This window comes from Mucilaginibacter sp. P4_E8 (genome assembly GCF_056401495.1).
The window spans coordinates 1-57,671 of the sequence record NZ_JBFUJG010000018.1 but is presented as its reverse complement, the minus strand read 5'-3'; the positions used below and the strand labels follow the sequence as shown (position 1 = coordinate 57,671).

The 57,671-nt window shown below is 40.8% G+C and carries 47 protein-coding genes (1 of these 47 running past the window's edge); 19 read left to right on the top strand and 28 right to left on the bottom strand.

The window, feature by feature from the left end; genetic code table 11:
* On the top strand, positions 1-5,870 hold the 3' portion of the coding sequence (sov, locus tag AC1DRQ_RS10450; protein WP_477424195.1) for a T9SS outer membrane translocon Sov/SprA. The gene continues 1,165 nt to the left of window position 1, outside the view; 5,870 of the gene's 7,035 nt are visible here — the last part of the coding sequence; its start codon lies beyond the left edge, outside the window; its stop codon occupies positions 5,868-5,870.
* 68 nt (positions 5,871-5,938) lie between these two features.
* Here sov and AC1DRQ_RS10445 read toward each other — a convergent pair whose 3' ends face one another.
* Positions 5,939-7,744, bottom strand: coding sequence for an AsmA family protein (locus tag AC1DRQ_RS10445; protein WP_477424193.1), 1,806 nt, complete (start codon positions 7,742-7,744; stop codon positions 5,939-5,941).
* Between the two features lie 266 nt (positions 7,745-8,010).
* On the opposite strand from AC1DRQ_RS10445, the gene miaB reads away from it, so the two are divergent.
* From miaB to AC1DRQ_RS10405, 8 genes are all read left to right on the top strand, one after another.
* Positions 8,011-9,468: a tRNA (N6-isopentenyl adenosine(37)-C2)-methylthiotransferase MiaB gene (miaB, locus tag AC1DRQ_RS10440; protein WP_429400146.1), complete on the top strand. Its 1,458-nt coding sequence runs from the start codon at positions 8,011-8,013 to the stop codon at positions 9,466-9,468.
* Between the two features lie 93 nt (positions 9,469-9,561).
* Positions 9,562-10,812 carry a sigma-54 interaction domain-containing protein gene (locus AC1DRQ_RS10435; protein WP_477424191.1) on the top strand — a complete coding sequence of 417 codons (1,251 nt, stop codon included), beginning with the start codon at positions 9,562-9,564 and terminating at the stop codon, positions 10,810-10,812.
* Between the two features lie 5 nt (positions 10,813-10,817).
* On the top strand, positions 10,818-11,330 hold the full coding sequence (locus AC1DRQ_RS10430) for an LptE family protein (protein ID WP_429400144.1): 513 nt from the start codon (positions 10,818-10,820) through the stop codon (positions 11,328-11,330).
* Between the two features lie 71 nt (positions 11,331-11,401).
* Positions 11,402-12,847 (top strand): hypothetical protein, encoded by a 1,446-nt coding sequence (locus tag AC1DRQ_RS10425; RefSeq protein ID WP_477424189.1) that lies wholly within the window; start codon positions 11,402-11,404, stop codon positions 12,845-12,847.
* 9 nt (positions 12,848-12,856) lie between these two features.
* On the top strand, positions 12,857-13,219 hold the full coding sequence (gene secG / locus AC1DRQ_RS10420) for a preprotein translocase subunit SecG (protein ID WP_429400142.1): 363 nt from the start codon (positions 12,857-12,859) through the stop codon (positions 13,217-13,219).
* Positions 13,220-13,453: 234 nt separating this feature from the next.
* Positions 13,454-13,729, top strand: coding sequence for a co-chaperone GroES (gene groES, locus AC1DRQ_RS10415; RefSeq protein WP_183564502.1), 276 nt, complete (start codon positions 13,454-13,456; stop codon positions 13,727-13,729).
* Positions 13,730-13,822: 93 nt separating this feature from the next.
* Entirely contained in the window at positions 13,823-15,457 is a 1,635-nt protein-coding gene (gene groL / locus AC1DRQ_RS10410; protein ID WP_477424187.1) for a chaperonin GroEL, read from the top strand.
* Between the two features lie 372 nt (positions 15,458-15,829).
* Entirely contained in the window at positions 15,830-16,636 is an 807-nt protein-coding gene (locus tag AC1DRQ_RS10405; RefSeq protein WP_477424185.1) for a mechanosensitive ion channel family protein, read from the top strand.
* Between the two features lie 226 nt (positions 16,637-16,862).
* Here the strand turns inward: AC1DRQ_RS10405 and AC1DRQ_RS10400 are convergent, their stop codons facing one another.
* The 6 genes from AC1DRQ_RS10400 to AC1DRQ_RS10375 are packed head-to-tail and all read right to left on the bottom strand — an operon-like array spanning position 16,863 to position 23,027.
* The gene (locus tag AC1DRQ_RS10400; RefSeq protein ID WP_477424184.1) at positions 16,863-18,209 is read right to left on the bottom strand and encodes a DUF58 domain-containing protein; all 1,347 of its coding nucleotides are present in this window, start codon (positions 18,207-18,209) and stop codon (positions 16,863-16,865) included.
* A gap of 9 nt (positions 18,210-18,218) precedes the next feature.
* Positions 18,219-19,196: an AAA family ATPase gene (locus tag AC1DRQ_RS10395; protein ID WP_477424183.1), complete on the bottom strand. Its 978-nt coding sequence runs from the start codon at positions 19,194-19,196 to the stop codon at positions 18,219-18,221.
* On the bottom strand, positions 19,186-20,370 hold the full coding sequence (locus AC1DRQ_RS10390) for a DUF4350 domain-containing protein (RefSeq protein ID WP_477424181.1): 1,185 nt from the start codon (positions 20,368-20,370) through the stop codon (positions 19,186-19,188). The genes AC1DRQ_RS10395 and AC1DRQ_RS10390 overlap by 11 nt, the downstream gene beginning before the upstream one ends.
* A complete protein-coding gene (locus tag AC1DRQ_RS10385) occupies positions 20,367-21,125 on the bottom strand; it encodes a DUF4129 domain-containing protein (RefSeq protein WP_477424179.1) in 759 nt (252 codons plus the stop codon). The genes AC1DRQ_RS10390 and AC1DRQ_RS10385 overlap by 4 nt, the downstream gene beginning before the upstream one ends.
* A gap of 2 nt (positions 21,126-21,127) precedes the next feature.
* A complete protein-coding gene (locus tag AC1DRQ_RS10380) occupies positions 21,128-22,030 on the bottom strand; it encodes a hypothetical protein (RefSeq protein ID WP_429400135.1) in 903 nt (300 codons plus the stop codon).
* Positions 22,014-23,027 carry a stage II sporulation protein M gene (locus AC1DRQ_RS10375; protein ID WP_429400134.1) on the bottom strand — a complete coding sequence of 338 codons (1,014 nt, stop codon included), beginning with the start codon at positions 23,025-23,027 and terminating at the stop codon, positions 22,014-22,016. The genes AC1DRQ_RS10380 and AC1DRQ_RS10375 overlap by 17 nt, the downstream gene beginning before the upstream one ends.
* Positions 23,028-23,071: 44 nt before the next feature.
* On the opposite strand from AC1DRQ_RS10375, the gene AC1DRQ_RS10370 reads away from it, so the two are divergent.
* On the top strand, positions 23,072-23,812 hold the full coding sequence (locus tag AC1DRQ_RS10370; RefSeq protein WP_477424176.1) for an RDD family protein: 741 nt from the start codon (positions 23,072-23,074) through the stop codon (positions 23,810-23,812).
* On the opposite strand, the gene AC1DRQ_RS10365 is transcribed toward AC1DRQ_RS10370, so the two are convergent.
* Together AC1DRQ_RS10365 and AC1DRQ_RS10360 are read right to left on the bottom strand one after the other, a co-directional pair.
* The gene (locus AC1DRQ_RS10365) at positions 23,794-24,159 is read right to left on the bottom strand and encodes a DUF2752 domain-containing protein (RefSeq protein WP_477424175.1); all 366 of its coding nucleotides are present in this window, start codon (positions 24,157-24,159) and stop codon (positions 23,794-23,796) included. The two genes, AC1DRQ_RS10370 and AC1DRQ_RS10365, sit on opposite strands and share 19 nt — an antisense overlap.
* Positions 24,159-24,623, bottom strand: a complete 465-nt coding sequence (locus tag AC1DRQ_RS10360; RefSeq protein ID WP_477424173.1) for a DUF5684 domain-containing protein — start codon at positions 24,621-24,623, stop codon at positions 24,159-24,161. The genes AC1DRQ_RS10365 and AC1DRQ_RS10360 overlap by 1 nt, the downstream gene beginning before the upstream one ends.
* A gap of 132 nt (positions 24,624-24,755) precedes the next feature.
* Between AC1DRQ_RS10360 and AC1DRQ_RS10355 the strand changes: the two genes are divergently transcribed.
* Positions 24,756-26,183: an L-serine ammonia-lyase gene (locus tag AC1DRQ_RS10355; RefSeq protein WP_477424171.1), complete on the top strand. Its 1,428-nt coding sequence runs from the start codon at positions 24,756-24,758 to the stop codon at positions 26,181-26,183.
* A gap of 56 nt (positions 26,184-26,239) precedes the next feature.
* Here the strand turns inward: AC1DRQ_RS10355 and AC1DRQ_RS10350 are convergent, their stop codons facing one another.
* The 5 genes from AC1DRQ_RS10350 to AC1DRQ_RS10330 are packed head-to-tail and all read right to left on the bottom strand — an operon-like array spanning position 26,240 to position 29,283.
* On the bottom strand, positions 26,240-26,710 hold the full coding sequence (locus AC1DRQ_RS10350; RefSeq protein WP_477424169.1) for an RES family NAD+ phosphorylase: 471 nt from the start codon (positions 26,708-26,710) through the stop codon (positions 26,240-26,242).
* Complete coding sequence (gene parS / locus AC1DRQ_RS10345) at positions 26,707-27,114, bottom strand: type II RES/Xre toxin-antitoxin system antitoxin (protein WP_429400128.1); 408 nt, start codon at positions 27,112-27,114, stop codon at positions 26,707-26,709. The genes AC1DRQ_RS10350 and parS overlap by 4 nt, the downstream gene beginning before the upstream one ends.
* A 53-nt stretch (positions 27,115-27,167) precedes the next feature.
* A complete protein-coding gene (locus AC1DRQ_RS10340) occupies positions 27,168-27,887 on the bottom strand; it encodes an SGNH/GDSL hydrolase family protein (RefSeq protein WP_477424167.1) in 720 nt (239 codons plus the stop codon).
* A complete protein-coding gene (gene lipB / locus AC1DRQ_RS10335) occupies positions 27,884-28,639 on the bottom strand; it encodes a lipoyl(octanoyl) transferase LipB (RefSeq protein WP_477424165.1) in 756 nt (251 codons plus the stop codon). Before lipB ends, AC1DRQ_RS10340 begins: the two co-directional genes overlap by 4 nt.
* Positions 28,639-29,283: a 4'-phosphopantetheinyl transferase family protein gene (locus AC1DRQ_RS10330; protein WP_477424163.1), complete on the bottom strand. Its 645-nt coding sequence runs from the start codon at positions 29,281-29,283 to the stop codon at positions 28,639-28,641. The genes lipB and AC1DRQ_RS10330 overlap by 1 nt, the downstream gene beginning before the upstream one ends.
* A gap of 216 nt (positions 29,284-29,499) precedes the next feature.
* Here AC1DRQ_RS10330 and dcd point away from each other — a divergent pair, with 216 nt between their 5' ends.
* The 4 genes from dcd (at position 29,500) to AC1DRQ_RS10310 (ending at position 35,778) form a co-directional block, all read left to right on the top strand.
* Positions 29,500-30,036: a dCTP deaminase gene (gene dcd, locus AC1DRQ_RS10325; protein ID WP_477424161.1), complete on the top strand. Its 537-nt coding sequence runs from the start codon at positions 29,500-29,502 to the stop codon at positions 30,034-30,036.
* Positions 30,037-30,213: 177 nt separating this feature from the next.
* Positions 30,214-32,937: a TonB-dependent receptor plug domain-containing protein gene (locus AC1DRQ_RS10320; RefSeq protein WP_477424159.1), complete on the top strand. Its 2,724-nt coding sequence runs from the start codon at positions 30,214-30,216 to the stop codon at positions 32,935-32,937.
* 68 nt (positions 32,938-33,005) lie between these two features.
* Positions 33,006-35,492, top strand: coding sequence for a TonB-dependent receptor plug domain-containing protein (locus AC1DRQ_RS10315; RefSeq protein ID WP_477424157.1), 2,487 nt, complete (start codon positions 33,006-33,008; stop codon positions 35,490-35,492).
* A 37-nt stretch (positions 35,493-35,529) separates the two neighbouring features.
* On the top strand, positions 35,530-35,778 hold the full coding sequence (locus AC1DRQ_RS10310) for a hypothetical protein (protein ID WP_429400121.1): 249 nt from the start codon (positions 35,530-35,532) through the stop codon (positions 35,776-35,778).
* A 110-nt stretch (positions 35,779-35,888) separates the two neighbouring features.
* Here AC1DRQ_RS10310 and AC1DRQ_RS10305 read toward each other — a convergent pair whose 3' ends face one another.
* Entirely contained in the window at positions 35,889-36,767 is an 879-nt protein-coding gene (locus tag AC1DRQ_RS10305; RefSeq protein ID WP_477424155.1) for a hypothetical protein, read from the bottom strand.
* Between the two features lie 115 nt (positions 36,768-36,882).
* On the opposite strand from AC1DRQ_RS10305, the gene AC1DRQ_RS10300 reads away from it, so the two are divergent.
* Positions 36,883-37,164, top strand: coding sequence for an ATP-dependent Clp protease adaptor ClpS (locus AC1DRQ_RS10300; protein WP_429400119.1), 282 nt, complete (start codon positions 36,883-36,885; stop codon positions 37,162-37,164).
* Positions 37,165-37,269: 105 nt separating this feature from the next.
* Positions 37,270-37,830: a histidine phosphatase family protein gene (locus AC1DRQ_RS10295; RefSeq protein WP_477424152.1), complete on the top strand. Its 561-nt coding sequence runs from the start codon at positions 37,270-37,272 to the stop codon at positions 37,828-37,830.
* Positions 37,831-38,031: 201 nt separating this feature from the next.
* Here the strand turns inward: AC1DRQ_RS10295 and AC1DRQ_RS10290 are convergent, their stop codons facing one another.
* From AC1DRQ_RS10290 to AC1DRQ_RS10280, 3 genes are all read right to left on the bottom strand, one after another.
* Positions 38,032-39,099: a branched-chain amino acid aminotransferase gene (locus AC1DRQ_RS10290; RefSeq protein ID WP_477424150.1), complete on the bottom strand. Its 1,068-nt coding sequence runs from the start codon at positions 39,097-39,099 to the stop codon at positions 38,032-38,034.
* Positions 39,100-39,657: 558 nt separating this feature from the next.
* Complete coding sequence (gene ettA, locus AC1DRQ_RS10285; protein WP_477424148.1) at positions 39,658-41,340, bottom strand: energy-dependent translational throttle protein EttA; 1,683 nt, start codon at positions 41,338-41,340, stop codon at positions 39,658-39,660.
* Between the two features lie 99 nt (positions 41,341-41,439).
* Positions 41,440-41,961 (bottom strand): hypothetical protein, encoded by a 522-nt coding sequence (locus AC1DRQ_RS10280; RefSeq protein ID WP_477424146.1) that lies wholly within the window; start codon positions 41,959-41,961, stop codon positions 41,440-41,442.
* Positions 41,962-42,476: 515 nt separating this feature from the next.
* Here AC1DRQ_RS10280 and AC1DRQ_RS10275 point away from each other — a divergent pair.
* Entirely contained in the window at positions 42,477-45,011 is a 2,535-nt protein-coding gene (locus tag AC1DRQ_RS10275) for an ATP-dependent Clp protease ATP-binding subunit (RefSeq protein WP_477424144.1), read from the top strand.
* A gap of 445 nt (positions 45,012-45,456) precedes the next feature.
* Here AC1DRQ_RS10275 and AC1DRQ_RS10270 read toward each other — a convergent pair whose 3' ends face one another.
* Positions 45,457-46,581, bottom strand: a complete 1,125-nt coding sequence (locus AC1DRQ_RS10270; RefSeq protein ID WP_477424142.1) for a carboxypeptidase-like regulatory domain-containing protein — start codon at positions 46,579-46,581, stop codon at positions 45,457-45,459.
* Positions 46,582-46,738: 157 nt separating this feature from the next.
* Between AC1DRQ_RS10270 and AC1DRQ_RS10265 the strand changes: the two genes are divergently transcribed.
* A complete protein-coding gene (locus AC1DRQ_RS10265; protein ID WP_429400112.1) occupies positions 46,739-47,152 on the top strand; it encodes a hypothetical protein in 414 nt (137 codons plus the stop codon).
* 73 nt (positions 47,153-47,225) lie between these two features.
* Here AC1DRQ_RS10265 and AC1DRQ_RS10260 read toward each other — a convergent pair whose 3' ends face one another.
* The 9 genes from AC1DRQ_RS10260 to AC1DRQ_RS10220 form a co-directional block, all read right to left on the bottom strand.
* A complete protein-coding gene (locus tag AC1DRQ_RS10260) occupies positions 47,226-48,038 on the bottom strand; it encodes an enoyl-ACP reductase FabI (protein WP_477424139.1) in 813 nt (270 codons plus the stop codon).
* A gap of 35 nt (positions 48,039-48,073) precedes the next feature.
* Positions 48,074-48,856, bottom strand: a complete 783-nt coding sequence (locus AC1DRQ_RS10255) for an energy transducer TonB (protein ID WP_477424137.1) — start codon at positions 48,854-48,856, stop codon at positions 48,074-48,076.
* Positions 48,857-48,861: 5 nt separating this feature from the next.
* Positions 48,862-50,517 carry a DNA repair protein RecN gene (recN, locus tag AC1DRQ_RS10250; protein WP_477424135.1) on the bottom strand — a complete coding sequence of 552 codons (1,656 nt, stop codon included), beginning with the start codon at positions 50,515-50,517 and terminating at the stop codon, positions 48,862-48,864.
* A 72-nt stretch (positions 50,518-50,589) separates the two neighbouring features.
* Entirely contained in the window at positions 50,590-52,566 is a 1,977-nt protein-coding gene (locus AC1DRQ_RS10245; RefSeq protein ID WP_477424133.1) for a M56 family metallopeptidase, read from the bottom strand.
* A gap of 5 nt (positions 52,567-52,571) precedes the next feature.
* Positions 52,572-52,949 carry a BlaI/MecI/CopY family transcriptional regulator gene (locus AC1DRQ_RS10240; protein ID WP_429400107.1) on the bottom strand — a complete coding sequence of 126 codons (378 nt, stop codon included), beginning with the start codon at positions 52,947-52,949 and terminating at the stop codon, positions 52,572-52,574.
* Between the two features lie 256 nt (positions 52,950-53,205).
* A complete protein-coding gene (gene porD / locus AC1DRQ_RS10235) occupies positions 53,206-54,099 on the bottom strand; it encodes a type IX secretion system protein PorD (protein WP_477424131.1) in 894 nt (297 codons plus the stop codon).
* Positions 54,096-55,298, bottom strand: a complete 1,203-nt coding sequence (gene coaBC / locus AC1DRQ_RS10230) for a bifunctional phosphopantothenoylcysteine decarboxylase/phosphopantothenate--cysteine ligase CoaBC (RefSeq protein WP_477424129.1) — start codon at positions 55,296-55,298, stop codon at positions 54,096-54,098. Before coaBC ends, porD begins: the two co-directional genes overlap by 4 nt.
* A gap of 127 nt (positions 55,299-55,425) precedes the next feature.
* Positions 55,426-55,758, bottom strand: coding sequence for a DNA-directed RNA polymerase subunit omega (locus tag AC1DRQ_RS10225; RefSeq protein WP_429400104.1), 333 nt, complete (start codon positions 55,756-55,758; stop codon positions 55,426-55,428).
* 10 nt (positions 55,759-55,768) lie between these two features.
* Positions 55,769-56,695: an outer membrane protein assembly factor BamD gene (locus AC1DRQ_RS10220; protein ID WP_477424126.1), complete on the bottom strand. Its 927-nt coding sequence runs from the start codon at positions 56,693-56,695 to the stop codon at positions 55,769-55,771.
* Between the last annotated feature and the right edge of the window lie 976 nt (positions 56,696-57,671).

Genomic DNA, 57,671 nt, shown 5'->3' with positions numbered 1-57,671 from the left:
TTGCACAACAATCAAACTCCTTATTAAATAATTTACCTGCCGATGCCCGCTCAACCAACTCTAACGCGGCAGCCAATTACTTTCAAAGCACTGGCAATACTGATAATTATTCAAAGCTTACCTATGCCCGCAAGCTTACTGATAAAGAATTTACACTGCACCCGCAGCTTGGATATATATCACTCAATTACCCGTTAAATAATGACGAGGTGCTGGCGGTGGCTTATCAGTATACCATTAACGGCGTACAGTACCAGGTTGGTGAATTTAGCAGCGATGTGGCTGTTGACCCCAATACCCCCAAAGTACTATTTGTAAAATTGCTGAAGAACGAATTGCTGAAAACCAATTTGCCCAGCTGGGATCTGATGATGAAAAACATCTACTCGCTGGGAGCTTTCCAGGTTAGCCCTACTGATTTTAAATTAACCGTTACACGGCTTGATGATAAATCAGGTATTGAAAAAACAGTGATGGAGGAGGGGCAAAACATTAAAGGCAAGCTTTGGTTGCAAATAACCGGACTGGATAATTTAAACCAGCAGAGTGATAAGCAGCCCGATGGCTATTTTGATTTTTTAGAGGGTGTAACCATTGATTCGCAAAACGGGCGCATTGTTTTCCCGGTACTGGAACCCTTTGGATCTGATCTGGCCAAAAAATTTACAGCCGGCGAGCAGGACCTTACCAAGCGGTACGTTTATCAGCCTTTGTATGATTCAACCAAAACCATAGCGCAGCAATACTTCCCTAATTTAAACCGGTATTTAATAAAAGGTACCTATACTTCAACGGGAGGATCAGAGTATCAGCTTAACGCGGTGAATATACCTCAGGGCTCCGTAAATGTAACTGCCGGCTCTTTAAAACTGCAGGAAGGTAATGATTATACGGTTGATTATAATGCCGGGCGTATCCGCATATTGAACCAGGCTTTGCTCTCTTCGGGCCAACCCATTACGGTTAAGCTGGAGAACAATGAGCTGTTTGGTGTTCAGCAAAAATCACTATACGGTTCAAGGTTTGATTATCATGTTAATGACAAGCTGGCCTTGGGTGCTACCATTATGCATTTAACAGAGCAACCCCTCACCCAAAATGAGGTAGCGGGCGATGAATCCATCTCCAATACCATATGGGGTTTTGACGCTAATTACAGTTCAGAATCAAGGTTGCTTACCCGGCTGGTTGATAAGATCCCCTTTATCCACACCAAAGTCCCTTCGTCAATTAATTTTTCGGGCGAGTTTGCGCAATTGTTACCAGGCAGCCCCGGTGCCCTAAACTTTGCCGGATCAAAAAATGGCACTTCATATCTTGATGATTTTGAGAACAGTCAATCAATCATTGATGTAAAAAGTGCAAACAGCTGGCAAATATCCGGTACACCACAGCTTTTTCCAGAATCAGGTACATTTAATGACCTGAGTTATGGGTACAACCGCGCCCGGCTTGCATTTTATAATATCGACCCTATATTTTATACCAATGTGGGCACTGTCGCGGTTTCACGTGCCGAACTTTCAAACCATTATGTAAGGCAGGTAATTGAGCAGGAGGTATTTCCATACAAACAATCATCAACAGGGCAGCAGCTAAGCCTGGCCACGTTGAATATGGCCTTTTATCCAACAGTACGCGGACCATATAATTATGCAACTACAGGCATTAATAACGATGGTACCCTGCAAAATCCAAGAACACGCTGGGGAGGTATGTTCAGGAAACTGGAGACCAATGATTTTGAATCATTAAACGTGGCTTATATCGAATTTTGGGTACTTGATCCTTTTATATACAAACCAAATTCGGCTGGTGGCGATCTGTATTTTAACCTGGGAAGCGTATCTGAAGATATATTAAAAGACGGCCGTAAAAGCCTGGAGAATAGCCTGCCCGTTAATGGCGACCTGACACAGGTGGATGAAACAAACTGGGGGCGGGTATCAAAATTGCAGCCGGTAATAAATGCTTTTGATAATAATCCTGATTCGCGCAAACTGCAGGATGTAGGTTTGGATGGTTTAAATGATGCTGATGAGAAAACCAAATTTGCGCCTATAGTTCAGCAGGTAAGCGGCGAGTTAAGCGGGCAGGCGGCTAATAGTTTTGCAGCAGATCCATCATCGGATGATTATCAGTATTACCAGGGGCGGGCACTTGACCAGGCCAAAGCCAGTATTTTGGATAGGTACAGTAAATATAATGGCACTGATGGCAACTCAAAAACGGCTGAGCAATCGCAGGCAGAATTAGGGATCCAAAATTCGGCCTCCACATCACTACCCGATGGTGAGGATATTAACCGCGACAATAACATGAGCCAGGAGGATTCATACTTTCAATACAAAGTATCCATGCGCCCCGGTGATATGATAGTTGGTCAAAATTATATCAGCGATAAAGTTACCGCTTCGGTGAAACTGGCCAATGGTACCACACAAATGGTTAACTGGTACCAGTTTAGGATACCTATAACAGATTATCAGAGTAAAGTAGGTAACATCCAGGATTTTAAAGCCATACGTTTTATGCGTATGTTCATGACCAATTTTGCCGATACCGCGATACTGCGTTTTGCAACCCTGCAACTGGTGCGTGGCGAATGGCGTACGTTTAATACCGAAAAAAATCCGCTTAATGTAATTGCCGATCCGGCTATCCCAAATCCGCCGCTTGATAATTCAACCCTTGATGTACAGGCTGTAAACATTGAGCAAAATGGTAACCGTACACCAATACCTTATGTGGTGCCGCCAGGCATTCAGCGTCAGCGTAATTATAATAACCTGCAAACCGATACCAAATTAAATGAGCAATCGCTTTCGTTAGATGTTAAAAGCCTGAGGGATGGTTATTCCAGAGCGGCTTTCAAAACCTTTTATAATGATTTGCGCTCCTACAAACGCCTGCAAATGTTTGTACATGCCGAAGGCGAGCAGCTAAAGGATAATGATCTTAATGCTTTTGTACGCTTAGGTGTTGATTATCAGGATAACTATTATGAATTTCAGGTGCCTTTAAAAGTTACCCAGCCCGGCACCCGTGATCCTGATGCCATATGGCCGACAGTAAACGCGATTGATCTGGAGCTGGACCTGCTTACCCGAGCAAAACTTAAGCGTAACCACTCCAATGTGCCTTATACTGATGTATTTAAATATGTGGAGGGTAATAATGTTGTATATATTAAGGGCCAGCCCGATTTGAGTCGCTTGCGTACCATTATGTTGGGCGTGCGGAATCCTTATAAGGGAGATTCGCAATCAAACCTTGACGATGGGCTGGATAAAACCGGTATTGTTTGGTTTGATGAGATGCGCTTAACTGATTTTGACCAGCGGGGTGGTTGGGCCGCAACTGCAAGGGTTGATGCCAAGCTTGCTGATTTTGCCGATATTACAGTATCGGGCAGTAAAACTACTATCGGTTTTGGGACGCTTGATTCCAGACTGAATGACAGGAGCCGGAGTGACGACCAAACTTATGATGTATCGGCAAATCTTGAACTCGGGAAATTCTTCCCTGATAAAACCGGCATCCATATACCGGCATATGTAAATGTGTCGTCCCAAAAAAGTATGCCCCAGTATGATCCTGGCTCACCCGATGTAGAACTTAAACAATCGCTCGCGGCCGCAACCAGCAGCCAGGAGCGCGATTCAATAAGAAATGCCGCAGTTGATTATACCATACGGAAAAGCTACAATTTTACCAATGTACATAAAGCCAAAACCGATCCTAACGCGACAAACCATATCTGGGATGTTGAAAACCTGAATGCCTCCTACGCCTATACCGAATATACGCACCATGATTTTGTGACACAGAGCGACCTGGAAAAAACATATCACTTAACCCTTGCTTATAATTATACTAATCAGCCAAAATATTATAGTCCGTTTGCCAAGATTATCAAGAGTAATATGCTGGCCCTGTTCCGTGATATCAACTTTAGTATACTGCCTTCGCGGCTCAATTTTAGCATCAACTTTGATCGTTTTTACTCAGAGAACACGCTGAGAGATAATGACCCCAATAATTTTATCCCTATACCAACCACCACATTCAATAAATATTTTAATATAACCAGGGTTTATGGTATTGGATGGAACCTCTCAAAATCGCTACAGCTGGATATTGACGCTACCAATTTGTCGGTAGTTGATGAACCTGCAGGCCGTATTAACGGGTTAAAGCGTGATACCCTTTGGGATAATCTTAAAAAACTTGGTCGTACTACAAACTATAACCATACCATCAACCTAAACTACACGGTACCTCTTAATAAAATACCGGGTATGGACTGGGCGGCGGTTGTAACCCGCTACAGTGCACACTTTAACTGGCAAACGCAGCCCTTATTTGCCATAAATGATCCATCGTATGATGTGGGTAACAGTATCCAAAATTCAAGGGCCATACAAGTAAACCCTACCTTTAACATGGAGGCGCTTTATAATAAGTTTCCATTTATACGCAAGGCTAATAATCCAAATACAAAGGGCAGCGTCAGTAAGTTCTTTATAGGGTTGTTAACCAGCGTTAAAAACCTGAGTGGAACTTATACCCGAACGCAGGGTACATTTTTACCAGGGTATCTTCCGCAATCCGGCTTTTTTGGGTCTGATGCAAATTATGGCGCTCCCGGATTAGGATTTTTACTGGGCAGCCAAACTGATATACGTGCCAAAGCTGTAGCTAACGGCTGGATCACTAAAGATACCCTCCAGAATCAGCTGTATGTGACCACGCTTAATGAGGATATGCACTTCAGGGGCATCATAGAACCCGTTAAGGGTCTTCGTATTGAATTGCTGGCCTTTAAAACGCAGGATCATAATTATCAGGCCAACTTTAAATATCTTGAATCAACTAATAGCATTGAAACGTTAAGCCCGGTAACTACGGGTAATTACAGCATTTCCTTTTTAACCATCGGTACGGCATTTAAAAAATCAACAGGAATCAATAATACGTCGCCGGTATACCAGAAACTATTAGATAGCCGTACGGTGATATCACAAAAACTGGGTGCCCTTAATCCAAATTCATCGGGCAGTACGGATGGTTACGCCGATGGTTACGGGCCAAATTCGCAGAACGTGCTGGTGCCCGCTTTTTTGGCGGCGTATACGGGTAAAAACGCATCGGGCAGCAGTCTTACCCAATTCCCGGTTATTCCAATACCAAACTGGCAGGTAACTTATAATGGCCTAAGCAAATTGCCCTTCTTACAGGATGTTTTTGATTCCTTTGATCTGAGCCACGGATACCGGTCATCCTACAACGTAAACGGATTTACCACATTGTTGCAATACCAGGAGGCCCGCGGTGCAGCCAGTTCAAGGGATTTAAACAATGACTTTTTGCCACTATACCAGTTTTCGCAGGTAACTATTTTTGAACAGTTTGTACCGTTACTGGGCGCCAGCATCCGGTTCAAGAACAGCATGACCACTAATATTGAGTACCGGCAAAGCCGCTCATTGAGTTTGAGCTTGCTGAATAGTCAGCTGGCACAGCAAAACGAAAGAATAATTGTATTTGGATTTGGCTATCATACCAAAAATTTCCATTTTCCATTTGGATGGTTTAGCGGGCCCGGCAAGGATAACGACGTTAATTTTAAACTTGACTTTTCGCTGCGCGATGATAAAACATTAATATACCGTGCTGATGTAGAAGCTGCCGAAATATCATCCGGGGCTCAAAACATTACGGTACGCCCATCAATTGATTATGTAATTAATCAGCGCTTTAACCTGAACCTGTTTTACGATTCAAATATCACCAGGCCATACACCTCTCAAACCTTTAATACCGCGTTTACTAACTTCGGTATCAATCTGAAATTGTTATTGCAATAAGAGTGAATTTGAAAATGAATTATAATTAATAGATCATTTTCAAATCTTCAAATTCTCAAATTAACACATCACTGTTTCTTCTGTTCTTTTTCAAGTTTGCGTTCGGCCCTTCGCTTTTTTCGTTCAGCTTTTTTAACGAGCCTTTCATGTTTGTTTATATTGTGCTCCTCAATCCGGTCCTTTGTTTCCTGTTGTTTTTTTGCATCCAGGCCTACGCATGGCTTTAAGCCCTCCAACAGGGTTTTCCACATCGTTTTAAAAAAAGGAGAATCTTTAGGGCGGAGATAGGTAACTGTAGCAGACCGGGGTGTTTCGCCAACATTATCAGGGTTGTTATGCTTAATAATAAACAGGTTGGCGTATATCGACATCAATGATTTTTTCTTCAGGCGGTCATTCGCGGTATCGGCCTGAAATATATTTACTTTCAAATCATTATATAAAAAGCCTACACTGCCTTTAAATACCTCACTATTTGCCTGTATATCAAAATTAAACCGCTTTATAGTGCCCGAAGTAGTTTTAACCATGGCCAGCGGCATTATGGCCGGATTAAGAACCTGCATATCCATAGTGCCCAGGCTTCCTTTATAAGTAAACGCAGCATTCTTATCGGTTAAATTAAAAGCGAACTGTACATCAAGCCTGCCGCGATTCATAAAATAAGTGGTAAGCTGTACGGCTGTAACATTATTTTTTGCAATGGCGGCCTCATTGGTAGTAACATTATAAAAGTGGCCGCTGGTATTATTAAAGGTGATGGTACCGGTTTTATTTGATTTTTTATTAAGCTCAGAGTATTCCACGTTTATATGGTGTACGCGTAGGGTATCAATTGTCAAATCTGCGCCTATTTTATGGATCATTACATTCGGGAAGGTAATGACCTTATCAATGGCCGGGTTTTTTATTTTATTGGGGTTGGTAAACACCCGGATAGCCCCCGTATTTAATATCAGGCTTGATGCCGTTAACCGCCGGTATTTATGATAGCTCAAAAAATCAAAATTATTAAGCTGTAACGAATCGATATTCAGGCCAAAACGATCGCTTTGACTTTTGTTAAAAAATACATTTGTTTTGGCAGGTTGAAGCTGCAATCCAATAACGTTTAATTGGGATGTCAGGGTGGAAAGCTTAAGGTATTTTACTTTGTATGCGTAAAGCCTGCTTGGTGTTTTACCGGTATAGTTGTTCAGTTCGGTTACAATATCTTTGCAATAAAGCAAGCGCGACCTGTCTGTTTGCGTTGCCGAATCAATCAGCAGGTCGGTAGCGTTCAGGTTCATCTCCTTTAATTCGGATATGGCTACTTTATTGCCCGAGTAATCCTGGTATTTAAATTTTACATCGTTAAGGTAAATATGCCCAATATGAATGGAACGCAGGCTTTTTGAAATTTTTTGCCAGGCAGTCCGGTGGTCTTTTACAACAGTGTCCTTCGTATGGTTAAGCTGGTAACTGATATTTACTTCTGGTGTGTTCAAAACTACCTGCCCTATATTTAGCTTGTGCCTAAAATATAAGCCAAACGGGTGCACATGCTGTAATATAAGCCGTTTTACATGTAGCTCAACCAGGTTATTAGGAGCCAGGTGTTGTTTCTTTTTTTGGTTATAAACCGCCGTATCGGGTTTTAGGCTAAAATTATAGATCACTATTTTGCCCTGTAATACGTGAAGTTCGGCATCAGAAAAATCAACTTTATATAGGCTATCACTGCTGGTTAAAACTACATCGCGCACCTTGTTAGCTAAAATAGGCGACCAATACTGGTTAACAACTAAAGCCAGGAGCAAAATTGCAATTACAGGTATCAACACAAATTTAAATACTATTCTTTGCCACCTTTGCTTCAAAAATTTAAGCTTCATTTACCGGTTTTCTTTTATGATTGTATTATTTTTTGCTGTTTGGCTACCTTTTTTAGCACCCTTTTTATGTTATTTTATCTAAAACGTATTTTATACAAATATTGTTATTCTTACTTAGCCGGTCATTAACGGTCATTGATATGTTGCCATGCGGCTTACATGTATCAATGCGGAATATAACAATAAACTTTGATTTGTTAAATACTGCCAATATGTCATTCAGGTATTTAAATTTTGTGTATTTTTGCAAACTAATTTTTTAATAAATGATGGATTTGGTAATTCCGGATAAGATACATGATGAGAGCAGGCAGGGTGAAGCTTTGGTTTTAGAGCCCGCAGCCGGTAAAAACAATGGCCGTAAACTTTATATTGAAAGCTATGGTTGTGCCATGAATTTTTCTGACAGTGAGATAGTTGCATCAATTTTATTGGAACAAGGTTTTGAAACCACTGCCGATTATAGTGTAGCCGATGTTATTTTTATAAATACCTGCTCTATTCGCGAAAATGCGGAGCAAAGGGTGCGTAACCGCCTGAAAGAGTTTACGGTTGCCAAGGTAAAAAAACCGGGATTAGTGGTAGGCGTATTAGGGTGCATGGCCGAGCGCTTAAAATCAAAATTTTTAGAAGAAGAAAAGCTGGTTGATGTAGTTGTTGGTCCGGATGCTTACCGCGACCTGCCTAATTTGATAGACCAGGTAGATAGCGGCCAAAAGGCGGTTAACGTGTTACTATCACGTGAGGAAACTTATGCCGATATAAGTCCGGTACGCTTAAATAGCAACGGCATTAATGCATTTGTATCCATCATGCGTGGATGCGACAATATGTGCTCATTTTGCGTAGTACCTTTTACCCGTGGTCGTGAGCGCAGCCGCGATCCGCAATCAATTGTTGCCGAGTGTACGGATCTGTTCAATAAAGGCTATCGTGAGGTTACTTTGCTGGGGCAGAATGTGGATTCATATAAATGGAAAGCGGGTTCTGAGTCTGAAGGTCCAAGTTCTGAGTCAGAAACCAACCCAGGCGACAACACTACCAACTTTGCTAACTTATTAGAGCTTGTTGCCCTGGTTAACCCTGAGTTGCGGGTTCGTTTTTCAACTTCGCATCCAAAGGATATTACTGACGAAGTGCTGCATACCATCAACAAGTACGAAAATATTTGTAATTATATCCACTTGCCGGTACAATCAGGCAATAGCCGTATACTGGAAATGATGAACCGTACTTATGACCGTGATTGGTACATTAACAGGATCGACGCCATTCGCCGTATTATTACTGATTGCGCCATATCAACAGATGTGATCACCGGGTTTTGTACCGAAACAGATGAAGAGCATAACGACACTGTAACCATGATGGATTACGTAAAGTACGATTTTGCCTACATGTTTAAATACAGCGAAAGACCAGGTACGTTAGCCGCCAAACGTTATGCTGATGATATACCGGAAGAAATAAAACAAAACCGCTTACAGCAAATTGTGGCCAAGCAGCAGGAGTATTCTTTTTACCGTATGCAGGCTCGTATTGGCAAGGTTGAAAAAGTACTGATAGAAGGATATTCAAAAAAATCAGATAAAGACTATTGTGGCCGCAGCGATCAAAACGCCATGGTGATATTCCCGGTTGGCGAAAATTATAAACCAGGCCAGTACGTAAATGTATTGATAGAACGCAGCACATCGGCTACTTTGATAGGGAAGGTAGTTTAGCCCCCCGCCCCCCTAAAGGGGGAGGGATCAGTTAAACGACTATAATATAAAATTAAAAACCTAAAATTCCCCCTTTAGGGGGTTAGGGGGCTTATGGATATACAAGAAATAAAACAGCGCTTCGGGATCATTGGCAATTCGCCTTTGCTTAACCGGGCCATAAATATTGCCAATCAGGTGGCACCTACAGATATTTCTGTATTAATTACCGGCGAAAGCGGTAGTGGGAAGGAAGTGTTTTCGCACATTATACATCAAATGAGCCCGCGTAAACATGGGCCATTTATTGCCGTAAACTGTGGCGCTATTCCTGAAGGTACCATTGATTCAGAATTATTCGGGCACGAAAAAGGTGCCTATACCGGTGCTGTTGGCGAGCGTAAAGGATATTTTGAAACCGTAAACGGCGGTACCATATTTTTAGATGAAATAGCCGAAATGCCTTTGGGTACCCAGGCCCGTTTGCTGCGGGTACTTGAATCTGGCCAGTATATCAAAGTAGGTTCATCAAAAGTCGAGAAAACAAACGTTCGTGTTATAGCGGCTACCAATGTTGATGTATATGAAGCTGTAAAAAGCGGTAAGTTCAGGGAAGATCTTTACTATCGTTTAAATACTGTTCCGCTACGGATACCACCCATGCGTGACAGGAAAGAGGATATTTACCTGCTTTTCAGGAAATTCACTTCTGATTTTACCGATAAATACCGTACGCCACCCATTCAGCTTGATGAAGAGGCACAACAGGTATTAATTAATTATTCGTGGCCGGGTAATGTAAGGCAGCTTAAAAACATGGCCGAGCAACTGGCCGTTCTGGAGCGCGACCGCATTATAACAGCACAAACCCTGCTTACCTACATTCCGCATGAAACAAGCAACCGTAATTTGCCCATGCGCCTGGATAACCAGCCTAAAGAGGATTTTTCTGAGCGGGATATTTTGTATAAAGTGCTGTTTGATATGAAACGCGACATGGTTGAATTAAAAAAACTGGTGGCAGATATTATTGAACACGGTGGTGTGGCGGCTAATTATAGTAATCATTCACAAACACTTAATCAATTATATCGCGATATTGAGCTCCCGGGAAATCCTGAAGCGCAATTTACTTTGCAACAGCCCGTTAATACGGGTAATAGCAGCAATAACAACAGTAATGATTCGTATAATATAACACACGAGGCCGAGGAGGTTGAAGAATCGCTGTCGTTGATTGAAAAAGAATCGGACCTGATACGTAAAGCATTAAAAAAACACAAAGGAAAGCGAAAGCTGGCTGCTAACGAACTGGGCATATCAGAGAGAACGTTATACAGAAAAATAAAGGAATTAAACTTATAGGCTAAATGAAAAAATTACTGGGGATCATTATTGTTAGTTCGCTAAGTTTAATGTTATCATCATGCTATACGCTCAAAAATTCATCCATCCCACCGGCTTTAAAAACCATTGATGTACAATTTTTTGAAAATAATGCACCGCTTGTAGTGAATAACCTGAGCCAAACATTTACCGAAGCTTTAAAAAACAGGATCCGGTCACAAAGCCGGTTAAGCATTACACGTAATGAAAGTGATGCCACCATGTCGGGCAGTATTGTGGGTTATACTATAGCACCAGTTTCTATTGAAGCGGTAGCCAGTAATGTGGCACCTATTGCCGACGCGAACAGGCTAACTATAACGGTGAAGGTTAAATTTGTTTACGAAGCGGATAAAAAGATTAATTTTGAGCAAAATTTTCCCGGATTCGTTAATTTTAGGGGAGATATTGGATCACAGGAACAAAACCTGATAAAAACAATAGTTGATCAGATAACTGAAGATGTTTTTAACAAAGCCTTTTCTAATTGGCAATAACTGAAGATGTTTTTAACAAAGCCTTTTCTAATTGGTAGGCAATTCGTACTTTCAACCACGTGAATCAAAATTTGAATAGCAGGCAGAACGAAATATTATTGGAATTGTTGGCCAATCCGGCCAATACCGGGCAACTGTATAGCCATGATCTGGAGCAGCTGGTTGATGAATTTCCACAAAGTGGCATACTACGCGCCATGCTTGCACATGCCGGTAAAGGCAGTACACTAAAACATGCTGCTGCTTATTTTGATCCGCACTTATTACACAAACTTATTAACGATGCGGATAGCCTCGCGGTAGTATCATCAGCTCAAATTGCCGGGCATCTTAAGGATACAGCTAACAATCACTTTCAGGATAGTACGCCAGCCGGCGAAAATTACTTTAATATAGGACCATTTGCCGAAACTGGTTTAACAAAGGAAACAGAAACATCTGTAAGTGATGAGCAGGAGGTTAATGCCCATGAAACTGAAACAGCACCCCAGACCAGCGTTGACCTGGAAACACCTCCTTCAGTTACTGAAACCGAACAGCTATCAATAATAACCGAGCCGGAAGTAATTGAGGAGCATATAACAGCGGAGCAGCAGGATGAGCTATTGGCGCAAGAGGATAAAACTCCGGAAAATAAAGATACCGATACTTCTTTAGCCGCGGTACAACAGCCAAATGAAGGTATTGAAGATGAAGTATACGACGAAATTGTAGGTATTGAAAACATCAGTTTTCCTGGGCACGAAGATGAATCAAAAACTGAGGCGGCGGTTAAGGATGAAAAATCCTGGGCCGATGAGTCTGGCTTTAACCTTGAATCGGAAAAGTGGATCATTGGCAGCATAGCCGGTAGTGATTATTTTACTTTTGATAACTCCATAGCCGATCAAAAAAATAACGGCCAGACCGAAAATATAGAAACCGTGTCTCCTGCTCCTGAACCTGCTATTGCCAGTGAAGAGCATGTTACAGCAGATACAGAGAACCACCAGGATGTATCAAAGTATAATGACGAAAAAATGCCTTATACTTTTATGTGGTGGCTTGATAAAACCCGTAAGGAGTATGCCGCAACTTATCAGCCTTATTCAAGTCCGCCGCCAGTGGCGCCGGTACAGGCACAGGCTGGTGAACTTAAAGAGCAGGCTGCCGATGCGTTGCAACAGCAGTATTTTGAAAATATTTTCCATGTAAAATCGCTGGAGGAGCTTGAAAAAACGCCGATACCGGATGCGCCTGAAATAAAACGTAAAGAGGATGTTATTATTGAAAAGTTTATACAGGAAGAGCCGCAGATACGGCCGCCGGCAATGGATAAGCTTGATAACGAAAACAAAGCCAAAAAAAGTTCGGAAGACAGGAACGATCTGGTAAGCGAAACCCTGGCCCAAATATATGCCGACCAAATGCTATACCATAAGGCAATTGCCACATATAAAAAATTGATGTTGAAATTCCCGGAAAAAAGCCGTTACTTTGCAAGCCAAATTGAACAGTTAGAAAAGAAAACAAATTAATATAAAGAAATGTATTTAGTTTTAATTATCCTTACCATTATCATTTGCATCCTTTTAGGGCTTATCGTATTGATCCAAAACCCTAAAGGTGGCGGTTTGGCATCAAATTTTTCAAGCTCATCACAGTTGATGGGTGTTCAAAAAACCGGCGACTTTTTAGAAAAAGGTACCTGGGTACTGGCTATAGGTGTAATGGTTTTATCACTGGCAATTAATGTAGCTGTAAAAGGCGGAGCATCAAGTAGTGATAACCCTGCCCTGCGCGATCAGATTGAGAAAGCCTCAAAACCAACAGCGCCGGCAAGTGCACCACTTGGTTTACCTACTGCACCGCCGCCAGCAACTAAACCTGCTGATAAGCCTGCTAAATAATTATACGTTAAAAAAATATAAAAAGGCTTTGGAGACTTTCCAAAGCCTTTTTTGCTGAATACCTCCGACTGACATGATGGCACTGGAAGGTTAAAATATTGTTAAGCCTAAAAAACGAAATAACCTTTAGCTGACATTACAACAGTTTTGCTGTCAATAAATGCCATTGTGTTTGCTTGGCATAATTGATGAGGAATTGCAGTCGAAACTTAAATAAAATAAACAGATATAACTATGTCATTAAACATTAAACCAATCGGCGACAGGGTTGTAGTGGAAGCTGCAGCAGCCGAAGAGAAGACCGCTTCGGGAATTATTATCCCGGATACCGCTAAAGAAAAACCTCAGCGTGGAACTATTGTTGCCGTAGGCGACGGTAAAGTAGATGAGCCTTTAACTGTAAAAGTTGGTGACCAGGTTTTATATGGAAAATACGCAGGTACCGAAATTACTTATGAAGGTAAAGAGTATTTAATTATGCGCGAATCTGACGTTTACGCGATTCTGTAAATCCAATTAGTGAATTATTGAAGGATTGAGTTATTGATTCTTTCTATTCAAATCAATAATTCTATAAATCATTAAATCGAAAATTAAAAAAACATGGCAAAACAAGTTAAATACAATGTTGAAGCACGCGACGCTCTAAAACGCGGTGTTGATATTTTAGCTAACGCAGTTAAAGTAACATTAGGCCCTAAAGGTCGTAACGTAATCATCGACAAGAAATTCGGTTCACCTATTATCACTAAAGATGGTGTAACTGTAGCTAAAGAAATCGAACTGAAAGATGCTTTAGAAAATATGGGTGCCCAAATGGTTAAAGAAGTTGCATCAAAAACTGCTGATATTGCAGGTGATGGTACTACTACTGCTACCGTTTTAGCCCAGGCTATTGTTACTGCTGGTATTAAAAACGTAGCAGCCGGTGCTAATCCAATGGATTTAAAACGTGGTATTGATAAAGCTGTTATAGTTGTTGTTGAGAACTTAAAATCACAATCACAAACTGTTGGCGAAGACAATAACAAAATAAAACAAGTAGCATCAATTTCTGCTAACAATGACGAGGTTATCGGTTCATTAATTGCAGAAGCTATGGCTAAAGTTGGTAAAGACGGTGTAATTACTGTTGAAGAAGCTAAAGGTACTGAAACCGAAGTTAAAACTGTTGAAGGTATGCAGTTTGACCGTGGTTACCTTTCTCCTTACTTTGTTACCAATGCTGATAAAATGGAAGCTGAGTTAGAAAATCCTTACATCCTGATCTATGATAAAAAGATCTCTTCGATGAAAGAATTGCTTCCAATCCTTGAAAAACAAGTTCAAACCGGCAAACCATTATTGATCATTGCTGAAGACCTTGACGGCGAAGCTTTAGCTACTTTGGTAGTTAACAAGATCCGTGGTTCACTGAAAGTTGCTGCTGTTAAAGCTCCAGGTTTTGGCGACCGTCGTAAAGCTATGTTAGAGGATATCGCTATCCTTACTGGTGGTACATTAATTTCTGAAGAAAGAGGTTACAAATTAGAAAATGCTGACCTTTCTTACTTAGGTACTGCAGAGAAGATCCTGATCGATAAAGATAACACTACCATCATTAACGGTGCTGGTAAACCAGAAGAGATCAAAGGCCGTGTAAGCCAGATCAAATCTCAGATCGAATCAACTACATCTGATTATGACCGCGAAAAATTACAGGAACGTTTAGCCAAATTATCAGGCGGTGTTGCTGTATTGTACGTAGGTGCTGCTACAGAAGTTGAAATGAAAGAGAAAAAAGACCGTGTTGATGATGCTTTACATGCAACCCGTGCGGCTGTTGAAGAAGGTATTGTTGCAGGTGGTGGCGTTGCCTTCATCCGTGCGGTAGCTGCTTTAGCTGACCTTAAAGGTGATAACGAAGACGAAAACACTGGTATCCAGATCATCCGTCGTGCTATCGAAGAGCCTTTACGTCAGATCTGCGAAAACGCAGGTATTGAAGGTTCAATCGTAGTTCAAAAAGTTAAAGAAGGTACTGGTGACTTTGGTTACAATGCACGTACTGATAAATACGAAAACCTGATTGGTGCAGGTGTTATCGATCCAACTAAAGTTGGTCGTGTAGCACTGGAAAATGCGGCTTCAATTGCAGCTATGTTGTTAACAACAGAAGTTGTATTGGCTGACGATCCTGAAGATGCTCCGGCTGGTGGTCCACCAATGGGTGGCGGCGGTATGGGCGGTATGATGTAAGAGCCCCCCAGCCCCCTAAAGGGGGTGTACGAAATATACATAATATACAAATCCCTGTCTGGTTTTCCAGACGGGGATTTTGTTTTTATAGGCGGTTATAGTCATGTAAACGTAAACGGATAGTCATGAGTTAATCATTTGATTAATTTTTAACATTTGCTGTAGCGCTAATACCTATTTTTGCGTAACAATTTCTGAAAGCTTAGTTCTTTAGGCACAGGGTTTGAATACAAAACATTATCATGAAAAACATAGTTCAAAAAACAAAATTAGTGCACAGTACCATAGTTGATTGGTTGCTGATAAAAGGCCCTGAATTGTTCGTTACCATTTACGGTAAATAATAAATTTTTACCTTTGCTTTCATAATTTATGAAAGACAAGGATATTTACAAGGTAGAAGACTTTTACAAAGATTTCCACAACTGGCTAATTACTCACGGCCCTAAGTACATCGGTGGAATAATCATATTTTTTATTGGCCTTTGGGTAATAAGGTTTCTGCGGGCCCGGCTTCGTACCCGGATGCTCAAAAGAGGCATACATTCATCATTACAACCTTTCTTTTTAAGCCTTACTATCACTACCCTTTATGTATTGCTGATTATTTGGGTAATGAATATTATTGGTTTGGAGATGACCATATTCACTACCATTATTGGCGCATTTAGCGTTGCGGCAGGTTTGGCACTGTCAGGAACGTTCCAGAACTTTGCAGGTGGGGTACTTATCTTACTACTAAAACCTTTTGAACTTGACGACAGTATTATAGCCCAGGGACAGGATGGAAGGGTGACATCCATACAGATTTTTTATACTGTTTTGCTCACCGCTGATAACAAGACCGTAATTATTCCCAACGGTAAATTATTTAATGAGGTTATAGTTAATGTTACCCGCGAAGGTAAACGCCGCCTTGATTTTGAAGTGAAAGTAGGCTATGCCAATGATGTTGAAAAAGTAAGGGGGATTATCGAAACCGCGATAAACACCACCCCTAATTTATTGAAAACACCAGCCTCAAAGGTGGGTATTAATAGTCTGGAGATCGACTCTATCAGATATATCATCAATGTATGGGTTCAGCCGGCCAATTTTTTAACAGCTAAAATGGCCCTACAGGAAAAGATCATAAAAGACCTTACAGCAGAGGGTGTTAATTTTCCTAAGGCAGGATAGTTTTTATAGAGCCAGGAAATTTAGAGTCAAGAATCAAGATCTTTTTGACCATCATCTTAAGATTCATTTCGCTACCTTGTCATCCTGAGGAACGAAGGATCTATTTGTGAGTCATGCATTAAACAAGGGCCTGTCATCCTGAGCTTGTCGAAGGATCGCGCGGAGAGGCCTACCCACCATGCTTCGACAAGCTCAGCATGACAGCCTACTTTTCCTGCTAAACAAATTAAAGCTTCTGCTTAGCCTTAATTTCCAGGTAACGATTAATAGTATTGATGGTAAGGTTTTGCGGCGCGCTTAAAATAGATTGTATGCCATGTTTTGCCAGCTCTTTCACAATAAGCTTTTTATCATAAGCAAACTTTTCGGCAATAGTTTTTATGTAGATGCCCTCTACATCGTCGGCGGGTTGTTCACTTAGTTTCTTCAATTCAGTGTTTTCAAAAAACACGACCAACAACAGGTGATATTTCGCTATCCTTTTCAGGAAAGGTAGTTGCCTTTCCAACGCGTTCAGGCTTTCGTAATTGGTAAAAAAAACAACCAGGCTGCGCTGTTTAATTATTTTACGTATGGTGCTGTAAAGCAGCTCCATGTTGGTTTCCAGATATCGCGTTTTTTCTTTGTATAAAACCTCCAGTATTTTATTCAGATGTGCCGGACGCCGGTCTGCCGGTACTACGGCTCCTAACTTTTCTGATACCGTGATCAAGCCTGCTTTATCCTCTTTTAACAAAGCCACGTTTGATAGCACCAGGCTGGCATTTATGGCATAATCAAGCAGGCTTAAACCTTCAAAAGGCATTTTCATGGCCCTTGATTTATCAATTACACAATACACATGCTGTGATTTTTCGTCGGTATAGGAGTTTACCATTAAGTTGCCCTGCCTGGCGGTGGCTTTCCAGTTAATGGTACGGTAATCATCGCCGGCAACGTAGGTTTTTACCTGCTCAAATTCAAGGCTGTGCCCAATCCGTCGTATTTTTTTTATACCGATATCCGTTAAGCGGTTGGAGATAGCCATTAGCTCATATTTGCGCATCTGCAAAAAAGAAGGATACACCGGCAGTGTTTCGGCCTGACTAAAATTATAACGCCGCCTGATTAACCCTAATGGCGATTTAACATATACCCTGATATCGCCAAACTCGTATTCACCACGCTTGGTTGGCCGCAGCATGTAATTAATTAGTTTACGCTCGCGGGGCCCTAAATTTGTTTTAAACCAAACATCGCGCTTCTGAAACTGGAAAGGGATCTCATCAATAATACCCACGCTTATATTAAACGTGTACCAGTTTTCGATATATACACCAAGCTCGTTATTATCGCTGTTGCTCAGCCGTTCAGGGGCATGTCGTTTGGCAAACACCCCTTTTGAAGTTTTGTACAACATGATCATATCAATAATGATCAATACTACCAGTGCCCAAAATACCAGCTCAGGGATGATGCCCATCCACGGAAAAAAGAAAGACAATACAAACAATACCACGCTGCCGGCCAAACAGCTGAACAGGCGGTTAGTTAAAAAAAGGTTTCTATAAAACAGGCTGATAATATTTTTCACGCAGGTATATTATCGTGGTACTTCAATTTTCTGTATAATTTGCGCCACTACATCATCAGGGCTCACACCTTCCATTTCCTTATCGGGCGTAAGCATAATGCGGTGCCTTAAAACAGGCGCTGCTACATATATGATATCCTCGGGAGTAACAAAATCACGCCCTTTAATGGCGGCCAGGGCTTTTGCTGCATTGATCATAGCCAATGACGCGCGCGGCGAACCACCAAGATATAATGATTTATGGTTACGGCTTTCGTAAATGATCTTAGCGGTAAACTCCAGTAGCTTGGCCTCCACGTGCAGCGCCCTTACTTGCTGGCGTAATGCTATAACATCAGCCGCAGACAGAACCGGTTGAACATGGCTCAACTGGTCGGTTGTTTTTTGCTGATGTTGCTGGGTTATAATGGCTATTTCTTCTTCAAGCGATGGATATTTGATCTCTATTTTAAATAGAAACCTGTCCAGCTGGGCCTCGGGCAGACGATAGGTGCCTTCCTGCTCCATGGGGTTCTGGGTGGCCAGTACCGTAAAAGGCTCCTGCATTTTATAGGTATGCCCGTCAATAGTAACCTGGCGTTCTTCCATCACCTCAAACAAAGCCGACTGGGTTTTGGCAGGCGCGCGGTTAATTTCATCTATGAGTATAATGTTACCAAAAATGGGTCCCTGCTTAAAYTCAAACTCCGTGCTTTTAGGATTAAATACCGACGTACCCAATATATCCGAAGGCATAAGGTCGGGAGTAAATTGAATACGCGAGTAACGGGCGTCAATAGCCTTTGAAATAAGCTTGGCGGTAAGCGTTTTGGCTACGCCTGGCACTCCCTCAATCAGTATATGCCCATCGGCCAATATACCGGCTATCAGTAGGTCGATAGATTCATGCTGACCTACAATAATTTTGGCAAGGGTTTGTTTAATTTGATCAACCGCGGTACTGAGTTTACTCAGATCGGTTCTTTGTTCAAAATTCTCATTTTCCATTATATCCGGATTGGCTGTAAAATTTTTCTATAAGTTTATTAAGGTTAATTAATTCCCAGTCGGTTACCTGTTGCTGAACGCTGATATAATTAATAGCATTAACAAGGTTAGTAGCAAACTGACTGTCGATACCTGTTTTTTTAGATAGCGTATCTATAAATTCATGATCAAGCTTATTGGTTTTTAACCGGTAGTGGTTTCTGATGTGTTCTAAAAGAAAGAGTACTTTTTTGTGGGCAATATTAGCATTATTACGTTTTTCATAATAAACCTGACCCACAACGGTAACAAACTCCAAAGTTGAATTTTGTAAAGGTTCAATTACCGGGATGATGCGCTGGCGGCGTTTTACCTCGTAAATTATAAAAACTACCATACTGAAAAGACTCAGGTAATAAGCCCACTGCAAACTTGGATTGCTGAAAAATACGCGCAATGGCGATATATCCTCCGGGATATCGCCATTTTGATATTGATCCCAGTAAATATATTTAGCGCCAGGCATATAGGATAATGCCTTTTCGGCATAATCGCCACCTTGTTTGGTTAACAGGCTATAATTGGTAAAAACAGCAGGGGTAGCACAAAGGTACAGCGTGCCTTTGCCAAATTTATAGCTTAAAAAAGTACAATGATCGGCATAGTTTTTACCTATAACAGTGGCCCTGGCAGTATCAAGCGAGGCAAAATATTGGTTTGCAACATCACGGTTAAAAACATAACTATTGGGAGCTTTTAACCGGCTGTTGGTAAAGTTGAGCGATACGTTTCTTTTAGCATATTCTGCACGGGTTTCAATTTTTAAAGAATCGGCCAGATGGCCCTGCCATTCAAAAGCCGACATGAACACCGAGTTGCCCGCCTTGATATATTTCAGCATTTCATCAAAATCAAACTTGTTGAGGCTTATTTTTTTTGCGATGATGATGTAGTTGCCCTGTTGCAGGTTATCGTTATGAAAAACATTATAAACCGATTTGTTGGTATTAACTACCTGTGCCCCGGGATATAATTGTTTTAACTGGTTATATAAGATATAGGTACCAAAGGGGATCTTATCATTTCGGTACAAGGTAGATTGCCAGTTAACCGGGCTGGGTTTATTGTATTGAGCCACCAGGTAACCTATCATTAACAAGCTGGCAATAGTGATATAGATTTTAAAATCTTTCATGCTATGCCCTTGTTAAAATCCTGGAACAATGTGTTTATATTTTTAAAAACAGGTGCATCAATTGCAAACTCGCCATACCATACATATTCAAATTGCAGGGTGAGGGTTTTAAAAACCTTGCGTTGCTCCTGGTTGCTAAGTTCATTGATATAGGCACTGTTTGTTTTATCAATTTGCCATTTGATCAGCTCGGCATCGCTTAGTTGTTTTAAGCATCTTAAGTAAAGCAACCGTACCGCCAAACGGTAATTGTGCTGGGCTACGGCCTTTTCTATTTCGCTATCGAAGTTTATATCATGTATGTTCTCTAACGACTCGGAGTATGGCAAGTTAGCGGTCATTGATTTACGCCTGAAAATATGAAGCATATCTATCCCCACTAATTTAAGCACCAAAAAAACTACAGCTGCCAGCCCTGCTATAATAAAAAGGTATTTTAAAAAATATATTAATGCTTTCAGAAAAGGACTTAGGTTATACTTGCCGAAATTTATTGGTTTAAACAAGCTCCAGAACCAGTTCCAGAAGCGGGTCCACCAGGATGGCGCTGTTTTTATATCATCTTTATATTGAAATTCGGGCAGTTTGCTATAAGCTTTTATGGCAGCGCTATCCAAATGACGCACATTTACCTCAGTGCTATCCATTTTAAGCGTTAAAGGATGCTTTACCGCTTTAGTCAGTTTAGGCGGAACAGTTCCGTTGCTTATATGAACAAATAGTGCAAAAATGATAGAAAACAGCAAGCGCAGCATAGTTAATATTCTTCAACAGGTAAATCAGAATCAGGGTTTGTTGTACCCAGCTTATCTATTCTGTCTAATAAGCTCGTACCATCCTTGCTTTCTGTTAAATTAAAATAGCATAAACACAGTGTGGTTATGGGTAGTATGGTGAATATCTGGCAAAGGTGCTGCAGTACCGCTGTGATTATTGCTGCCGGTACAGAAAGAGAAGAAAATCCTTTTTGTGGATGCAGGAGTAAACTTACCACATTGATCATGCTTGCAGGAATGGTAATTACCATCATGCACACATAAAAAATTATCCATATCACTATGAGCGTACCAAAAGTTACCCACCAGTTTTCTTTGATTAGAAAAAAGCAGCGACTAAAAGCATAACCGAAACTGGAGTTCTCCATCACCATAATAGGAAATACTAATGCAAAAATAGGAGCGAGGTAAAAACCGGGAACCAGGCAAAACAAAAAGGCAAAGCCTAAAAGAAAGTTAAGTAATATCGTACTGCCAAGTACCCGCAGGTAATAGTATTTAATATAGCCCCACATTTCTTCGGTGGTAGGCACCTGTTTTTCTTTTTCTTTATATAAGGCGATATAACTTAAAACAGTAACCTGAATAGTTACAAAGCTAAACAGCGCGAAAATAATGGTGAAAAAATACTCTATGCCAAAAAAGCTCCAAACAGATGGCTTGTACTCCATGCTATTATAAGTACCGCTACTGAGGTTAGTCATAGCGTTGGTCATTTTTAATTGCAGCAGGCTTGCGCTGATCACACCGCCGATTACAAAAAAGCCGCAGAAAATAAAAAAGTACTTTAGTAAGGGTTTAAAATTCTGCTTTACAAATAAAAAGGTGTCATTTATAATTTCGCCAAAATCGCGGATCCTGGCTAATTCAACTTTTGGTTGCATGATGGGTTTGGTTATTTTTATAAATTTTGTTTGGGTATATAATTACATACCATATAATGAACAATAGTGATGACGCTAAAATAGTGATGCTAAGCCACACCGGCATTTCGGTATGCCTGGTTACAAAGCCTTCAAAAAATGCGGCTACAATTAAAATGGGAACAATGCCAATAGCTACTTTCATGCCATCTTTGGCCCCCTTTTTTAATGAAACCACGCGTTTATATGTTTTGGGGAACAAAAGGCTGTTGCCTAAAATAATGCCGGCTGCGCCCGCTATGATGATAGATGAAATTTCTAAAGTGCCATGTATCCAAACCACCAGGATTGATTTTATACCCAAGCCCTTGCTGAAAAAGTAGTATTGGAACGAACCGAGCATTAACCCATTGCGGAACAAATAATAAACAGAGCCTACAGTGAATATAATACCGCTTACAAATGTTACCAGCGAAACAAAAATATTATTGGCTGCTATTGAAAAGAACATAGCTGCCTCACCACTTGTTTTATAAACGCCGAAAGGATCGCCTTTAAGAATATTAGCATTGGTCATATCCACATAGCTATCACCAAGAATAAGGCGTACAAAGTTTTCGTCATATTTTGCCGACAAGGCGCCTATCAGACAAAAAACAGTAAAAAATAAAAAAGCGTAAAGCAATTGTTTTTGATAGGTTTTAAACAACAATGGTAGTTCGTATTTCCAGAAGGTTAGGAACCGGTTGCTTTTTTCGCTTTTGTTTTTGTAGATAGACTGGTGCAGACCAGCGGCCAGGCCATTTAAATATGCTGTGGTTTTTGATTTCGGATAAAACGTTTTTGAATATGCCAGATCGTCGGTAATTTGAATAAAACGATCTGCAAGCTCATCGGGATCATCTGTTGGCGATTGCTCAAAGCTGCTCCACTTTTGGGAGTTTTGTTTTACAAAAAGAGGTTCGCGCATGAATTGCGATGGGTTTAAATATTCCGTTAAAATAATTACAAAAGACATATATATCAACTAAAAAGACATATTTAGATTTTATATTTGATTGTATGCAAACTATTAAGATAACCACCACACAAAATATTGATATTGACTACGAGGTAGCAGGTTTGGGAGAACGCATTGTTGCTTATTTAATTGATATAGGGTTATTTGTGGTCATACTTATTGCTGCCCTGATCACTATGGGGGTAATAGGCCGTTCATCAAGCTCGGAAGTTTTTATTGGGGTGCTTTTAATAATTTATGCGGTGCTATTTGTGTTTTATGATCTGGTGTGTGAAATAGCCATGAACGGGCAAAGTGTTGGCAAGCGTATAATGAAAATAAAAGTAATAAGCCTTGACGGAACCCGGCCCCGTTTTGGGCAGTATTTGCTGCGCTGGTTATTCAGGATAGTTGATTTTTCTTTAACCGGCAATTTATGCGGATTGATATGTATTGCGGTATCAGATAATGCACAGCGCGTTGGTGACATGGTAGCCGGTACAACCCTGATCAGGACCAATCCGCGTACCAAAATGAACAATATTACTTTTAAACCTGAGGCAGATGATTATCAGCCTGTTTTTTCGGCTGCAGCAAGGCTAAGTGAGCAGGATATTGAACTGATAGGCGAAGTAATAAATAATTATATAAAAAGCCGTAACAACGTGTTGGTTTATAATATGGCGCAACGCATCAAGGATCTTTTAGGTGTAACTCCCCCTCCCGAAATGAACGATATGTTGTTTTTACAAACTATTATAAAGGATTACAGCCACATCATAGCTCAGGCCGATGTTTTATAATGAGTATACAATGCCCACATTTTAATGCCATAGCTCACTAATACTATGCCGCCTGTTATTATAAACAAAGTTTTTTTTACAACGAACTTGGGCGTATCCAGCTTTAAATACTTATCGGTAATACCATAGGCGAAAAATAAAAGCAGCGGGATAGCAGGGGGGTATAGGGAAAAACTTTTTTGGATATCGCCCTGTAAAAGTGCCAGCAGGGAACGCTGGAAACCACAGCCAGGGCAATCAATGCCGGTAAGATATTTAAACGGACATGGGATTAAATGATTTTGCAGCCAGTGGATAAAGCCCAACTGGCTGCAAAATATTTGTAAAGTGATATAATTTGATAGCATTAAGCCTGCGGCGGATTACCAGAAGGGTCTTTATAATTGGTTGATGGATCAAATGGTTTAAAACCTCCCGCTTCCTGGGCTGATGGTCCCAGGTATTGATAGTTACCAAAACCCAAAACCGGGAAGAATACAAATGGTAACAATAACAAACCAATAGTAAATCCTTCACTTTGACCAAAGCTCTTACTTAATAAGTTGGTGGTCCATACTGCATAAATGATATTTACGCATGGTACTAAAAATAAAAATATCCACCATATTGGTTTTCCAACAATTTCAAGCAATATAATATGGTTGTAAATTGGGATAATAGCAGCCCAGCCGGGTTTGCCAGCTTTTTCAAATACTTTCCACATGCCAATTATGGAGATAACTCCAATAATTAAAGCCGGAATAAGGCAGGCCATGAATATTGCAAAGAACACACCAGCAGAAGCTGCCGAAGAAGGATCATAGTTTTCCATTTGTTTTTTGGTTTAAGTAAGTGGTTTAGTGTGGTTTATTACTGCAAATTATAAAATATTTGAGTAAAAGTTTAAAAACATATCATTTTTATTACAAAGCCGGAATAATATTTTATCCTTAATTTTGACCTGATGCAAAGAGAGCAAATTTCTGTATTTGATATGTTCAAGATTGGCATAGGGCCGTCAAGTTCACACACACTTGGCCCCTGGCGGGCGGCGCAACAGTTTGCTGAAGGGCTGGAACAGCAGGGCATATTATCGCTGGTTGAGCAGGTAAAGATATTGTTGTATGGCTCATTGGCCAAAACCGGCAGGGGACATGGTACCGATATTGCCATACTGTTGGGTTTAAGTGGTGATGATCCTGTAACCTTTGAGGTTGACCAGATAGTACCTAAAATTGCGGCTATTACCAATACACATAAATTACTGCTTGCAGGCACACAGGAAATTGATTTTTCTGTAGTGGATGATCTGCTATTTTTGTTTAATGAAAGCTTGCCCTTTCATCCCAATGCGGTAACCTTCCAGGCATTTTTAAATAATGGCAAGGCGGTTTCTGATACTTTTTACTCCATTGGTGGTGGCTTTGTGGTAAAGGAGGGCAGTTCGGGCCAAACCAAACAAGAGGTTGACCTGCCATTCCCTACTGATACCGCTGCCGATCTGTTGCACTGGTGCATTAAAACCGGCCTTAAAATATCAGAAGTAGTGATGGAGAATGAGCTGGCCTGGCGTACCGAGCAGGAAACCCGGCAGGGCGTTTCAAATATTTTTAAGGCCATAAAGGAGTGTATTTATCGTGGCTGTCATACCACCGGGCAATTGCCGGGCGGATTAAATGTAGCCAGGCGTGCTTTTAAATTAAATAGTAAATTAATTGGCAATAACAGCTATACCAATTACGAGGAATGGGTGGCTGCCATACGACAAACCGGCGATGGATTTAAAAATATATTGGATTGGGTTAGTTGTTTTGCACTGGCTGTAAATGAAGAAAATGCCTCATTTGGCAGGGTGGTTACCGCGCCTACAAATGGAGCCGCGGGTGTTATACCGGCAGTACTGCAATACTATATTGCATTTTGTGATGGTGATAGCGACCAAAAGATCATGCAGTTTTTATTTACCGCTTCAGAGATAGGAAGTATATTTAAAAAAGGGGCGACCATATCGGCAGCTATGGGTGGTTGCCAGGCCGAGATCGGGGTATCATCAGCAATGGCTGCGGCTGCCCTAACGGAGTGTATGGGCGGTACACAAAGGCAGGTTTTAATGGCGGCCGAAATAGCCATGGAGCATCACTTAGGTTTAACCTGTGACCCTATAGGGGGGCTTGTGCAGATCCCTTGCATTGAGCGCAATACCATGGGCGCTATTAAGGCAATAACTGCATCACAGCTGGCCCTGCAAAGTAATCCCGAAAAAGCTAAAGTAAGCTTAGACGCCGTAGTAAAAACCATGTGGCAAACCGCCCTGGATATGAACTCCAAATACAAGGAAACATCAGATGGGGGGTTGGCTATTAACATACCTATTAGCTTGCCTGAGTGTTAGCCCCCCGGCCCCGTAAAGGGGAGTAAATTTGATTAGCTTTATCAGCTACCGGGTTGCTAAATAGCCTTTTGCTTAAACAACCTCATATCAAACTCAAAAGATTCCGTCCTGATGATCTTCACCGTTTTGGAATCCGGATGCATCGGATTTATCAGGTAATTGAAATCACCCGGAACGATTGCTGAAGGAACCTGCAAAGCTAAGTGACGATTGATTTTTGCAAATTTATCGCCTATTAACTGAGTGGCTTTTATTATAGGATTGCTGTTCCAGTTAGGGGGTAGATCAGCTATATCAATAGCTTCCAGGTTATTTTCATCTCTTAGTTCAATTGTGGCCATAAAATAATCGGTAGGTATAATACCGAGCGGTGTGTGTACTGCCACTTCCAAAACGGCTAATGCACGTGATGCGGCCGTGTATACAACAGGCACACCTTTGCTGTTCCAGCGGCCCCCGTTTATTTCGGCACCCCGGCCGGATAGATCATGAATATAGGATTGTTTGCTGAGCCGATAAACGATCATGCTAATATGCCATGCTCAATACGGCCCAGTTCATCGCGGATCATGCTGATGCCAAAAGAAGTATCCAAAAGCTCTTTTGGTTTTACGCCACCGAGCGGAATACTTTTAAAATCCATCCAGGCATAAAATTTTTCTTCATCGCCAAAAACCTCGATACCCTTTTTATATAATAGTTCGATCAAAACAATTTTCTCTGAGTAAATAGGATCAAAGGTTTTTTTCTCCTTTTTATAACGCTGAATGGTTCGCTCAGAAAGATGAAGGTATGAGGCCCATTCATCTATCCCCAAATGTATATGATCTGAAAGTTTATTGAGATATGTAAATGACACACCTTCTCTTACCATGTTGGTTAGGTTTATATCATCGTCATCAATAAATTTGTATGGCTTTGGCGTACTCATGATTGCTTTGCTAATTGTCAATAAATTTACGACAATTGTCCCATAATTGCAAATTATTTCTTTTCCAACTCGCCTAAAATAACTGGTTTAAGTTTTTCAACCCACATCTGGTACATGGTAGCAGATGGATGAAGGCCATCATTGGCTAAGAGGGATAGATTATTTGCAGCCAGTTTTGATATGGGAGTTATATCAATATAATTAACACCAGCTTTGGCGCTTTCATCCCTGTTAATATCATTAAACTGGTCTATTTCGGGACCTATATGAGCTTCCTGGCCATGGGCGAATGGGGTTACGCCATAATCAGGTATCGATAATACAAAAACATGATTCTTATCGCCTTTGGCAAACTTAATGGCCGTGTTTAAAACCTGTACAAATTTTATACGATAGTTAGCCTGGCTGCCACCACCGTACTGATCATTTACCCCAATAAGTAATGTTACTATATCATAGGTTTTATCATTAATGCCGCTTGCGTCTATGGCTGATATTAACTGATCTGTTGTCCACCCGGTTTTTGCTATTATGGTCGGTTCGGTTATTTTATGCCCTGGTAATTGCCCGGTAAGCAGGTACGGAAATGATTCCGGTGCCGGTACTGATTGACCAATGGTATAGGAATCGCCGAGGGCCAGGTAGCTTAATGTATCGATTACTGATGCAACAGGCTTTGATGTAGAATTATTTGGCGGCATAGCGTCGTTTTGTTTTGTACATGCTGTTAGGGCGCTTATCGGGAATAAAATTAAAAATAATGCTTTCATCATAACATTTCCATACCAAACAATACGGAAATATGATGTTTTAAGATTTTTTTAACTTCATTAATATCAACTACGCTGCCCAGTTCTTTTTGCATGGAGGTTACCGCCTTGTCGTCAATACCGCAGGGAACAATGTTATTAAAATAATCGAGGTCGGTATTCACATTAAAAGCCAGTCCGTGCATAGTAACCCAGCGACTGCAGCGTACACCCAGAGCACATATTTTACGGGCATTTTCATTATCGGCATCAAACCAAACACCGGTATAGCCGGGGTAGCGACCTGCTTTTAAGCCATAGTCGGCAAGGGTTAATATAATAGCTTCTTCCAGTGTACGCAGGTACAGGTGTATATCGGTAAAAAAATTGTCGAGGTCCAGTATCGGGTATGATACAATTTGTCCCGGACCATGATAGGTAATATCACCGCCGCGGTTAATAGTATAATATACAGCCCCCTTTTCTTTTAATCCGTTTTCATCAAGCAGCAAATGTTCGGGTTTGCCGCTTTTACCCAGTGTGTATACATGCGGATGTTCGCAAAATACCAGGTAGTTAAAAACTTCATCGGGCACAAAAGGCTCATAAGCGTCTGCAGGTACCAACGTTTTTGCAGCTGCTTCATAAGCCAGCTCGGTGTTCCGGTTATTCAATTTGGTTTTTACCGAAGCGGCAAACAGCTCTTCCTGTTTGTCCCAGGCTTGCTGGTAATCAACCAATCCCCAATCCTGGAAAAATACTTTTTTGTTTTTCATTACATTGAACCCTTTACATAACCAATCATATAATCTTCATATTGCAGGTAGCCTACATTATAGTCAAGACTGGTTCCTTTTTTATGAAGATGAGCATTGAGCTTACCGGGAGTTTCAAAATTAAAAGGGTCTAAAAAAATATTATCAGCAAATGATACCTCTTTTTCGCCATTGCATTTATATACTGCTTCTTTGGCGCACCAGCAAACATATAATTGCTCAATTTTTTGCTGCTGATCAATAAAGGCAAGTTCCTCGGGGCGCATAAATTTATTGGCAATACGCTCAACCTTTTGTTTTATTTGCTCAATATCAATCCCCACTTTATGCGTTTTGCTGATCATTACCGCGGCATAATCAAACGAGTGGCTTAATGATATATGATAGGGAAGGTTTACCAGGTAAGGTTTGCCATGCGAGTCGACCTTGCAATCAATATACTCATCAGTACGTAGCATTTTACGCAGTAAAACCCGTGTGCCCAGCCAGTGCAGGTGGCGCTTACCGTTGCTCAGTTTTTCAACATAAGCCTTCTCATCATCATCAAGTTGTAGTTGTTTATACAGGTCGTCAGCCTCTTCTTCAATTTTCCAGAGCGCAAATTCGGTATCGTCATCAATCCGCTGCCTGTATGCTATAGCCATAATAAGTAAAGTTGCAAAATAGGTGACAAACTTATGTCAAATAAATTTAATTAAAATATTTTAGTATATAGTAATTGGTATCAAGTAGTTAGTATCACGTATCAAGACGATCAATTTAGGTTTTATATTCTGTCATTAAAATCTTGATACTCGATACTAATTACTTGAAACTACATATTGCCTATTGTTTTAATTAATTATAATTTAGGCCCTACCATGATATTATCAGACAAGCGCATTCTCGAAGAAATTGAAAAAGGCCATATTATTATTGAACCCTTTAATCGCGAATGCCTGGGCACCAACTCGTACGATGTACATTTAGGCAAGCACCTTGCCACTTACCGCGATAGGGTTCTGGATGCCAAGCTTCACAACGAGATTGATGGCTTTGAGATACCAAAGGAGGGTTTTGTACTGCAGCCCAATACACTTTACCTGGGGGTTACCATGGAATACACCGAAACACACAGCCATGTACCATTCCTGGAAGGAAAATCAAGCACCGGCCGTTTGGGTATTGATATACATGCCACAGCCGGCAAAGGCGATGTAGGCTTTTGTAATACCTGGACCCTTGAAATTTCATGTGCCCAGCCTGTTCGTATTTATGCGGGTATGCCCATCGGACAGCTCATTTATTTTGTTGTTGAAGGTGATATTGAAACCATGTACAACACAAAAAGCAACGCCAAATACAATAATCCCACCACACGCCCGGTTGAAAGTATGATGTGGAAGAATAAGTTTTAATATTTTTTTATAAAATTAAACCTTTGAGGCAGGGCCTTGTCTAAGTCTGAGATTATACAACGTATCTGGTTTAAAACGCCTAATTTACAGCACTATAATATTTAACCTTATATAAAACCTATAACCTCACAATTCATCGCCTGCAAGATATTTTGTGTAAATTGAATTTTATTTAAAATGATGAAATACAAAAAAATATCGCTTGGCTTACTTATAACTGTAATTGTAACAGTAGTTCTTGGATTTACCGGTCCGGGAGATGAGCTGTTAGGTAAATTAGTAGATCAGCTTTATAAATGGCGCGCCCTGCAGCCGCAGGAAAAAGTTTACCTGCACCTCGATAAACCCTATTATGCAATTGGTGATGATATTTGGTTTAAAGCTTATGTAACCATAGGCAGCAAACATCAGCTATCGGCTTTTAGCGATATATTGAACGTTGACCTGATTGATGAAAATGATTCTGTAAAGCGCAGCATTAAACTCCCTTTATCAAGCGGCCTGGCATACGGCGATTTTGCACTACCCGATACCATGCAGGAGGGTAATTACCGTATAAGGGCCTACACCAACTGGATGCGCAACGCCGGCGAGGCTTATTTTTTTGATAAAGCCATCACTATAGTTAACGGTATAAATAATACCGTTTTTACTAAAACCAGTTATACTTACAGTAATCAAAATGGAAAGCAAAAGGTAAATACAGTTATTAACTATACCGATTTAAGCGGTATGCCTTATGTTGGTAATGAAGTAAGCTACCGTGTTGGGCTTAATGGTAAAACTGTTTTTAAAGGCAAAGGGATAACCAATGATAAAGGTAACCTGGATGTAGCTTTTATTAATTCAACCAACAATGCGGCGGCATCGGGCTTTATTATTGCCAATATTAAACTTGCCGATAAAAAAATAGTAACAAAGGTAGTGCCCATAAAGGCGGTATCAAACAAAATAGACGTACAGTTTTTCCCGGAGAGCGGTAATCTGGTAAATGGTATTAATTCAAAAGTTGCTTTTAAAGCCGTTGGTGCCGACGGTTTGGGTGTAAATATAAAAGGTAATATTGTTGATGGTCAAAATCAGGTAGTTACTGCATTGGGTAGTGCCCACCTGGGTATGGGGGTGTTTGATTTAAAACCCGAAAGCGGTAAAACTTACAAAGCTCACATTATTTATGAAGATGGCTCTGAAGGTAATTTTGATTTACCTAAAGCTACCGATAACGCTTATGTTTTAAGTATTAATAATTCAAAAGATGATGATCTTACGGTTAAAATATTACCTGGAGCAGGTTTATTAAACAGCGCGACACCTACGGACGGCCTCCTGCTGGTAGCACAGAGCGGCGGCGAAATTTACTATGCGGGTAATAGTGCCGATGGCGGTAAAACGTTCACCTCCGTTATTCCAAAAAGCAAGTTCCCATCAGGTATTATACAGTTCACCTTGTTTTCGGCAAAGGGCGAACCCTTGAATGAGCGTTTGGTATTTATTCAGAACTCCGACCAGCTTAAGCTTACTGTAGCTGGTGATAAACAAAAATACGGTGCGCGCGAAAAGGTGACCATTAGCCTCAATGCTAAAAATAAGGATGATAAGCCCATTATTGGCAGCTTTTCGGCCGCGGTTACAGACCTGTCAAAAGTGCCGGTTGATGAAACAGCCGAAGAAAGCATTCTCTCGAACATACTGCTCAGTTCTGATCTGAAAGGTTATGTTGAAAAACCAGGTTATTATTTTGCCAATGATAATGCAAAAACAAAGGCCGATCTTGATGTACTGATGTTAACGCAAGGCTATCGCCGCTTTGAGTGGAAACCGCTTATAAATGATTCTTTTGCCCCTATAGTTTATCAGCCTGAAAAAACATTGGCAATATCAGGTCATTTAAAAACATTTGGAGGCAAGCCTGTTGCAAATGGTAAAATAACCTTGTTTACAACATCAGGAGGAACGTTTATTTTAGATACCGTATCAGACGCCCAGGGTAAGTTTACCTTCAATAATTTGATTTTTAGAGATAGTATAAAATTTGTTGTTCAGGCCCGTACGGCAAAGGACCGTAAAAACCTGGAAATTGAATTGGATAACATCGCACCCCAATCTGTAGGAAAAAATAAGAATGCGCCCGATATACAGGTGAACATTAATGATGGGCTGTCGCCATACCTGCAAAACAGTAAAAAGTTGTTTAGTGAGCAGGTAAAATACGGGATCGGTAACCATACCATATTGTTAAAAGAAGTAGTTATTAAAGATACCAGGACAGTAGCTGTAAAACATTCTGCCAACTTGAACGGGCCAGGCAATGCCGATCAGATACTTACTTATAAGGATCTTGAAAATATGGGTAATATTTCGCTCCCTATTATATTACAGGGCAGGCTTTTAGGAGTAATGTTTCGTGGAAATGTTCCCTATTCTACCCGTGGTGGCGGCGCCATGCAGGTGGTGATTGACGGGGTTTATGTAGATTCAGACTTTTTAAACAGCATAAACACTACTGATGTTGCAAGTATTGAAGTTTTACGTACGATAGGTAACACGGCAATATATGGTTCCCGCGGAGGAAACGGTTTATTGGTGATCACCACCAAAAGGGGCGATGAAGGTTCTGTTTATAACCGGTACGCGCCAGGGATAGTGACTTATTCGCCCAAGGGGTATTACAAAGCACGTGAGTTTTATTCGCCTCAGTACGATGATCCTAAAACAAACACGCAGATGCAGGATCTGCGGTCGACCATATACTGGCGGCCCAATGTTATTACCGATAAAGAGGGTAATGCATCCTTATCTTTCTTTAATGCCGATGGCAAAGGAACATACCGGGTTGTTATTGAAGGGATAGATGCGGATGGTAATTTGGGCCAGCAGGTTTATAAGTATAAGGTAGAATAATATTTTCTTATCGATATATATAATATATAGTTAATATGATATATTAGGGCTTAATTACCTAAACCATTATGAAATTTAGCGTCCTTCTAACTCTTTTATCACTACTTTTTATTTATAAACCTGCATATTCACAAAACGATACTTCATTATTGATCCGTACAGTTAGTACGCTTACCAAACAGGCTGAGGCAAATCCTGTAGAAAAAGTTTACCTGCACCTTGATAAGCCTTATTATGCACCGGGTGATACCATTTGGTTTAAAGCATATACTGTTTTGGGCGAGAATCATAAACTTTCGGCACTAAGTGGTGTATTATATGCTGAACTCATTAACGAAAGTGATTCTGTTGTATCGCGCCTGGTTTTACAATTAGACGCGGGACTTGCCAATGCTGACTTTGTTATTCCGGATACCTATGAACCCGGCGATTACCATGTAAGGTCATATACCAATTATATGCGCAATGCGGGTGCCGATTACTTTTTTGATCAGCCCGTTAGGATAGGTCCGTTATCGGCAGTTACTGCCAGTACTAAAAAAGTAAGTAAAAAAGGCGCGAAGCCAACTGCAACCGCTTTAACTACAGTAACTACTGACGGAACAGATATACGGTTTTTCCCGGAGGGAGGCGACCTGGTAACCGGGGTAAGATCAAAAGTAGCCATAAAAGTAGTGAGCAAAAATGGATCGGGCACAGATGTTAAAGGAACCGTAGTTGATAACGAAGGCAATGAGGCAGCGGGTTTTGAAACGCAACATCTGGGCATGGGTGTTTTTGCGCTTATTCCCCAGCCCGGCAAAACCTATAAAGCAAAAATAACCGGCGCTAACGGGGCAGCGTATACAGTTGATTTACCAAAGGCGCAGGAAGAAGGTTTTACCTTGGCTGTAAACGGCAACATGGGCGATAGCGTTTTAGTGAAAATTGCAGCCAACGGTAAATTGTTTGCCACCAAACAAAATTCCAAGTTTTATTTAGTGGCCCAATCAGCCGGAAATGTATGCTATACTACAGAAGGTAAACTGGAAAGTCCGGTTTTTACTACGCGAATATCTAAAACCCACTTCCCTACGGGTATTGTACAATTCACCWTATTCTCTGGTTCTGGCGAACCGTTGAATGAGCGGGTAGTATTTATCCGTCATGCTGATCAGCTAAAGCTTGCGCTTACATCGGCAAAAAAAACCTATACAAAAAGAGAAAAGGTAAAATTTGACCTGAGTGCGGATGATGAGGAAAATAAAACAAGCATTGGCACCTATTCTGTAGCGGTAACAAATGATTCAAGATTGCCAGTGGACGAAAATGCAGAAAATACCATACTAAGCGACTTGCTATTAACATCAGATCTGAAAGGTTATATTGAAATGCCTAACTATTATTTTACCAATATTAGTGAGCAAACCGATGCTGATCTTGACGCATTGATGCTTACGCAGGGATATCGCAGGTTTGAGTGGAAAAAAATATTGGGTAAGCAAAATGCCGGTCTGGCCTTTCAGCCTCAGGGTTCATTAGAAATAAACGGAACGGTAAGATCATCCTGGGAAAGACCTGTGGCAGGGGGCAAAGTAAGGCTGATATCCATTAAATATAATGCGGCTATAGATACACTGACCGATGCTAATGGTGATTTTAAGTTAAAAAATGTTGATTTGCCTGATACTGCTAAAGTAGTAATTAGCGCACGCGACGCTAAGGATAAAAGAAATGTTTCCCTGCGTATTATAGAGCCAACCTATCCGCAGGTTGAACAAAGTAAATTAAATAGTTATGAGTCTGAAAATATGCCTCAGAAAATAAAGGATGTATTGCGTGAAAATGCCGGGCTTGATACACTTGGTATTATCAGGCTTCAGGAGGTTAAAATTAAAGGTAAATTAAAAAGTGAAGGGGCAAAAACTATAGAAAAATTATACTCAACCAATTTAAATGGAAGTGGTAATGCTGACCAGGTTTTAATGGGCAGCGCAATAGTAGCTTGTACCAATCTTGCTGATTGTCTTGCAGGGAAACTGAATGGGGTAACATTTATAAACGGGCTGCCTTTTAGCAGGCGGGCCATGAACAGAAGTATAAATAGCGGTAATACCCCAATGGCTGTTTTTGTTGATGGGATGCAATTGGATGCAACATATCTTAATGAACTGTCACCCGATGATATTTACAGTATTGAAGTATTAAATAGTGCCAGCCATTTAGCTATTTATGGCACCGGAGCGCCAAACGGAGCATTAATTATTACCCGAAAAACTGGAAGAGAGAGCAACAGTTTACGTAAAGCCGCCCTGGGACTAATCACTTATCGTTTTAAAGGCTTTTATAAATCAAGGCAGTTTTACTCACCGAATTATGACAAACCGCAACCTGCAAATAGCAGAGATGCGCGCTCAACCGTTTACTGGAACCCCGATGTTATAACCGGTAAGGATGGTAAAGCGTCATTTGAATATTTTAATGCCGATGGTAAAGGTTCGTACCGCGTGGTAGTACAAGGTATTGATAATGGCGGTAAATTAGGATATCAGGTTTATAATTATAAGGTGGAGTGATGATATGACAATTTAAAAAGAAGAAAAAACAATAATTATGAAAACCGACCTTTACACAAAAGTAATGTTAACCGTAATTGCAGCAGCACTTACAGCTAACCTGATTAAAAGCAGTATTAATCCCGCAATGGCTGATAGTAAGCATTTTGTAAATGTACCAGTTAATGCCGATGGCAGCATCAATGTTAAAATTACAAAAGGTACGGGCTCAATGGATGTAAATATTAAAGAGGTTGACAGCCGCGCTTTTTTTTATGTAGAACCTATACCCGTGAAAGTTAAGTAGTAGCAACAATATTATTAAAAATAAAAAAAGCGGTTTATAAACCGCTTTTTTTATGGAATACCAGATGCATTAAATATCCAGTACAAACAGAAGGATATTTGAATTTTAATTTATTTAGCCAGATAGAATTTCTCCCAGAAATCAACAGATTTCGACATTTCACTACGGGCTGCACCATCGGTACCTCCGGCACCAAACCCGCCACCGCCGCGGCCTCCTCTGCCACCACGACCGCCGCCGCCCATGCCGCCACCACCGCCCATACCGCCACCACGACCGCCTCTGCCACCACCACCGCCACCCTGGTGCTCACCGCTTGCTGCGCTGGCTCCTGCCGGTTTTTGTAATCCGTTTATTTTAAAATTAAAAGCCCACTCACCTTTAGTAACATCATTAACATGGAAAAACTGCAGTGGTATAGCCATTTCATAAACAAGGTTGCCAGTAGCATCGTAATCAATAGCAGCTTTAATGCCATAAGTGTTTGAGGTGGTTATCATCTCGCCTTCAATATCCTTAAAACCTTCTACTTTAATGTTCCTGAGTTTGGTTACGCGTTCACGCATCAGTTCGTCGCGGTCTTCCTTGGTAATTTCACCCTTCTCATTCTCGCGTTTTCCAAATTCCGGTGCCGATCCGGGGTCGGCAAGCGGAAAGGTGAGGGAAAAACTTTCCTTCTTTTTGCCCTTTGTATCAATGCCTAAAGTAATGCCGGCATTTAAAGTGCGTATCTGGTCCATCCTGTCATCAATACGGATGGCGGCATAAAGTGTAGTTTTATCGTTTGCCAGTGTGTAATAAATCTTTTTTTCGTCGTTGTAATAACGCAGACTATCGCCCCAGTCTTTCAAATCGCCGTCAACAGTTATAGTGGTTGGTGGTGCCTGTAAGGTAGTTTGAGTTGGTTTGGTTGTTTGTGCATTGGCTATGCCAATTGCTAACAGTTGAATAGTGATTGCTAAAATTAAGCAGTTAGGGGCTTTTTTCATGAGTTTATGGTGTTTAGGATTTTTTAATCGGGGGTATTGTAACATGATTTTTAAGCCCATTAAACATAATTTTAACACTTTTATTATTTGTTTTTAAGTAAATTTGTAGTTACGTATGCCAACCGAAACCCAAGAAGAAACGCTCACGCTCGAAGAGATACTGGCAGGACTTAAAGAAGTTCACCGCCTTATATTATGGAATGATGATTTTAACACTTTTGAACATGTGATCCATTGCATGATGAAATACCTTGATTATTCCGAAGCACAATCCGAAAAAATAGCCTGGAAGGTTCATAATGAAGGTAAATGTGCGGTACTGGAAGGTTCGTTTACCGAAATGGAAATTTACCGTAAAATACTACAGCAGGAAGGCCTTACTGTTAGTGTGGAATAAAAGTAGTGAGTAGTGAGTGGGGAGTTTAAGTTTTGATAAGTGAGTTTTAGAATTTAGAACTTAGGGATTAGAATTTAGAGATTAGAATTTAAATTCTGATTCAATATGATAAAAAGAATAGCATTATTGCCCGTTTTAATTTTACTTGCAATTTGCCTGGCAACCTGTACCACTACAGCTCAAAGTAAAAACCTTAAACTGATCTTTATCCGTCATGCCGAAAAACCCGCTGATGGCGATAATCTCTCTTGTATGGGTTTAAACCGGGCCTTAAAGTTACCCGAAGTTTTAAAAGCCAAATTCGGACTGCCTGATCATGTATATGTTCCGGCTTTGCACTTAGGCAAATCAACTTCCAGGGGGCGTATGTTTCAAACAGTTTCGCCTTTTGCTATAAAATATAATTTAACAATTAATAGCAGTTTTGAAGAGGAAGACGCTGCCGGCCTAACCAGCGAGCTGACAGGGAAGAAGGGTGCGATACTTATTGTGTGGGAGCATAGCAAAATTAGACCCATCATAAAAGCATTGGGCCTAAGTGTTAAAGGCCTGCAATGGCCCGATGATGATTTCGACAGCATCTGGATAGTGACTTACAAAAAGGGGATGCCAGTTTTAACCATGGATAAAGAAGGAATAAGCCCGGCTGCAGGCTGTAGTTTTTGAGCAGAAGGAAGGAAAGGAAATAGCTTGTCATCCGGAGCTCGTCGAAGGATCGCGCGTAGAGGCCTGCCCACCATGCTTCGACAGGCTCAGCATGACAACTCTATTTTGCAGGCTCCTAATGATTAAAGGATACGTTTTTATTATAACTAAAAGAGGTGCACCATTTGGTGCACCTCTTTTAGTTTACTTCAATATTGTTTATTATGATACCAGGTAATTCCAACCATAGGTATCTGGCGCGTTACCGTATTTTACAGCATCAAGCGTTTTTAAAACTTTTTGCGAAAATTCACGTGTTTTTGGGTCGCTCAAAAAGTACTCCTCACCATCAACGCTTATAGAACCTACAGACGCGATAGTAGCAGCTGTACCTGCGCCAAAGGCGTCGGTAAGTTTGCCGTTTTTAGCACCTTCAATAATTTCGGCAACAGAAACTTTGCGTGTTTCAACCGGGATGCCCCATTCCTTAGCTAAGGCGATAACAGTATCGCGGGTTACGCCATCAAGTATGGTATCTTTAGCTTCGGCGGTGATCAGCTTACCATCAAGCAGGAACATGGCATTTGCAGCGCCCATTTCTTCAATATATTTATGCTCTTTGGCATCTGTCCATATCAATTGGTCAAAGCCTTCTTCGGCGGCTTTGCGGGCAGGCAGCATCGAACTGCCATAATTACCGGCAGCTTTTGCAAAGCCCATACCACCTTCGGCAGCGCGGGTGTAGTAAGTTTCTATCTTAACACGCAGTGTTTTTGAAAAATATGGACCTACAGGGCCGGCAAGCACCATGTATTTATAAGTGGCCGATGGTGTTACACCCAAATAAGGGTCGGTAGCGAACATAAACGGACGGATATATAATGCGTGATTAGCTTTTGAAGGTACCCAGTCGCGGTCGATATCAACTACGGCTGCCATACTTTGTAAAAATATTTCCTCGGGCAAGGTCGGCATACACAAACGCTCGGCCGATTTGTTAAAGCGGATAGCGTTTTTATCGGGACGGAAAATAGTTACTTTACCATCAGCATGTTTGTAAGCTTTTAGGCCTTCAAAAAATGCCTGGCCGTAGTGTAATGCAGAAATTGCCGGACTAAGCCCAATTTCGCCGTAGGGAATGACCTGGAGGTTTTTCCATTCACCATCAGCATAATCGGCCACAAACATGTGGTCAGAAAATGTTTTTCCGAATGGTAAGTTGTCAAAATCCGTTTCAGCTAAACGGGAGTGAGTGGTTTTGGTGATCTTGATGTCCAGCGTCTCAGTCATGGCCTTTATGTATTTATAATTTAGAAAATGGCAATTTAAGAATTTTTTTGCTGAGTTGATATAAAGAATTGATAGTTAGGGTATTTTTTGGGGAGAGCTGCATATTATGACAGAAGAATAACGAAGCGGAGAGGCCCTACAAAAAACGCGTCATTGCGAGGTACGAAGCAATCCCAGACAAGCCGAGCGTACATATAATATCGTAGAACGCTCAATTGCCGCTGAGGCTGTTACTTTTGTCTTGATACAAAAGTAACCAAAAAATCAAGTCAGCAGAAATGCTTCTTTGCGCACATGCCTTTACCCGGCAAAGCCGTCAGAACCACGGGCTGCTTAATTTTGCCTCCACTTCGTTCGCATATATCCATCGCTTCAGGCAAAATTGCTAATGCCCCTGCAACCACACGGGCCACTATTGTTCTGCCTGCTTTCGTCCGAAGCTTATCCGCTGACGGGGAAAAGAAAGTATATAAAAAAGCGTCATTGGTACGAAGCAATGACGCGATAGGTGTTACTTATCAAAAAGTCTCCCCTTTAGGGGAGATTTAGAGGGGCTTCTTACACCGTCAACTTCTTATACTTTATCCTCTTCGGCGCTACATCGCCCAGGCGCTTTTTGCGGTTCTCTTCATAATCAGAATAGTTTCCTTCAAAAAAGTAAACTTGTGAGTTGCCTTCAAAAGCCAGAATGTGCGTACAGATCCTGTCCAGGAACCAGCGGTCGTGACTGATTACTACGGCGCAGCCACCAAAGTTTTCCAGTGCTTCTTCCAGTGCGCGCAGGGTGTTTACGTCAATATCATTGGTAGGCTCATCCAGCAACAACACGTTCGATCCTTTTTTCAAAGTGATGGAAAGGTGTACCCGGTTACGCTCACCGCCCGACAAAACGCCAACCTTTTTCTGCTGATCGGCACCATTAAAGTTGAACTTGGATACGTATGCCCTGGAGTTAAGCGGCTTGTTTCCTACCATAATGGTTTCCAGTCCGCCGGTTACGTTTTCCCAAACAGATTTATTAGGATCAAGGTCATCATGCATTTGGTCAACATAACCTAAAGCAACCGTTTCGCCAACGCGGAAAGTACCCGAATCTGGTTGATCCTGCCCGGTAATGAGGCGGAAGAGGGTAGTTTTACCAGCACCATTGGGGCCAATAATTCCCACAATGCCAGCCGGAGGTAAGGAAAAACTCAGGTTATCAAACAATAATTTATCGCCATAAGATTTACTTACGCCATTGGCTTCGATCACAATATTACCCAAACGCGGTCCTGGCGGAATAAACAGCTCCAGTTTATCTTCCCTTTCTTTGGTTTCTTCGGATGCCAGTTTTTCATAATTGCCTAAACGGGCTTTTGATTTGGCATGGCGGCCTTTTGGTCCCATGCGTACCCATTCCAGCTCGCGCTCCAGCGTTTTCTGACGTTTACTCTCGGTTTTATCCTCCTGTGCCAGGCGTTTAGCTTTCTGATCAAGCCATGAAGAATAGTTTCCTTTCCACGGGATTCCCTCGCCACGGTCAAGTTCCAGGATCCAGCCGGCTACATTATCAAGGAAGTAACGATCATGCGTTACAGCTATAACGGTACCTTTATATTGTTGTAAATGCTGCTCCAGCCAATCAATTGACTCGGCATCAAGGTGGTTGGTAGGCTCATCCAGCAGTAAAACATCCGGTTCTTTCAACAAAAGGCGACAAAGTGCCACCCTGCGGCGTTCACCACCTGACAGTACTGAAATTTTAGTGTCAGGCTCCGGGCAGCGCAGTGCATCCATGGCGCGTTCCAGCTTGGTATCAAGCTCCCAGGCATTTACCGCGTCAATTTGATCCTGCAGCTCGCCCTGGCGAGTCATCAGTTTATCCATTTTATCGGCATCGCTGTAATATTCTTCGAGGCCAAATTTTTCGTTGATCTCTTCGTACTCCTTTAATAAGGCAGTGGTTTCGGCCACGCCTTCTTCCACAATTTCACGTACGGTTTTATCAGGGTCAAGCTCGGGCTCCTGGCTCAGGTAACCCACGGTATAACCCGGCGAAAAAACAACCTCGCCTATATTGGTTTTATCAATGCCTGCTATGATTTTTAATAAGGACGATTTACCCGAGCCATTTAAACCGATAACGCCGATTTTGGCGCCATAAAAAAATGAGAGGTAAATATTTTTTAAAACTGTTTTTTGCGGAGGATAGATCTTGCTAACCCCTGCCATTGAAAATATGATCTTTTCGTCTGCCATTTAGTAGTAAAATTAGTGAAGCAAATATCCATTAAAATGGATAATTATTATCATTCGTGTTCAAGTAAAATAGGTAAATTTAATATCAGCAGGAAAAGTTTACCGGGCAGCAACTTGCCCCCTGATCATGATAACGGGTGGTTTAGTGGCTATTTTCATCAATAAAACGTTGGGCAGGGCTGTTTTAAAATAAGCTGTTTCGTCGGCTTTTGTTAGGGTTACCTGCCTTACAAATTTGGATGGAATGCGTATGCCGGCAGTATCGGTTAGTAATTTATCGTCGAGCAGGTAAATAACCGGGCTATTTTTTTCAGATGGCGAAATATTTGCTTTTGTAATGTCGCTTATGGATAACAGTTTATCCTGAAGCATCTCTGCTAATCTGCGGTGGTCTTTTAAGGTAATAAATATTACGCCATTAGGGTAGGTCTTATTTTTATCTACGTGGATGTTTGCTACTTCATCAGTGTTCATATAAGTCAGATACGGAGAGGCATCACTTATCTTAACAGAATCAATAAAATAAACGGGAGGTGGAATCTTCGCCTCAAGGGGGTTACTATTTTGCGCACTGGCCGTAAACGAAACTAACACAAGTAAAATTATGATGAGGTTTTTCATAGGAATAAATGAGGAGCCAATTGTAACAATTTGGTTTACTTACTGGTTAAGATAAAAAATAAACTGTTAATTACAATAAAAAGTTACAAATACTTGTTATGTTATAATTGCATTTAAACATAGGCATTGCGGCAACTTTTTTGACTAAATTTACGTATATTGTAGTAAGCAGTACCAAAATACCAGCTTAATGCCTAAATGTCATACATGATGACGAAATGCCTGTTCTGTTGCATTGATTTTAAAATAATGCATATTTTGTTTAAACTATTTTGAATAATTGTTATCAAATAGGTATATTTCATTTGTATATTGTAAAAAAATTCAGCGATTGTTGAATTTCTTGATAAAAATTATTGAATAAAGCTAAACTTTAATAGCTTGCGTATCATATCAATGTCTGTTTCTGCAAACCGTTAAATGTTGGCAATATTGTTGATAAATGTTAAGACAAGCGTCRTGGTTTGTAAAAACAAAATTAATAGATTAGGACGTTCATAATAAGAAAGGTATATATGGAAGCTAAATTTTCGCCGAGGGTTAAGGATGTTATTCAATATAGCAGGGAAGAGGCATTACGCCTGGGGCACGACTATATTGGAACAGAGCATCTTTTACTGGGGCTTATCCGGGACGGAGACGGTGTAGCAATTAAATTGCTAAAAGGATTGAACGTTGATACAGCAAAACTGCGTCGCGCCGTTGAAGATGCCGTAAAAGGAACTATTGGAACAAATGTACATATTGGCAGTATCCCATTAACTAAACAAGCCGAGAAAGTACTAAAGATAACTTATCTTGAAGCCAAGATATTTAAAAGCGATGTAATTGGAACTGAGCACCTGCTGCTATCCATTCTTCGTGATGAGGATAATATTGCTTCGCAAATACTGATGCAGTTTAATGTAAACTATGAAGTATTTAAAGGTGAAGTTGAATCACACAAAAATGATGTAACTGACGAAATGCCCGGATCACCAACCGGCGGCGATGACGACTTTAAAGAAGAAGAGTCATTTAGTCAGCCTAAAAAGGTATCTGACATTAAATCAAAAACACCAGTGCTTGACAATTTTGGCCGCGATTTAACCCGCGCTGCCGAAGATGGTAAGCTTGACCCTATTGTTGGTCGTGAAAAAGAGATCGAAAGGGTATCACAGATATTATCGCGCCGTAAAAAGAACAACCCTATATTAATAGGTGAGCCTGGTGTTGGTAAATCTGCCATTGCCGAAGGATTGGCCCTGCGCATTGTTCAGCGTAAAGTATCACGTGTATTGTTTAACAAACGTGTGGTTACGCTTGATCTTGCATCATTGGTTGCCGGTACAAAATACCGTGGCCAGTTTGAGGAGCGTATGAAAGCGGTAATGAACGAATTGGAAAAATCACCTGACGTTATTTTATTTATTGATGAGATACATACTATAGTAGGTGCAGGTGGCGCTTCCGGCTCGCTTGACGCATCAAATATGTTTAAACCAGCTCTTGCAAGGGGCGAAATTCAATGCATTGGCGCCACTACTTTAGATGAGTACCGCCAGTATATTGAAAAGGATGGTGCATTGGATCGCCGTTTCCAAAAGGTAATGGTTGAGCCTGCAACTCCGGTTGAAACTATTGAGATACTGAACAGGATCAAAGAAAAATACGAAGAGCATCATGGAGTAACCTATACACCAGAGGCAATTAACGCCTGTGTTAGTTTAACCACCAGGTACATTACTGACAGGTTTTTACCAGATAAAGCTATTGACGCTTTGGACGAATCGGGCTCACGTGTTCACTTAACCAACATCCATGTGCCTCAAAACATATTGGATATTGAGCAAAAGATAGAGCAGATCAAGATTGAGAAAAACAAAGTTGTACGCAGCCAGAAATATGAAGAAGCTGCCCAGTTACGCGATACCGAAAAGAATTTATTGGTAGAGCTTGAGCAGGCTAAAGCATTATGGGAGGCCGAAACAAAATCAAAACGTTACACCGTAACCGAAGATAATGTTGCCGAGGTAGTATCTATGATGACCGGTATACCTGTACAAAGGGTTGGTCAGGCTGACAGTCAGAAACTGCTGCACATGGCAGATACTGTTGGCACCAAGATCATTGGTCAGGAAGATGCTATTAAAAAATTAACCCGTGCCATACAACGTACACGTGCAGGCTTAAAGGATCCTAAAAAACCAATTGGTTCATTTATTTTCTTAGGCCCTACAGGTGTTGGTAAAACTGAACTTGCAAAAGAACTTGCACGTTTTATGTTTGATACCGAGGATGCACTGATACAAATTGACATGAGCGAATACATGGAAAAATTCGCTGTATCACGTTTAGTAGGAGCGCCTCCGGGTTATGTGGGTTATGAAGAAGGCGGACAATTAACTGAAAAAGTACGCCGTAAACCTTACGCCGTAATATTACTTGATGAGATTGAAAAAGCTCACCCCGATGTTTTCAACATACTTTTACAGGTGTTGGACGAAGGACAGCTGACCGATTCATTAGGCCGCAAGGTTGATTTCAGGAATACCATTATCATCATGACATCAAACATTGGTGCCCGTCAACTAAAAGATTTTGGACAAGGTGTTGGTTTCAGCACTAATGCTAAAACTTTACAGGCCGATACGCACTCAAGAGGTGTTATTGAAAACGCTTTGAAACGTGCTTTTGCACCTGAGTTTTTGAACCGTATTGATGATGTTATTGTATTTAACTCGTTGGGTAAAGACGAAATATTCAAGATCATTGATATTGAATTAGCTTACTTGTTTAGCAGGGTTAATAGTTTAGGTTTCAAAATTGAACTTACTGAAGCTGCTAAAGAGTTTATTGCTGATAAAGGTTATGATTCGCAATTTGGTGCACGTCCATTAAAACGTGCTATCCAGAAATATTTGGAAGATCCAATTGCTGAAGAAATACTTAAAGGCGAACTAAGCGAAGGTGATACCATGGCTGTTGACTATGACAAAGAAGCCAACGAAATTAAGATCATCGACAAAAAAGGCGAAAGCAAAGAGCCTGAGCAGGAAGAACAGAAATAATTGATCTTTCTGGATAATAAAAAAACCCGGCCACAAGCCGGGTTTTTTTGTTGGATTGAAAAAAATGCGTCATTGCGAGGAACGAAGCAATCTCTATGCTGTACAGGGGGAAATGGCATATCGCATACCCGCTCTTGGCCGCGGGAGGGCCAGTTACTTTTGTCGCCACAAAAGTAACCAAAAAGGCTTTCAGCAGAGAGGCTTCTTTGCGCTCATGGCCTTTACCCTGCAAAGCAGGCAGAACCACGGGCTGCAAAAAATTGCCCTACTTCGTTCGCCCGTGCTCTCGCTTCAGCAAATATTTGCTATGCCCTTACAGCCACACAAGCCCACCATGTTCTGCATGCTTTCACCTGAAGCTTATCTGCTGACGGGGGGAGAATAATAAATAAAGGGTGAGGGCTGTCATGCTGAGCTCCGTCGAAACATGGTGTGCGGGCCATTGCTACTTACCTTGTGCAGGTGGCTCGTAATTTACAGGGAGCATCTCGGCCATACGGTAAATTCCCCAGTCGCCTTCAAAAATAATACTGCGTGGGTTGCTGATGATGCCATTGTTATCAAAAAACGCGTAAGCTTCATGTTCGTCGAGGGTGGCAATGGATGTTGCGTAATCGGGCATATCAAGCGGCCGGTAAATATCGCCCGAAGTACCGCTGTTTTTTTTGTTGTACATGATATAAAGGCAGTCGTTAAAACCAAGGGCATACAAACCGGCGTTATCGGTGCGTTTTGCAAACTCGCTTAAGTTAAGTGGTTGCTTTACCAGCATTTGTATATACTTGGTCTTATTGTCGAACAAACCGCCTTTGTACTCAGGATTTGGTTTGCGAATTAATTTGAGTACCTCAAAACCTTCGGATGTTAACCTGTTACTGACAATGCTGCGCAAAAAATGCATAGGCGAACCAAGGTAGGCATCCTGTCTGCGCTTTTGCCATTTACGTATTTTGCCGTTGTTACCCTTCATATCCTCAAATACCGATACGCCGTCATAATATATAAAACCTTTATTGGAGTCATAGCTGAATGTATTGAGTTTGTATTTGATAACATAGCCAAGCGCTTTGTTCTCTATCTCCAGAAAATCATAGGAAGATGCTTCGAGTGTATGCGTTTTTTTGTCGTACTGAAGATCGAGTATATCGGGGTTTAATATCCTGCATTGAGCGGCGTTAGCAGTTGTTCCTAAAAACTGGCGTTTAAACTGGGCGTAATATCTTTCCCAGTTAGGGTCTGGTTTAATTTTTACCTCATTAAGTTCAATGGTTTTAGGCTTAAGCACTATCTCGGGTAAATTGATATTGCTGTTGTTTATCAGTATTGACTGGCTGTGGGTTTCATAACCCACAATAGATACGATAAGATCATACTGACCGGGCCTTACATTGTTGAGAATAAATGTGCCATCGTTGGCAGTTTTATTGCCGGTACTGGCATTATTTAAAAACACACTGGCATTAGCTACCGGTTTTTTATCGTCTGCATTCACAATTTTGCCGGTAATTTTTAGCTGGGCAAAACATACTGATGGGAGTAATAAAATAAATAAAAGCGAAAACCTAAGCATTAGCTAAATATAAACTAATATCTTAGTTGTAAAAAATATTTTTTATTTATTTTAATATGGATAAGCCGTTTATATGCTCAAAAATAAAATAAACAAAAAAACGTTAAACCTTTTTAGGAAATTAGCGTCTTATCTAATAATTACAAAACATAGCTTTATGAAAAAAATCTTGACTCTTGTATGCTGCACTATATTATTGGCAGCAACTTCTTGTACTAAAAAGTATATTACGCCTGCTAATATTACTGCAATTTATACCATTACCGGAACTACCGGTTGGAAAGTGTATACAGACGACGCCGGAAATAAATCATGGTCATCAGTTTTAAGCGACTTGCCTGAACAAGATCAGTTTGCTCAGGAAAATGGAGGTGTATTGGTTTATATCTCTTATGATAAAGGAGCTACTTACGAGGCACTTCCTGAGGTGTATAATGGTATTTCTTACAGTTATACCAGCGAAGTTGGGGCAGTAACCATATTTGCACAAGGTGCTAACGGTGCTCACCTGGCTCAGGCACCGGCCGATGATATCAAGGTAAAAGTGGTATTGGTTGATTCTTCTCAGTAATTGCTAAAAGTATTGATAAAAAAAGCGCCGTGCAATTTGCACGGCGCTTTTTTTATGCTTTAAAATTAGGTTTCTATTTCTCCATTTGTTCAATAACCGCCTGGGTTACGCCGGTAAATGAAAAACCACCATCGTGGAAAAGGTTTTGCATAGTAACCATGCGCGTAAGATCACTAAACAGGGTAACACAATAATCGGCACACTGGTCAGCATCGGCATTACCCAGGGGACTCATCTTTTCGGCATAATTTACAAAGCCATCAAACCCTTTAACGCCCGAGCCAGCCGTTGTACGGGTTGGCGATTGTGATACGGTATTGATACGCACATGTTTTTTTACACCATACTGGTAGCCAAAATTGCGGGCTATGCTTTCCAGATAAGCCTTGTTATCGGCCATGTCATTATAATCAGGGAATACCCGCTGGGCCGCGATGTAGGTTAGGGCCAATACCGATCCCCATTCGTTTATGGCATCCATTTTCATGGCAGTTTGCAATACACGGTGCAGGCTCAGGGCCGATATGTCTAATCCCTTGTGGGTAAAATCGTAATTGTTTTCGGTATAATGGATGCTTTTACGCACGTTAATGCTCATCCCTATGGAGTGTAATATAAAATCAACACCACCGCCAAAATGTTCCTGGGTTTTGGTGAATAGGTTGGTAATATCATCATTGCTGGTTACATCAGCGGCAATAACAGGAGCATTGCATTCGGCTGCCAGTTTATTAAGTTCGCCCATGCGTAGCGCGATAGGGGCGTTTGATAATACAATTTCTGCACCTTCCTGTACTGCGCGCTGTGCCACCTTCCAGGCTATAGACTGCTCATTAAGGGCACCAAAAATGATCCCTTTTTTACCTTTTAATAAATTATAAGCCATGTTTTTTGTTTTTATAATTGGGTGTAAAATTATAGTTATTTATCAGTTAGTTTAAAATTGATAGTTACTGACGACTCACTTACTACCAGACGCCCGTTAAGAATATATGGAACCCACGGATGATTGTTGCTTTTGATAGCGTTGATAACTTCTTCGTCGCACCCATACCCAATGCCTCGTAGAATTTTAAAATTGCTTAATGAGCCATCCTTTTCAATATTAAATCCAATTTCAACATCACCCTCAATATTATTGACGATCGCTTTTTCAGGATATGTGATTTTTGACCGGATGTAATCTGTAAAACCTTTTGCCGCGGGAGCAGACTTTACGGGCATATCACCCGTTACGCCATACCAATCGTAAATTTCGGCATTGGTAACTACCTTAAATGTTGTTGGTTTTTTAACGGTCTTTCTTTTAGTGACCATCTGTATGGTGTCCTTTATCCTGTAATCATCTTCTATTAATGGGGGCAAATGAATCTCTAAGAATCGGCTGCCATTATTAATAAGGTAGGTACGCTTACCCCAATAATATTTAAGGGTATCATAAGCTAATGCACCATATAGCTTAAATTTTCCTGCGGTATCTGTGGTTGTGTATATATAATAACCATCAAATACCAGTTCTTTATTCTTCGATGTAAACCGCAAACCTCTTACCGGATGATGGTATGCATCATATACGATACCACTGATATTGATGGTATCTTGTTTTATGGTCCTGTACTTGGGTTTGGGGGTACCCATAATAAGCTGTGCCTGGCTGATATAGGTAACACAGGTTAACAGGAATAACACCAATGATATTTTCATCTTCTTTAGTTATTCAGCAACTCCCTCGCATTTTGCAAAGCGCTCTCGCCCGGTTTATCGCCACTTAGCATTTTGGCAATTTCCAGTATGCGTTCCTGCTCATCAAGTTGTTTTATGCGAGTATAGGTTGTAGCCGCCGAATCATCTTTATAAACAAAATAATGATTTTGCCCTTTGCTGGCAATTTGAGGCAAGTGGGTTATGGTGATCACCTGCAGATTAACAGACAGGTTTTCCATGATCTGCCCAACTTTATTAGCCACCTCGCCAGATACCCCGGTATCTATCTCATCAAAAATAATGGTAGGCAATGCGGTGTATTGTGCAATGAGTGATTTGATACTCAGCATCAGCCTGGAAAGCTCACCACCTGATGCCACCTTGCTCATCTCGGCCAAAGCGTGTCCCTTATTTGCTGAAAACAGGAAGCGGATCTGATCGGCTCCGTTTTTGGTAAGTTCGGTTGAGGTTTTATTTTCAATCTTTAAAGCAGAATTAGCCATCCCCATTTCGGCCAGTGTAGCCAGTACTTGTTTTTCAATAGCCGGGATAGCTTTTAATCGGTTAGCTGTTAATTGACCAGCCAGTTTTTCCAGTTCAGTTTTATCGGCTGCTAATTGTTTTTGCAATTTTTCTACCGCCTCATCGCTAAACAATACCTTCTGTATCTTGCCCGACAGGTCATCCTGTATTTCTAATAACTCGGCATTACTATTTACATGGTGTTTTTTTTGCAAATTATACAGGAGGCTCAGGCGGGTGTTAACTTCATCGGCCCGTGCATCATTGGTGTGGGTGCGCTGTTCAATTACTTCAATTTCGGCAGCTATATCTTTTAGTTCAATAATGGTACTGTTTAAACGCTGGTGCAGCTCTTCAATTTGCGGATCGAATTTTTCCAGTATACCTAACTGCTGACCCGCTTCGCGTAATTGTATTAAAGCTGCGGCCTCGCCTTCCTGCATTAAATAATAGGCCCCAAACAGGTTGCGTTTTATTTCTTCGGCATTAGTTAAAGCATATAGTTCTTTTTCCAGCAGTTCCTGCTCTTCGGCATTCAAGCTGGCTTTTTCCAGCTCATCAAACTGAAACTGGAAATAATCAAGATCGGCTTTTGCTTTTTCGCTTTCCTCAATCAGTTCATGAAGTTTGGTTGTTGCCTTTTTATAGGCCCTGAATTTAGTTTGATAATCAGTCAACAACCCATCATGTTTGGCAACAGCATCAACCACTAATAACTGAAATTCAGGGTCGTTAATTTCCAATGTGGCGTGTTGCGAGTGGATGTCTATCAGTTTTTCGCCCAGTTGTTTCAGCGCGTTCAGGTTAACCGGGGTATCATTTACAAATGCCCTCGATTTACCATCGGCGGATATTTCGCGGCGTAAAACAGTTTCGGCCTCATAATCCAGGTCGTTATCTTCAAAAAAGGATTTTAAGTGGAAATCGTCTATTTTAAACGAGCCTTCAATAACACACTTTTTCTGCTGGTTAAAAAAGTAACGGCTCTCGGCTCGCTGCCCCAAAATAAGTGATAAAGCACCTAATATGATCGATTTTCCAGCCCCGGTTTCACCGGTGAGTATGTTTAACCCCTTGCCAAAACCTATTTCAAGGTTATCAATTAACGCGTAGTTATTAATGGTTAGCTTTTGAAGCATAAAAAAAGTATCCTTATTTTATTAAGGATACTAAATTACGAATTTCAAAGTATTGGGTTCAATAATTAAAAACTATTGGACCGTATCTGATTTAATATCTAAATCATATTTATAATTGAATGACATTTCAGCTTGTTTGCGGTATTCAGCCATGCGCTGTTTAAAGGCGGGGCTTCTCATATACTCGCGCAGGTTTTTGGTTGCCACCTTTAATTGTGCCTGTGCCTGTTTTAGCTGCGGGTTATTTTGATAGGTGTGCATTTGTTGGCTCGCCCTTCTCATATCGGCCTGCTGTTGTTTCCACTCTTTACCGTTAAAAGCTTTTCTTAAGCTATCGCTCATGACCCTTAGTTGTTTGGTTTTTTCGCGAAACTCAGGTGAGTCATAGCGGCTGCGCATTTTTTCACCCATCTTTTTGAGCTGCTCGGTTTGCTCTTTTACATCAGCTGGTATTTTGCTTTGCAGTTCGTCCTGGTATTTCCTGTAATTTTCGTCCTTACTATCATCAACATAATTGCGGTTATGCGGAATGTTATACTTTTTTTCCAGTTGCTCATTCATCTGCTTAAACTCCGGACTATTAAAATATTTCTCAATTTTTTTACCCGACTCACCCATCTGCTCTCCAAGCTTCTCGGTTTCATCGTTACTTCCCCAGTTCTTTTCAAAATCGGCGCCTAACTTTTCCTGATCTTCCTGCATTTTCTTTATTTCGGGCCGGTTATAGTAATCTTCCATTTCCTTGCCTTTAAGCGCTAACATTTCGGCTTGCTTTTGAAACTCCGGGCTGTTATAATATTTACCAACGGCCTCTGCCTGTTTGTTTACTTCGGCTGTAAGCCTGTTAAGTTCGGCATCATTAAGGCCATCATAAGTTTTTTTATAAGCCTGTTTGCGGTAATCGGACTTGCTTTTAGAATACTTTTTGGCAGCTGCTATTTTTTTCGCTTTAACTGCCTTTTTTTGAGTGGTATCAGTAAGCAATAAGTCTTTAACAATTTTAGGATAAACGGCTTTTTTGATAGATAATTTACCGTCTTTAATGGTGGGGTTTAACCACGCGATACTGCTTATGCTGGCGGCCATTATAACAACAGCCACTAACAGGTGACGTATGTTGCCAATTGGTTTCTTTGTTTTCATGATGCGTTCAATTCTGTTTAATAAATGGTATTTTTTTCCGGTAGCTGCCAGGGCCAGGGGTAAGTTTACGTACCTGGTTTGTTCAAGTTTTAAAAGTGCCTGGGCATATATTAAAGGCTGGGCAGTAGTTTGCACAACCAGGTCATCGCACCGGTTTTCGCGTTCCTGGTTTATAATGCGGTTAATTAATTGGGCAAAGGGATTAAAGAAAAGCAATATGGTTATAAATTGCTGTGCTAAATTGAGCAGGTAATCATTACGTTTTATGTGCGATAGTTCGTGCAATAAAATGGCTTTTACTTCCTCGGTTGACAGATAAGTAGTTAATGATATGGGTAAAAGTATGATAGGGCTAAAAAAACCGATCATGCAGGGTACATCAACAAACCGGCTAAAATTTACACTTACGTATTTATTGATCTGCAGTTGCTGACAAAAGCTATCAACATATAACTGTATTTCATCGGCAGGTATCATTGTTCTTTTGATGAGGCTTATTTTTTGCCAGTTTAAACCCAGCCTCAATAAATTAAATACCAAACCCGCAAAGTACAGCGCCGAAACATAAGGCAGGTACCCTTCAATAACATAATTGTAATAGCTGCCGGGCGCGGTGTGGGCTACCGGGTTTAAAGGAAAGGCAAAATGAGGCAGAAAAACCGGCGATGTTGCCGCTGTTAAATCAACCCAAACATGCGCTTGTACCTGGGTAATAAAGGTGTATATAAACCATACACTAATAGTTAGCATGGCCACCATACCCACATTGTGTTTCTTTACAGATGACATAGATGGCGCGCAGGTGAATAACAAACGCAATGCGAACCAAACCAATAGTCCTTGCCATAAGGAGTGGATAATGGTGATACCTAAAACCTGGCTTATGTTATAGAACAGATTTTCCATGATGCTTATTTTTTATGCTGATCAAACTGTTTAAGATAGTCTTTAATGGCGTCAATTTCGTCTTTTGATGCGCGGTGCTGCCCCAGCGCCTGTATTACCAAATCAGAAGTTGAACCTTTAAATACAGTAGACAATATTTTTTCCAAAGCGTTGCTTTGAGCTTGTTCCTGGCTAAATAATGCTTTATATAAATGGGTTTTTGCAGATGTATCGCGTTCAACCATACCTTTATCATGCATGATCTGCATGAGTTTTAAGGTAGTAGTATAACCGGCATCCTTTGTTTTAGCCAGTTCTTCATGTACATCACGTACAGTACATTGCCCTTTATTCCAGATCACCTGCAATATTTCCAGCTCGCTTTCTGTTGGTTTTATATTCATTTTATTTCAATACGAATTTCTTCGTACAAATATCTACGATGGATTTCGTATTTGCAAATATTTTTGAAATTATTTTTTGGAAGGAACCGGGGTTTTGTCTGAACCGGGATTTACGCGATTTAGGGATTTATAGGATTTTGTCTGAACCAGGATTTTCACGATTTACGGATTTATAGGATTTTTATACTAATCCGGGTAATCTTTTAATCTGTTTAATCATGGTTCAGACAAAATCCCGGTTCAGACAAATAGTGAGCTATTTTTGTAGCGTTTGGTATTTATTACCGTTGGCCGGGTCGACTTGCAGTAGTATGTTCATGGCTTGTACGCGTTCCTGCGGATCGGCCTTGCCGTATAACGATACCAGTTCGTCGCTTTTCGCGGTATAAAATACAAGGGGGAACATGGAGCCAACCCGCTGCCTGTTTATCTGTTGCAATGTTGGTAAAATCGATGTGATCTCTTTACGCCCTTTGGCAACATTATCAGCCATAACGTCAAGTCCGTTGCGGTGATAATCATACATAAAGCTGCGTAATGGAGCATAAAGCTTATTATTCAGGTTTTCTGATAGCCAGTACCGGTTAACGTTGCCATCAAAAGCTTTCCAGCCACGGTATGATCCCGACTGTGCGTTATTGATCACGGTTTGCGCATTGGCAAAATAGGGCGAGCCGCCATACAATGAAAAGGTATCATAATCAAGCCCTACTATAATGTAAGCGTAAAATGCCATGATCGAACTCAGGTTACTTTGAAAACTCTGGTCGGTATAGTCAATGGTTTGCCCATCGTTGTAAATAAAATCAATATCCTTATCATTAATATTTATTAATGTTGAACTATAGGTTGAGCTGTAAACAGGTCTTGATGATTGTACCTGTAACTCACCGCTAAAGTTGCTGCTGCCATCCCAGTTGGTTATGTTTAGTACAAAATTGCAGTCAATTCTTTCCTGGGGCAATATGGGGTCGGCGCTCCATTTGCGGCCATTTAAAAAATCCTTCATGGCCGTTTCGAGGGTTTGGAAAATACGCTTGTTGCTACCCTGTATCTTAGGCGATAACACTTGCACCCGGGCGTTCAGGTCCTGAGCCGAAACCCGGAAACCTACCAGGGCTAAAACCACGTAGAGGAATATTTTTTTCATCCGTTGATGAGTTGAGCTACTTTAAGGCAAATATCACGTGCCACAGCATTCTTGCTTTTAAGCTCAAATACTGTTTTTTGTAGGCTGCGGTCAATAATGGTTATTTTATTGGTATCCTTTTTAAAACCGGCCCCGGCATCGTTAAGCGAATTTAGTACAATAAAATCAAGATTTTTGCGCTGCAGCTTATTCATTGCATTCTGTTCTTCATCATTGGTTTCCAGGGCAAAGCCAACCAGTATCTGGCCTTCTGCTTTCCGTTCGCCTAAAAACTTTAAAATATCGGTGGTTTTTTTTAATTCGATGTTTAGGCTATCATCTTGTTTCTTGATCTTTTGCGCTGCAACCTGGGCAGGCGTATAGTCGGCAACGGCAGCGCTCATGATACAGGCTTTGGCGTTTTCAAAATTATTTGCACAGGCCTCCAGCATTTCGGCGGCCGATGTTACATCTATCCGCTTCACGGTTTGCTGCCGGCTCACTTGTGCCGTTGGTCCGGTGATCAGCGTAACATCGGCACCCATCAAAGCCAGTTCATCGGCAATGGCGAACCCCATTTTGCCCGACGAATGGTTACCAATAAAACGTACAGGGTCAATAGCCTCATAAGTTGGTCCCGCGGTAACCATGATCTTTTGATCAGCTAAAAGGCGTTTTTTTTTTAAGGTTGATGATAAAAAGTCCACGATCTCCTCTGGTTCGGCTAACCGGCCTTCGCCATATAGGCCGCTGGCCAGTTCGCCATTGCCGGGGGCTATTAACGTATTACCGAAAGATTGTAACCTGGCTACATTTTGGCGGGTAGCGGGGTGCAGCCACATATCAAGGTCCATGGCAGGGGCAAAATATACCGGGCATTTGGCCGATAGGTAAACGGCCGTTAACAAATTATCGCAAAGGCCATTGGCCATTTTAGCCAGTGTATTGGCGCTTGCCGGTGCTATGATCAGCATATCGGCCCAAAGCCCCAGTTCCACATGGTTATTCCATTCGCCGGTATCCGGTTTAAAATAGTTAACCAATACGGGGTTTTTAGAAAGTGTTGAAAGGGTAAGGGGAGTTATAAAACTGGTAGCATCGGGAGTCATCACCACCTGTACCTGCGCACCGGCTTTAACTAATAACCTTATCAGCAAGGCCGATTTATAGGCAGCGATACTGCCGCAAACTCCGAGAATGATATTTTTCCCCTCAAGCATAGAGCCCCCTAACCCCCTGAAGGGGGAATGATAATGAATAAAAGTTAAAAGTAACAAAAAACTCCCGTTAGCGGGAGTCTTTTGCATGTATAAATCCTTTTGCTACCCCTTTAKGGGGTAGTGGGGCTTACGCTTCTTTTGTAGGGTTACGGTAGTAAACCTTATCATCTAAAAACTCCTGAACTGCAACCAATGATGGTTTTGGCAGTCTTTCGTAGTATTTAGAGATCTCAATTTGCTCACGGTTTTCAAAAACCTCTTCAAGGTTATCGTTTGATGATGCAAATTCAGAAAGTTTTTGGTGTAACTCTTCTTTAATATTGTTTGAGATCTGGTTCGCCCTTTTTGACATAATTACAAGCGACTCATATATATTATGAGTGTTTACATCCAGCTCGCGTAAATCGCGGGTTACAGTGCTGTTAGCTACTGCTGGTTTGTTGGTGTTATTTGCTGTCATATAATTTTTTTTAATATGGAATTCTTTGTTGCTGATTCTTTTCTGATGGTGGCAGTGTTTTTACACTGTCTTTTGAGGCTAATTTTTTAGCCACCTTTTCGTTACTTAAGGCTTCGGCCAATACACGTTTAGCATTATCTATACCGCGTTTACTGTCCTTTGCATAACCTATGGTTTCGCGGCCATATTTGCTGGTAGGATATTTTTCACTAAACTGATCGGCATAAGCTATAGCCTGGGTATAACGCTCTTCTTGTTTATACTCTAAACTACGGCTGGCATATAAATATTGTGATTTAACAATCAGGTACTCCATTTCCTCACCATATTTAGTGTCGGGATAATCGCGCAAGGCATTGTTAAATGCAATTACTGCCGATTGATAATCGCCGATGGTTAAATACAACTTAGCATTAGCGTAAGCTTTTGTTTCCAGTTTGTCGCGCAGGTTTTGTATCAGTTTACTTGCTTCCGTAACACGATCGCTTTTAGGGTACAGGTTAATAAACAGTTGCAAGGCCTCAATCGCTTTTAAGGTATTATCCTGATCAAGTGAAAATATAGGCGAATCAAGGTAATAACAGTAAGCAGAAAAGAAGCGGCATTCTTCGGCCCTTGTGCTTGATGGATAAGTATCAGCAAAGGTTTTAAAGTGATATCTTGCAGATGTATAATCCTTCAGCTTATAATTGGTGAAGGCATAATAATAAAACAGATCCTCAGCTTCGGTACGCCCACGGTAACGCTCAACCAATACCTCAAATAAACCTAAAGCTTTGTTATAGTCTTTTTGGTTATAATATTTAATGGCCTCCTGGTATTTTTTGGCATAATCGTTACTTGCCTTTAACTTTTCGTATTTGCTTTTACAACTACCAAGTGTGATAATTAACAGAGCTAAAACACTGGCTAATAACGTAAGTTGCTTTTTAAACATTTTGCAAAGATAGGTGAATAATATAAATCAGTCAATTATTTATTTATCGGCTAATATATAACGCGGTTTTGGCTCCTGTTATATATATTAATGTATTTAACATCTTTTAACTATTAACGCTTTTGAGAGGTGTAAAGGTACGATAGTTAATCTGTTATATACGCACATTCCTGTAATATACCGGCAAGCCGCCATCTGCTTTATACTATATAGTATATAGTAATGAAATTCAACTGAAGGCTACTGTGGTATATTCAATGATTTATGATGATCCTTTTTTGATTATATACTATATAAAAGGTGCGATGTTAATGAACAGCTATGCTATATACATTTGGCGGTAATAGGAGGGCGTTTAATGTTATACTGTAATATAGTATATAAGGAGTACTCATGTTTTATATCTATGGCCGAATGGTGGCATCAGCTTTAATGTTACATATAATATAGTATAAGCCAGGTAAAGTGCTTTTTTAGTTAAAAATGTTCAATTGGCCAGTTATATAAGCCAGCTTAATTATAAAACAATGCTTTTTATACATGATAGCTTAGTTTTTGGCCCGTCGCCAAATTTTTTCAAGCTGATTATTAACACATTATACACACGTGTTGAATAATTGTTTAAAACGGTTTGCATAATTGAAAACTCTGCCTACCTTTGCAGCCCGCAAACGAGGAAGCGGGGTTGTTCTTAGAAAGGTTAGTGAAGAGGTTTTGACGTGGGATTAGTGAAGTGATAGAGAAAAAATAAAGACCAAAAAAACTTCAAATAAATTTTCGGAAATTGAAAAAGGTTTATACCTTTGCAACCCGCAAGAAAGGAAGAAAAGAGGGGATTGAAAAGCGGGAAAGAGACTTAGAAAAATAAAAAAAAATAAGTTTTGGAAATAAGAAAAAGGTTTTTACCTTTGCACTCCCGAAACGAAGGAAGGAAAAAAGCGGAAACGCTGAGAGAGAAAGCGGGAAAGGTTAAAGC

What these genes read in the sequence shown, in the direction of transcription:
- AC1DRQ_RS10445 (WP_477424193.1), bottom strand. Translation starts at nt 7,744, where the DNA reads ATGAAGCTTAAATTTTTGAAGCAAAGGTGGCAAAGAATAGTATTTAAA.
- miaB (WP_429400146.1), top strand. Translation starts at nt 8,011, where the DNA reads ATGATGGATTTGGTAATTCCGGATAAGATACATGATGAGAGCAGGCAG.
- AC1DRQ_RS10435 (WP_477424191.1), top strand. Translation starts at nt 9,562, where the DNA reads ATGGATATACAAGAAATAAAACAGCGCTTCGGGATCATTGGCAATTCG.
- AC1DRQ_RS10430 (WP_429400144.1), top strand. Translation starts at nt 10,818, where the DNA reads ATGAAAAAATTACTGGGGATCATTATTGTTAGTTCGCTAAGTTTAATG.
- secG (WP_429400142.1), top strand. Translation starts at nt 12,857, where the DNA reads ATGTATTTAGTTTTAATTATCCTTACCATTATCATTTGCATCCTTTTA.
- groES (WP_183564502.1), top strand. Translation starts at nt 13,454, where the DNA reads ATGTCATTAAACATTAAACCAATCGGCGACAGGGTTGTAGTGGAAGCT.
- groL (WP_477424187.1), top strand. Translation starts at nt 13,823, where the DNA reads ATGGCAAAACAAGTTAAATACAATGTTGAAGCACGCGACGCTCTAAAA.
- AC1DRQ_RS10405 (WP_477424185.1), top strand. Translation starts at nt 15,830, where the DNA reads ATGAAAGACAAGGATATTTACAAGGTAGAAGACTTTTACAAAGATTTC.
- AC1DRQ_RS10390 (WP_477424181.1), bottom strand. Translation starts at nt 20,370, where the DNA reads ATGAAAGATTTTAAAATCTATATCACTATTGCCAGCTTGTTAATGATA.
- AC1DRQ_RS10385 (WP_477424179.1), bottom strand. Translation starts at nt 21,125, where the DNA reads ATGCTGCGCTTGCTGTTTTCTATCATTTTTGCACTATTTGTTCATATA.
- AC1DRQ_RS10380 (WP_429400135.1), bottom strand. Translation starts at nt 22,030, where the DNA reads ATGCAACCAAAAGTTGAATTAGCCAGGATCCGCGATTTTGGCGAAATT.
- AC1DRQ_RS10375 (WP_429400134.1), bottom strand. Translation starts at nt 23,027, where the DNA reads ATGTCTTTTGTAATTATTTTAACGGAATATTTAAACCCATCGCAATTC.
- AC1DRQ_RS10370 (WP_477424176.1), top strand. Translation starts at nt 23,072, where the DNA reads ATGCAAACTATTAAGATAACCACCACACAAAATATTGATATTGACTAC.
- AC1DRQ_RS10365 (WP_477424175.1), bottom strand. Translation starts at nt 24,159, where the DNA reads ATGCTATCAAATTATATCACTTTACAAATATTTTGCAGCCAGTTGGGC.
- AC1DRQ_RS10360 (WP_477424173.1), bottom strand. Translation starts at nt 24,623, where the DNA reads ATGGAAAACTATGATCCTTCTTCGGCAGCTTCTGCTGGTGTGTTCTTT.
- AC1DRQ_RS10355 (WP_477424171.1), top strand. Translation starts at nt 24,756, where the DNA reads ATGCAAAGAGAGCAAATTTCTGTATTTGATATGTTCAAGATTGGCATA.
- AC1DRQ_RS10350 (WP_477424169.1), bottom strand. Translation starts at nt 26,710, where the DNA reads ATGATCGTTTATCGGCTCAGCAAACAATCCTATATTCATGATCTATCC.
- parS (WP_429400128.1), bottom strand. Translation starts at nt 27,114, where the DNA reads ATGAGTACGCCAAAGCCATACAAATTTATTGATGACGATGATATAAAC.
- AC1DRQ_RS10340 (WP_477424167.1), bottom strand. Translation starts at nt 27,887, where the DNA reads ATGATGAAAGCATTATTTTTAATTTTATTCCCGATAAGCGCCCTAACA.
- lipB (WP_477424165.1), bottom strand. Translation starts at nt 28,639, where the DNA reads ATGAAAAACAAAAAAGTATTTTTCCAGGATTGGGGATTGGTTGATTAC.
- AC1DRQ_RS10330 (WP_477424163.1), bottom strand. Translation starts at nt 29,283, where the DNA reads ATGGCTATAGCATACAGGCAGCGGATTGATGACGATACCGAATTTGCG.
- dcd (WP_477424161.1), top strand. Translation starts at nt 29,500, where the DNA reads ATGATATTATCAGACAAGCGCATTCTCGAAGAAATTGAAAAAGGCCAT.
- AC1DRQ_RS10320 (WP_477424159.1), top strand. Translation starts at nt 30,214, where the DNA reads ATGATGAAATACAAAAAAATATCGCTTGGCTTACTTATAACTGTAATT.
- AC1DRQ_RS10310 (WP_429400121.1), top strand. Translation starts at nt 35,530, where the DNA reads ATGAAAACCGACCTTTACACAAAAGTAATGTTAACCGTAATTGCAGCA.
- AC1DRQ_RS10305 (WP_477424155.1), bottom strand. Translation starts at nt 36,767, where the DNA reads ATGAAAAAAGCCCCTAACTGCTTAATTTTAGCAATCACTATTCAACTG.
- AC1DRQ_RS10300 (WP_429400119.1), top strand. Translation starts at nt 36,883, where the DNA reads ATGCCAACCGAAACCCAAGAAGAAACGCTCACGCTCGAAGAGATACTG.
- AC1DRQ_RS10295 (WP_477424152.1), top strand. Translation starts at nt 37,270, where the DNA reads ATGATAAAAAGAATAGCATTATTGCCCGTTTTAATTTTACTTGCAATT.
- AC1DRQ_RS10290 (WP_477424150.1), bottom strand. Translation starts at nt 39,099, where the DNA reads ATGACTGAGACGCTGGACATCAAGATCACCAAAACCACTCACTCCCGT.
- ettA (WP_477424148.1), bottom strand. Translation starts at nt 41,340, where the DNA reads ATGGCAGACGAAAAGATCATATTTTCAATGGCAGGGGTTAGCAAGATC.
- AC1DRQ_RS10280 (WP_477424146.1), bottom strand. Translation starts at nt 41,961, where the DNA reads ATGAAAAACCTCATCATAATTTTACTTGTGTTAGTTTCGTTTACGGCC.
- AC1DRQ_RS10275 (WP_477424144.1), top strand. Translation starts at nt 42,477, where the DNA reads ATGGAAGCTAAATTTTCGCCGAGGGTTAAGGATGTTATTCAATATAGC.
- AC1DRQ_RS10270 (WP_477424142.1), bottom strand. Translation starts at nt 46,581, where the DNA reads ATGCTTAGGTTTTCGCTTTTATTTATTTTATTACTCCCATCAGTATGT.
- AC1DRQ_RS10265 (WP_429400112.1), top strand. Translation starts at nt 46,739, where the DNA reads ATGAAAAAAATCTTGACTCTTGTATGCTGCACTATATTATTGGCAGCA.
- AC1DRQ_RS10260 (WP_477424139.1), bottom strand. Translation starts at nt 48,038, where the DNA reads ATGGCTTATAATTTATTAAAAGGTAAAAAAGGGATCATTTTTGGTGCC.
- AC1DRQ_RS10255 (WP_477424137.1), bottom strand. Translation starts at nt 48,856, where the DNA reads ATGAAAATATCATTGGTGTTATTCCTGTTAACCTGTGTTACCTATATC.
- recN (WP_477424135.1), bottom strand. Translation starts at nt 50,517, where the DNA reads ATGCTTCAAAAGCTAACCATTAATAACTACGCGTTAATTGATAACCTT.
- AC1DRQ_RS10245 (WP_477424133.1), bottom strand. Translation starts at nt 52,566, where the DNA reads ATGGAAAATCTGTTCTATAACATAAGCCAGGTTTTAGGTATCACCATT.
- AC1DRQ_RS10240 (WP_429400107.1), bottom strand. Translation starts at nt 52,949, where the DNA reads ATGAATATAAAACCAACAGAAAGCGAGCTGGAAATATTGCAGGTGATC.
- porD (WP_477424131.1), bottom strand. Translation starts at nt 54,099, where the DNA reads ATGAAAAAAATATTCCTCTACGTGGTTTTAGCCCTGGTAGGTTTCCGG.
- coaBC (WP_477424129.1), bottom strand. Translation starts at nt 55,298, where the DNA reads ATGCTTGAGGGGAAAAATATCATTCTCGGAGTTTGCGGCAGTATCGCT.
- AC1DRQ_RS10225 (WP_429400104.1), bottom strand. Translation starts at nt 55,758, where the DNA reads ATGACAGCAAATAACACCAACAAACCAGCAGTAGCTAACAGCACTGTA.
- AC1DRQ_RS10220 (WP_477424126.1), bottom strand. Translation starts at nt 56,695, where the DNA reads ATGTTTAAAAAGCAACTTACGTTATTAGCCAGTGTTTTAGCTCTGTTA.